We start from the raw sequence: 56,064 nt of genomic DNA, 5'->3' as shown, positions 1-56,064 counted from the left end.
GTCCGCGGCAGGCAGGCATTGTCGACGCCTGGACCAGGGCCGCGTCCGGCTCCTGGATGGACCGGCGCTGGACCCCCTGGATCATCGTGCTGAGCGGCCTCGTGCTGGCGCTGCTGTGTGATGCCTTCGTGGCGCACATGCTCTCCGTCAATTATCGGGAGACCTATCGGACCACCGAGGCCGCCAACGGCGATCTCGCCCGCGCGCTCGAAGAATACATGTTGCGCAACATCCAGGGCGTCGACGTGCTCTTGAACACGACGATCGACAGTCTCAAGCAGGACCCATCGCTGCTCACCGCCGGCAATCCGGCCCTGATCGACGAGCTGAAGCGCAGGGTGGCGCCGTATCCCGCCGCGGGCGGCATCGTCGTGATTGATGCGGACGGCAACCTGCTCGGCGACAGCGCCGGCAACGGAGTTCCCGGCCGCGAGAACAATTTCGCCGATCGGGCCTATTACAAGGTCCAGCGCGATGACCCCGGCCGCGGCCTGTTCATCGACGTGCCGGTGGCCTCGCGTGTGAACAAGGGTCTGTTCATCGCGGTGAGCCGCGCCTTGATGATGCCGGGCGGACGTTTCGCCGGCGTGATCGTCGTGGCCGTCGACTACGAGAATCTGCGGCAGTTCTTTCTGTCGCTGAACGTCGGGCAACGCGGAACGGTGACGCTCTATCGAGACGATGGCACGATCCTGCTGCGCTCGCCGAACGCCGACGATTTTGCCGGCCGCAACGTTCGGTCCAATCGACTGTTCAGCCAATATCTCCCGCAGGCGCCTCACGGCAGCTTCGAGGGCAGCGGCATGACGGATGGCACGTCGCGGAGCATCAGCTATCGACGCGTCGCCGGCCTGCCGCTGGTGGTGACCGTGGCGCGCGATCCGGTCGAGTATCTGGCCGGCTGGAAACACAACGCGCTGTACTACAGCGCCATCGCCGCCGGGCTCAATCTGCTGATCTCGGGATTCGGCCTCGTCCTGGCGCGGCAATGGCGGCTGCGCGCGGCATCCGAGCAGGCGCTGCGCGACAATTTCGAGCAGCATCTGCTGGTCACGGAGAACGTGCCCGCGTTGATCGTCCAGGTCGGCGCCGATGGTGACATCCGCTACGCCAACCGTGTCGCACGCGAATGGTACGCGCAGCCGCCCACCGGAGCCGGCCGCAGCCGCAGGATCGACGACTACATCGATCCCGCGCGACGTGGCGAGGTGAGGCCGAAGATCGAGGCCGCGCTGGCCGGCCGGACCGCGGGCGGCGAGGAGAAGATCGCGTTTCCCGACGGCCGTGAACGCTGGTGCCAGACCATTCGGGTGCCGGATCGCAGCCAGGATGGCACGGTGCGCGGCTATTTCGTGCTGTCGGTCGACATCACCGAGCGCAAGCGCATCGAGGACGAATTGCGCCAGGCCCAGAAGATGGAGGCCGTCGGCCAGCTGGCCGGCGGCATCGCGCACGATTCCAACAACATGCTGGCGGCGACGCTCGGCAATCTGGATCTGCTGCTCGACGCCTTGCCGCCCGCCGATGTCTCCTGCCGCAGCATGGTCGAGCGGGCGATCGAGGCGGCGGAGCGGGTCGCCGATCTCAACCGCCGGCTGCTCGCCTTCGCCCGCAAGCAGGCGCTGCAGCCGCAGATCACCGACGTGAACCAGCTCGTCAGCGGCATGACGACCATCCTGCAGCGGACGCTCGGCGAGAACATCGAGATCGAATTGGCGCAGGACCCGATGCTGTGGCACTGCCTGATCGATCCGACGCAATTGCAGAACGCGCTGCTCAATTTGGCGCTCAATGCGCGGGACGCGATGGACGGCGGCGGGCGCCTGACGATCGCGACGACGAATGCCGTGCTCGACCAGCCGCTCGATGACGGCGACGAGCGCATCATACCCGGGGACTACGTGACGATCGCGGTGTCGGACATGGGGGCCGGCATGCCGCCCGAGATCGCGCGCCGCGCCTTCGAGCCGTTCTTCACCACCAAGGAGTTCGGCAAGGGCAGCGGCCTCGGCCTCAGCATGGTCTATGGCTTTGCGCGGCAATCGGGAGGCACGGTGCTGATCGACAGCCGGGTGGCGGAGGGCACGTGCGTCACGCTGTATCTGCCGAGCGCGGGGCCGGGCGTCACCGGTGGCACGCGCGCCGGCGCGGCGCGGCTGGCGCGGCCGCAGACCGGCGAACGGATCCTGGTCGTGGAGGACAATCCGCTGGTCGGCGCGATGGCATCGACCATGCTGACATCGATGGGCTACAGCCTGGTCGTCGTCACCAACGTGGCCGGGGCGATTGCCGAGCTGGAGCGGTCGGACCCGGTCGCGCTGCTGCTGACCGACATTCTCCTGCCGGATGCCCTGACCGGCATCGACCTGGCGCGCGAGGTGCGCCGCAGATGGCCCGATCTGCCCATCGTCTTCATGTCCGGCTTCGCCGACCCCTCGCTGGTGCCGGAGGAATTCCGGGCGACGACCAGGCTTCTCGCCAAGCCGTTCCGGCTGAGCCAATTGTCGGAGGCGATCGTGTCGGCCTTGGCCGGCAGGACAGCGACGTGAGCCCGCAGCTAGCATGCGGTGAGCGATCCGCCGGTTGCGGCCGATCAGCTGCGCTGTCGGGACGTGTTCTCGCGACCTCGCGGCGCGCATGGCGTCCGAGCCGTGGAGGTGGTGTCGCCCTCTCGACAACGAGGGCGCGGGGAATGCCGGGCGCTGGCCGCACCCATGGCCCGCCAGCGAAAGAAAATGCTGGCGGCAGGTACCACAGGTTCAGCCGAGACATCCCGGCATTCCCCGCGCGATGGTTGGGCGGCTTATACGTCCTCTCCCCGGGGACCGGCTGTCTTGCCCCCGTCACCCGCGCAACGCGAACGCGTTGTCACGAGCTTGGCCTCAGCACCGGGAGGCCAGGACCCTACGATTTCGCCGGCGCACCGAATTCGTTCGTCCGCATGACCAGGTCACGCTGCGAGCCGACACGCCCACCGCATCCCACCCCGCGTGTCGTGACGATCGCGATACGCCCCTCGTGCCGAGGCGGGACGGTGGTAGAAAATCATGATTTTCGGAAAAACGAAAGAGGAATATTTTTCACGGAACGACTGGACAGGGGTGATGTGGTTGAGGGGGCAGACGAAAACAGAGTTTTGGCGCAACCGGGTTTTCTCCCGCGCTGCTCGGGACGGCGTTGAACCATGAGAGCGAGGAGACGTCGTTGCAGCCATGGCGCAACGTCCGACATGAAGAAGCCAAGACGGTTGTGCGGACACGAAGCCCCAGCACCGCGACCGAGACTGGCTCAGTGCACAGCTCTAAGCCTGATCAGGTTCGGCTCCTCGATAGAAGAGCGCTCGTCCCTTCGGTATGAGCTGAAGCAATATGTCGTAGTCGGTGACATTTGCCGTCAGGACCACCAAGCCGAGCTTCTGCGCCTGAAGGAACAGCGCGCAATCGCGGAGAGCGCGGAACTTGCCATCTTTGTCATAACCCTGGGTTCGGCAAAGGATGCCTGACAGGAGTGCTGCGCGTCCTAGAATTTCGGCGTCTGAGGTGAAGATGCGATGCGAGGGCGTCGCCTTGATCTGTCGTCCAACCACCGCGATGACGGACGCAGTGCGCGAGTCGGCTGGGTTCAAGGCGCCAACCGTGTGCATCAACTCCTGCACCGCAATGATCGAGTGGTTGACCTGACGACGCGCGATGACTTCGTCCAGAATGGGAGGCGAGCAGCTCTGCATCTGGTCGATATAGACACAAGTGTCGAGCAAAAGTCCTTGTCCGGCAATCAGGCCGGGTCCGACAAATGGCAGCTCGTCATCGCTCCGCCGTGCCAGCGTTCCCCGTGGATCGAAACGCGCCCAGCGCCGCGCGCTCTCGTAGTCGAATGCCGCCACTTCAATAGCCGAGCTTCAGTTTCGGATCGACCGTCCCGCGCGATTCCTTGAAGACTTGCGCGAAATTATCCTCGAGCGCGATGGTCGCGAGAGCAAACTCGATAAGGTCGGTATCCGTTTCGATTCCCGTTTGCCGTTTGGCCTGCCGGACCAACGCGGAGCTCACGCGTCCGCCAATCCGTCCCGCCTTGTCCTTGAGGAGTCCGGACCGTTCGGCTGCCCGCATGACCGCCTGGACGCGCGTCTCGCTCGGGACGACGCGTCCAATCGTCGCCTCAACGCGAGGCCGGCGCGACATGCCGTGAGCGGTTTGCTTGCCCCGGCGGGAGGGGGATTTGCCGGCAGGTGCCTTGGCCATGATGATCCGGGTTCTGTTGGACAAAAACCTTCTTTGTTCAACATAGCGCGTCTCGCCTCTGCTTCAACGTGCCGCCGACCCGCCCCTCACTCCACCGCATCCTTCTTCGCGATCCGGTGCAGCTGCTCGAACAGATCGGCCTGCTCACTGGTGCACAGACACACGCCCTGCGCGGAGTCCGTGTCGCCGGCGTTGAGGTAAGCGTGGCCCATGGTGCTGTCGAGATACATGCCGTCGCCTTCGTGTAGGATCTCGGGCGCGTAGAACTCGGTGTGGACGGCGATGGTGCCGCGGGTCACCAGGAAGTATTCCTCGCCGCTGTGGCGGAGCAGGGGGCCGAACTCGTCCAGAGTGCGGGCGCGCACCTCGGCGATCATCGGCACCATGCGCTTTCCGATCAGGTCGGTGCATTGATAGGTGTAGGTGTAGAACCTCGTGTTCACCACCTGGCCCTGGCCGGAGCGGCTGATGCTGCGCCGTGCCGTCACCGGCCGGCCCGGCTCGGGGCGCGGCGTCGTCGGGCTGAACAGCTCGGCGATATCCATCTGCAGGCCCGAGGTGAGCTGCAGCAGCTTGTCGTAGGTCAGCGACATCAGGCCGTTCTCGACCTTGGACAGGGTCGACAGCGCCATGCCGGTTTTTTCGGCGACCTGCTTCAGGGTCAGCCCGCGCGCCTGCCGGGCCGCCTTCAGGCACTGGCCGAGCTGGGAGTGGGGGCCTTCGGCTGAAACGCTGATGGCAGTGTCTGTCAAAGCGATCTCCGGAAAATCCGTTAGCGGATCAGGCGTGCCGATGGCCGGGGCAGGCCGACAATCTCGCCCCAAAGAACAACATATTCAATTGGGTGCCCCGATGTCCGAAGGTCATGCGTGGACAGCGGTGGAACAATGCGTTTTCGGGTCGTGCATTCGATTTCCTATATGCTAAATAGTTTTCCGAAACGGAAAAGAGAAGCCCGTGGAATCGATTTGCGACAAGACCGCCGTCGAGCTGGTCAACCTCCTGAAAACAAAGGCGATCTCGCCGGTTGCGCTGCTCGAATCGTGTCTGGACCGGATTGCGGCGGTGAATCCGGCCGTCAACGCGGTGGTGACCCTGGACGAGCCGGCTGCCCGCGCGGCGGCCAAGGCCGCCGAGGCCGAGATCGTGAGGGGCGAGGACCGGGGGGCGCTGCACGGCCTGCCGGTGCTGATCAAGGACACCCAGGACACCGCCGGGATGCGCTCCACCTATGGCAGCCCGATCCTGGCCGACAATGTGCCCGTGGCCGACCAGGCCTCGGTGGGCCGGCTGCGCGCTGCCGGCGCGATCATCTTCGGCAAGACCAACACGCCGGAATGGGCGGCGGGCGGCAACACCCGCAATCCCGTGTTCGGCGCCACCGGCAACCCGTTCGACCCGATGCGCTCGGCCGCCGGCTCCTCCGGCGGCTCGGCGGTCGCGCTCGCTTGCGGCATGGCCCCGCTGGCCTCCGGCTCGGACACCGGCGGCTCCCTTCGCAATCCGGCCGGCTTCTCCGGCATCGTCGGCATGCGGCCGTCCTACGGCCTCGTCGCCAGCGAGAAGCGCGCCCATGGCTGGTCGTGCCTGTCGACCGATGGGCCGATGGCGCGCGATGTCGCCGATACCGCGCTGATGCTGTCGGTGATGGCGAGCGACGATGCGCGCGATCCGCTCGCCTACACCTTGCCGGGCGAAGCCGTGCGCGGCGCGCCATCGCGCTGGGCGGTGCCGCCGGTGGTCGAACTCAAGACGCTCAGGCTCGCCTTCACCGAGGATTTCGGCTTTGCGCCGACGGAAGCGCTGATCCGCCGCGCCTTCCGCGCGCGCGTGTCGCGCATCGCGCCGCTGTTTGCTGACGCGCAGGAGAGCGCACCCGATTGCAGCGGCGCCGACGAGACTTTCGCGGTGCTGCGCGCCTCGCTGTTCCTCACCCAGCACGGCAAGAATTTTCGCGAGCGGCCCGACATGCTGGGGCCGAACGTGCGCGCCAATGTCGAGGAGGGGCTCGGCTACAGCCTCGACGATTTTTCGCGCGCGAGCGCCAACCAGACCCGCATCTACCGCGCCTATCAGGGCTTCTTCGCAAGCCACGACGTGCTGATCAGTCCGACCATCACCTTGAGCCCGCGGCCGTGGGTCGAGTTGTATCCGGCCGAGATCGACGGCGTGCCGACACGCTCCTACTTCCACTGGCTGGCGCTCGCTTATGCGGTGACGCTCGCCGGCCATCCCGCGCTCAGCCTGCCGCTCGGCCTCGACGACAACGGCCTGCCGTTCGGTCTGCAGATCGTAGGTCCCCGCGGCGGCGATGCGCTGGTGCTCGGCGTCGCCGCGGCGCTGGAGGCCGCCTTTGCCGATGACGCCGAGCTGCGCCGTCCCCGGCCGGACCTCGCCAGGCTCGCGTCGCTGCCGCCGCTGGCGCAGACGCCGGGCTTCATGGCGTGGGATTGAGGCCGGCCATCATGATCAATACATCCTGGAGCGACTAACGATGTCCGACGCCCCCTCATGGCCGTTTTCGCTGGTGCGCCGCGCCGGCGGCCTGGTGTTCCTGTCCGGCGAAATCCCGGTTGCCGATGACGGCAGCATTCCCGAAGGCATCGCGGCGCAGACCGATCTCGTCTTCAAGCACATCTCGGAGACGCTTGCCGGCGAAGGCCTGACGCTCGACGACGTCGTGTCCTGCATGGTGCACCTCGCCGACAAGGCGGATTTCGCCGCCTATAACGAGGCCTATCGCAGGCACTTCAAGGACCCGCTGCCGGTGCGCACCACGGTGCAGGCGCAGATGATGGCGGATGTGAAGATCGAGGTCACCGTCGTCGCAGCGGCGCGGACCTGAGGCAGGAGTGATGACGATGCAAAGCGCGATTGTTCTCGGTGGCGGCATGGTCGGCGTCGGCACGGCGCTGCACCTGCAGAGCCGCGGCTGGTCAGTGGCGCTGGTCGACCGCAGGGAGCCGGGCCGCGAGACCAGCTACGGCAATGCCGGCATCATCCAGAGCGAGGCCGTCAGGCCCTACGCGATGCCCTATGATCTCGCCGGCGTGCTCGACATTGCGCTGGCGCGCACCAACGACGTGCACTACAGCCTCGCGGCGTTGCCCTATCACGTGCGCTCGCTGCTGCAATACTGGTGGAATTCGTTCCCCGCCCGGCACGAGGTGCTGACGCGGACCTATGCGCAACTGATCGCACGCGCCGCGCCCGAGCACGAGCCGCTGATCCTCGCGGCCGGGGCCGGCAATCTCGTGCGCCGTGACGGCTTTCGCGTGCTGCACCGGACGCAGGCGCAGTTCGACAAGGAGGCCAGGGAGGCCGAGGCGGTCGGCAAGGCGTTCGGCGTCAAGTTCAAGCTGCTCAGCGCACAGCAGCTCAAGCAGGCCGAGCCCGGGCTGATCGACAGCGGCATCGGCGGCCTGCACTGGCAGGAGCCGTGGACCGTGTCCGACCCCGGCAGCCTCGTCGGCTCCTATGCCGAGCTGTTCACGCGGCGCGGCGGCAAGCTGCTGCGCGGCGATGCGACCACGCTCGCACAGGCGGGCAGCGGCTGGGCCGTCACCACGGCGGAGGGACGCATCGAGGCCGAGGCCGTGGTGGTCGCGCTCGGACCGTGGTCGCCGGAGTTCCTGAAGCGGTTCGGCTACGACATCCCGATGGTGCGCAAGCGCGGCTATCACCGTCACTACAGCGGCGGCGCCCCGCTCGATCTGCCGTTGCGCGATGCGGCGCGCGGCTATCTGATGAACCCGATGGCGCTCGGTGTGCGCATCACGACCGGCGCCGAGCTGTCATCGCCGAATGCGAAGGCGACCCCGGTTCAGCTCGGCAAGGCCGAGGCTGCCGCGCGCCAGCTCATCGATCTCGGCAAGCCGGTGGAGCCCGAGCCGTGGATCGGCACGCGGCCGTGCATGCCCGACATGCTGCCGGTCGTCGGCCAAGCGGCGCGTCACAAGGGCCTGTGGCTGCATTTCGGCCACGGCCACCAGGGCTTCACGCTGGGGCCCGCGACGGGACGCATCCTCGCCGAGCTGATGAGCGGCGAAGCGCCGAGCGTCGACGTCGCCGCCTGCGCGCCGGCGCGTTTCGGCGCATAGCTGCGAGCGCCGTTGCAGCCCTGCAATTGCAGGCTGCAGCGGCGCCCGCCACGCAGTCCCTTGTTTACCAAGCGTGGCTGTTCTGGGCCGTTCTGGCGCTGCAAAATTTCCACTTCACGAATTCGCAAGCCCGCTCTCCTAGGGTGATGCCGGTTGGACCAGGACGCGGGGGCGAAACGCGTTTCGTGAGTTCTGTCGTCGGCCAGTGATCCGAACATCATGTGGGGGAGCAGATGAACTTCACGGGCCTCGTGTACCGCTTCATCTCGAATTTCGTATTTCTCGCGGCCGTCTATCTCAGCCTGAACTACGTCGAGAAGTACCAGAACCGCGCCGTCCTGGCGCTGGTGGTGCTGATCTATGCCGGCATGCGCGCCGTCACGGTGGTGCGCACCTTCCACTTCTTCGGGCGGATCGAGAAGATGGAGTCGGACGTTCGCCGTCTGGCCGGCATGCTGGGCGACGGGCCGGTGGGGCAGGTTGTCAGCAGGCAGGTGGTGTCCGACGTCGGATCGCTGCGCAAGGACGGCGAGAAGAAGTCCTACATGGACCTGTTCTTCCTGGCGGCCGCCGTCATCCTCTGCGTCAGCAAGCTGGTCTCGAACTGATCGCGCGCACCGCGAGCGGTGTGCATCAGGCCGATCGCCGCGATATCGAGCTCGAGCAGCCGAAGGCGAGGGCGAGCGAATCGTGCCGCATCCCCGCGTGCAACATCTGCGAATGTTCAGCGTCGCCTGAGGCTGGCGAGGCGCAGCGGACGCGGCGCCGGCTTGGCGGCCGCCGCCTTCGGGGCCGGGCTCTCGAGCCGGGCGAGCTGATGCCGCTGCGCCGACAGCGGCGCGACAGGAGGCCATGCGAACAGATTGGGCGCCGGCGCTGCCAAGGCCGGCGCTGCAAGGCGCGGCGCGAGCGGCGGACGCGGCCATGCCGGCTTCTGGGCGCCGTGCGTGATGGCCGCGGGCACGTCGAGAATGCCGAAATCGTCCAGCCTGGCGCGGGCGCGCGTTTCGGCGCCGGCGAGATCGACGGGCGCGATCCTGGGCCAATGCGCCACCGGGGTCTCGTCCGACGGACGATGCACCAGCCAATCCTCGGGCTCGGTCGGCGTCGCCGGCCGGTCCGGCGTTGCCGCCACGACGTGCACGATCTTGTAGTTCTTGGCCTTGAGATCGGCGAGGATCTTGGGCAGCGCCGTGACGGTGCGGGCCTGGATGTCGTGCAGCAGCAGGATGCCCTTGCCGCGCGCCTCCAGCCGCTTCATCGCGAGCTCGTAGACCTTGGCGCCGGAAATGCTGCGCCAGTCGTCGGCCAGGAAATCGGCGCTCCAGACCTGCAGGCCGAGCGAGGCGGCGTAGCTCTCCACGGCGTCGCCGCGCAGCAGGCCGGGCACGCGGAAGAACGGCGACAGCGCGGAGGGATCGGTGAGCGCGGCCTTCGTCCAGGCGATGCCCTGATCGACCTCCGGCTGGACCTGTTCGAGCGTCATCTTGTTGAAGCTCAGCGGATGGTTCTGGCTGTGGGTGCCGATGGCGTGGCCGGCGGCCGCGAGCTTCCTCACGCCCTCGGGATCGGCCTTGGCCTGGCGGCCGATGGTGAAGAACGTCGCCTTGACGCATTGGTCGGCGAGAATCTGCAGCACCCGATTGCTGTATTTCGGCAGCGGCCCGTCGTCGAAGGTGATGACGACCTCGTGATCCTTGAGCGGCAGCGTCTCCTTGTACTGCATCGCGCCCAGGCGCGGATGCTCGCGCGGATCGACCACCAGGACGCGCGACGTGCCGAGCGCGTTCGGGTGTCCGGGACAATCGGCCGCCGATGCGGCTGACGATCCGACACTGGAGGCGACGCAGGCGACGGTGCCCAACAGCACTGCGAGCCATGTTGGCCGTCCGACGCAAGCCCACCGACGATCACGCATCACGCTGCTCACATTCCCTTCACCGTCCCGGCCCCTTCGGCCAGGGTCTTCGACGCTCGATGATGTGTCGCAGCCGCGCGGGACGGGCAAGCGACCGCCAAGACATAGCAGGGATGTTCGGCTGTCGCGAGATGACATCGTTCCGGGTTCCGGTTTGCGCGCGGCTGTTGCCGGATTGCAAGCGGCAGAAATCGCCGCGATCACGGCCGTCGAGCGTAGACAGCGGCCCTGAACGACGGATTAACCACCTTCGTTCGGCGTCGTCGGCGCGGGTGAAGGGCGCTCGCTATGCTGCTCGTGATGCACATCTGCCGGCTGCTTCGGAACCACATGGACCACGCGATAGCCGTGGTTCTTCAGGTAGCGTAGGAACGCGGGCAGCATGGCGACCGTGCGCGGCTGCGGATCGTGCAGCAGGATGATGCCCTTGCGCGCCTGGCTCAGCCGGGTGGTCAGCAGCTTCAGCGTCTGCTGCGGTGACATCGGGTTCCAGTCGCTGGCCCAGAGATCGGCCCCGAACACGACGATGCCGCGCGACTGCAGCAGGTCGAGCGTCGCCGGTGTCGATTCGAAATAGGGGAAGCGGAAGAATGGCGTCGACGGCGTGGTCGTCTCCGCGCCGTTGAGCGCCTTCTCGTCGGCGGCAATGCCGCGATCGATCTCATCGACGGCCTGTTCCGGCGTGATGTGCGCGAGATTCGCATGCGTGAAGCTGTGATGGCCTATGGTGTGGCCTTCGGCCGCGATCTTCCGCACCAGCGCGGCGCGGCGCGACGCAGGCTCGCCGACCAGGAAGAAGGTCGCGCGCACGCATTCCCTGGCGAGCGCGGCGAGCACCTTGTCGGTCATCGGCGGCGACGGGCCGTCGTCGAAGGTCAGCACCACCTCGCCGTCGTGCAGCGGCAGCGTGTCCGGGAAGCTCTTCAGGCCGACGCGCGGATGTGTCGCGGGATCGACGGTGATAATGCGCGACGTGCCGAGCGTACCTTCGTGCGGGCATGCGGCGGGCGCGGCTGCGGCGACGTCAGCCGCAAGCAGCGCCACCACGACGCCGGCCGCGTTTACCCATCCCGTCATCGGTCGCCAAAGCCGCATCTTTTCCCGTTGCGCTCGCTGTTGCCGATTATGTAATGCGTGAAAGCACAAATCAGACCATTTGCTCTGAAATCAAGCGCGTGAGGCACGTCATGAACGAGACATCGGACGTTGCCCATGCTGATGCTACTCTACGCGATCGCGCGCCGATGCGCACCGAATCCGGCGAGATTCGCGCCGAATTCATCGCGGCCATCACGGCGGCTATCGCCGCCGAGGACGAGGCGTTTCTGCGCGCTGAGGTCGCCGAGCTGCACGAGGCCGATCTCGGCGACCTGATCGCGGCGCTCGCGCCGGACGACCGTGTCCGGCTGGTCGAGCTGACCGGCACCGATTTCGACTTCTCGGCGCTGAACGAGGTCGACGACGCGGTCCGCGAGGAGATCCTCGAGGAGCTCGAGCCTGCGACCGTCGCCGAGGGCGTGCGCGAGCTCGAATCCGACGATGCGGTCGAGCTGTTGGAAAGCCTCGACGAGGAGGACAAGGAGGAGATCCTCGAACGCCTGCCGCCGTCGGAGCGCGACGCGCTGGCGCGCAGCCTCGACTATCCCGAGGGCTCGGCCGGCCGCCGCATGCAGAGCGAGGTCATCGCGGTTCCACTGGGCTGGACGGTCGGCGAGGCCATCGACTACATGCGCGAGACGCCGGATCTGCCCGAGCGGTTCTACGAGATCTATGCGGTCGACGACGCACGGCATTGGCAGGGCGCGGTGTCGCTCGATGCGCTGCTGCGCGCCCGCCGTCCGGTTCCGCTGGCCGATCTGATCGACGAGGACCGCCGTCGCGTCACTGTCACCGACGATCTGGCCGAGGTGGCGCGGCTGTTCGGCAAGTACAATCTGGTCGCGGCCCCCGTGGTCGATGCCGATAACCGGCTGGCCGGCGTCATCACCATCGACGACGTGGTCGACGTCATCGAGGAGGAGGCCGACGAGGATTTCAAGGCGCTCGGCGGCGTGTCGGGCGACGAGGAATTGTCCGACAGCGTCTGGACCATCGCAAAGGGGCGCTTCAACTGGCTGCTGATCAATCTCGCCACCGCGTTCCTGGCATCATCGGTGCTCGGCCTGTTCGAGGGCCAGTTGCAGCAGATGGTGGCGCTCGCCGTGCTCGCGCCGATCGTCGCCAGCCAGGGCGGCAATGCCGCGACCCAGACCATGACGGTCGCGGTGCGCGCGCTGGCGACGCGCGAGCTCGGGCCGAACAATGCGATGCGGGTCGTGATCCGCGAGGGGCTGGTCGGGCTCGTCAATGGTCTGGCCTTCGCGCTCGTCACCGGCATCGCCGCCGTGGCGTGGTTCAAGATGCCCGGGCTCGGCATCGTGATCGGGCTTGCGATGATCTCGAATCTCGTCGCGGGGGCGCTCGGCGGCATCCTGATTCCGATGGTGCTCGAACGCGTCCGCGCCGACCCGGCCGTCGCCTCGGGAACCTTCGTCACGACGGTGACCGACGTCGTCGGTTTCTTCTCGTTTCTCGGCATCGCCACGCTGTGGTTCGGCTTGAAATAAGCACAATCCCTGAACGACTTATATCGTTAATCCGGCCTTAACGCGGTTCGGCGAGACTGTCGATCGAGACGGAGTCGGACGATGCAACGCTTGCGGCTGAAGGCAGATGGACGGATCGTGGAGCTGCGTGACGGCGAGGAGATTCCGCTGGCGCCCGCGGCTCCGCTCGAAGTGCGCGACCTCAGGCGGCGGGTGCAGCTGACCCAGCAGGAATTCGCCGCCAAGCTCGGCGTGCCCGTCGAGACCATCCGCAACTGGGAGCAGGGCAAGCGCATGCCGCGCGGCCCGGCGCGCGCGCTGCTCACCGTCATCGCGCACGCGCCCGAGACGGTGTTTGCCGCCTTAGCCAAGACTTAAGCCAAACACGGGTCGTGCGTTGGCAACGCCCAGCGTGTGCCTACATAATGTTGCACGCGCTCTGGAGTGCACGGCCATGCTGATGATCGAGGCCAATGGTGCCGGAATTCCCGCTTTGGGTCTCGGAACCTGGGAGCTGCGCGGGCGCGCCTGCAGCCGCATCGTCGAGCAGGCGCTCATCCTCGGCTACCGGCACATCGACACCGCCCAGGTCTATGAGAACGAGCATGACGTCGGCGAGGGCCTGCGCGCCTCCCGCGTCCGGCGCAACGAGGTGTTCCTGACAACCAAGGTGTGGACCACGCATTTCGCGCCGCACGATCTCGAACGCTCGGCCAAGGAGCCTGGTCCGGCTGCGCGTCTCCGAGGTCGACCTGTTGCTGCTGCACTGGCCCAACCCGCACGTGCCGCTGGCCGAGACGCTCGGCGCGCTGGCGCATGCCAAGACGCTCGGGCTCGCACGCCACGTCGGCGTCTCCAATTTCACGGTTGCCTTGCTCGACGAGGCGGTGGCGGCATCGCCCGAGCCGCTGGTGTGCAACCAGGTCGAGTATCATCCCTATCTCGATCAGACCAAGGTCCGCGAGGCCTGCGCGCGCCATGGCATCGCGCTTGTCGCCTACAGCCCGATCGCCAAGGGCAAGATCAAGAACGATCCGACCTTGACGCGGATCGGCCGCGCCCATGGCAAGAGCCCGGCGCAGATCTGCCTGCGCTGGCTGGTGCAGCAGAACGTCGTGGCGATCCCGCGCACCTCCAAGATCGAGCGGCTGTCCGAGAACCTCGACGTGTTCGATTTCGAGCTCCCGGAGCAGGACATGGCGGACATCTTCGCGATGGGCAGTCCCGAAGGGCGGATGACCAACTTCGCCTTTGCGCCGAAATGGGATTGAGGGCGGCGCCCGCGCCGCTATGCTAGACACCGACATGGCAGGCGCGGCCGGCGGGCCGGATGGCGGCTGGCGCTGCAATCCCTGCCAATGATCGGCGAGACCGCGCGCAGCCCAGGCAATCGGTCCGGCGTTCGGTCAGGAGCGGGCGCAAGTGAAGCAGCATGGAACGTTGGCAGTTCATCCGTTGGGGCATCGCCGCATCGGTGCTCGCGCATCTCCTGATCGCCGGTGGGGTCGTGGTCTCGACCACGGTGCGTCCCTACGAGATTGCCAGGACTGACGAGGTTGCGGTCGACATCGTCGATGCCGACGACCCGCAGAAAACGCCGGTGCCGACGCCGTCGCCATCGCCCGAGCTGACGCTGCCGCCGCCGGCGCCGAGCCCGTCGCCGGCGGCCGCCGCGCCGCCTCCGGCGCCTGAGCCGGCGCAGCCACCGGTGCAGGAGGCGAAGGAGATGCCGAAGCCGCCGTCTCCCTCACCGGCGCAGCCACAGCCTTCGCCGATGCCGCCGTCCAAGGCCGTGAAGACGGCCGCCAAGGCGGAGGCGAAGTCGGCCGCCAAGCCTTTGCCGCCGCCTGTGCCGGCTCCGGCGCCGAGCTATGTGCCGCCCGAGCCCGACATCACGGTGAAATACGGCGTCATGCTGGGCCTGCCGGAGCCGCTTTCGCCGCTGCCGCCGGCAATCGGCCCGGACGATGCCAAGGACGCCGGGCCGGCCGCGACGACCAACCTCGCGGCCAATCTGGAGACGGCGCTGCGTCAGCGGGTCAGGAGCTGCGCCCGTCTTTCGGCTTCGATGTCACCGTCCGACCGGGTCATGGTCAGGCTGCGCTTCGCAATGACGCCCGACGGGCGGCTGGCGACGGAGCCGGAGGTGAGGGAGGTGATCGCACCGCTGAAGGCTGCGCAGCTGAAGGAAAGCGCCGTCGAGGCATTGAACGCCTGCCAGCCTTATTCGATGCTGCCGCGGGATCGCTATGACGAGTGGAAGGTGATCGAGATGTCGTTCACGCCGCAGGACTTCACGCGCTGATCGTGTTGCGCGCAAGGGGACGCAAATCGGAGCAAGTCGCTGTCGACGCGGCCGCCGCCGATCCTGTATGCGTCCTGGAAGGCAAGGCTCCCATGGCCGACACGGCGCGGCCCATGCACGCCTGAACACGGAGACGGCTGGACATGACGCTGAAGCTGGTGATCGGCAACAAGAACTATTCCTCATGGTCGATGCGGCCGTGGCTGGCGCTGCGCGGCTGCGACATCGCCTTCGAGCAGATCGTGATCCCGCTCTACACCGACGATCCCGCCGACAAGGCGCGCATCCTTAAGCATTCCCCGGCCGGCAAGGTGCCGATCCTGATCGATGGCGCGATCAGCGTTTGGGATTCGCTCGCGATCATCGAATATCTCGCCGAGCGTTTCCCGCAAGCGGGGCTGTGGCCCGCCGATGCCGCTGCCCGCGCCCACGCGCGATCGGTCTGCGCGGAGATGCACTCCGGCTTCCCGGCCTTGCGTAACGAATGCCCGATGAACCTCCACCGGCCGGTGCGGCCCGTGGAGCTGTCTGCCGATGCCAAGGCCAACATCGCCCGGATCGAGGACATCTGGCGCGACTGCCGTGCCCGCTACGGCAATGGCGGGCCGTTCCTGTTCGGCCGCTTCGGCGCGGCCGACGCCATGTTCGCGCCGGTGGTCACGCGCTTCCACAGCTTCGCCATTCCGGTCGCCGCCGAGACCCGTGCCTACATGGACACGATGATGGCGATGCCGGAGTTCGCGGCGTGGGTGAAGGACGGACTTGCGGAGAGCTGGATCATCGACCGGGTCGAGAAAGTCTGAACGGCGTCGCCTGTTCACGATATGGTCTGCGGTGGACGAGCGAGCCCCGACGCGCTCGTCCAGGAATACCGCCTACGGCGTCATCCCGTTGAAGACTCTCGCAATCTCCGTGTTTGCCATGTCGTGAGGTCGCTGGTCAGGGCGGGCGGCGGCGTGATATAAGCGCGATATTTATAAAGACACGCCGGCCCGGGCAGCGGGACAAGGGGCTCTTGCCGGCACGCGAGCAGGAGAGGGCGTTGAAACACAAGTTCCCCATTGGATCGACCGTCTATTTTACCGCGAGCAACGTCTCGCGTCCGGCTGCCACCGGCACCTACGAGATCATCCGCCAGCTTCCGACGGAAGACGACGACTGCCAGTATCGGATCAAAAGCTCGACGGAAGCCTTTGAGCGGGTTGCCAGAGAGAGCCAATTGGCCTTGTCTTGAGGATGACGTGCCGCGTCGGCGGAGGCGGCCGCCGGAGACGTAGCCGAAGCGAGAGGGGGAGTTGCCACGCGTTCGGGAGCCGTGGCGCGAGACGCGGACGATTGCTGCGCGATCCCTTTGGGGATAGCGGGTAGCTCCACACCATCCGGCGCCCGCAGGCGCATGGAATCGTCTTATTGTCGTGGTGGGGCCGCAATCGATCGGGTGATCATTTGAATTTGATGATCGTTTCACGGCCGTCCCATGTAGGGACGCCATCGGGCCCGCTTTCGCTGGCCCACGTCAGGAACAAGCGCGCATGAACTCGACCTGGCCTTCCTCGTTGGATCAGCTCTTGAACTCACCGGCGTTCCCGATGTGGCTCACCGTTGCCGCGGCGGGTTTCTTTGCACTGGTCGTGCTGATGACGCTGCTCAGGGCCGAGAAATCGGTCGCCAACGGCGCGCTGACGGTGATCACGCTGCTGGCGGTCGGGATTGCGGTGGCGTCGATGATGCGGAGCCAGGATGCGACCCTGCGTGGCGCCAATGGCGATCCTGCGGCGACCGCCTCCGTCGGCCTCTCGCCACCCGCCCTGGCCTGCGTGGATGATCTCGCCGGCGATCTGGTGCTCGCGAATTGCGAGAAGAGCCTGTTCGGATCGGCCGAGATGACCGCCGCGGCCGTCAGTTATGCGGCGGGCATGCTGAGCCGGCTGTCTCAGGTGGGCGACGTCGCCAGCGCCAACAAGGTGATGACCGCGGAACTGCTGGCGCTGCGCCGCGCCGTCGAGCGCGATCGTTATGGCCTGATGGCCTATGTGCTGCTGACGCGCGACCGCTGCACGCCGAGCGATTGCGTGATGTTCCGTGCCGTGGGCGATCGCCAGCAACTGATGAACAACATGGAAGGGCGGACCTATGAGGGGCTGGTGACGCGCTACGCCTCGCAGTGGAATGCGGCGCCGGGCCAGCCCGTCGCTGGAACCTTTGCGGGACTGGCGCCTCCAGGGCAGGCGCCGTCGGCGCCGAGCGGCAAGCCGACGACGGCGGAATTTCCCAGCTCGGCCAATACCCCGCCGGTCAGCATCATGAATCCCGAGCCGACGGCCTCGACGCGCTCGGTCGCACCGGCAGCCGCTGCGCCGAAGCCGCCGACGCAGCTTGCGCCGTCGCCCGCAGCGCCGCCGACCGTGGCTGCCAGCCACGCCCAGGCGCCGCCGGCGGCCAGGAAGGCCGCACCGAAGCCGAAGCCGGCTGCCGCGGCGCCTCAAGCGGCGCCTGACGCCGCCGAGCCGGCCGCCAACAACGAATAGATCCCGCTGGTCGAACCGCCATCATGCCTCTGCACCTGATCAAGCTCGCCGTCGGCTGCGAGTCCGTGAAAGAGCTGAAGGAGTGGATCGCCGAGCGCATGCTCGCGGCCAAGAAGAAGGGCCTGCCGCAGCAGCACGTCCATGTCACGCGGATGACGCCGAAACGGGTCGAGGACATCCTCGCCGGCGGCTCGCTGTACTGGGTGATCCGCGGTGAGGTCGCCGCGCGCGAGAAGATCGTCGGCATCGAGCCGTTCCGCGACGGCGACGGCATCGGGCGGTGCCGCATCATCATGCAGCCGAAGGTGATCGCGGTGTCGCCGCGGCCGATGCGCCCGTTCCAGGGGTGGCGCTATCTGACCACCGAGGATGCGCCGGCCGATCTCGGCAAGTCCAGTGCGGCGGGGGTCGAAGCCATGCCCGAGCCGCTGCGCCGCGAGCTGCGCGATCTCGGCCTGCTGTAGCCGCTCGATGAGTTGCCGGTGTTGCGCGTGAGCATCTCACGCCGGGGCGGAAATTCAGACTCGATCGCAAGGGCAGAGCGACGCTCCCCAGCGTCAGTTGCCGCTGCCTCTGGCCTTGCGGCGAGGGAGCACTCGCGGTCTTGGTGAGCCGCTGATTTCCCGGCGGCTCAGCCGGCGATATTGTCGATCAGTCGCGTGGTTCCGATCTTGGCCGCGACCAGGATGCGTATCGGTCCTGACTCGTTCGGGGCGATGGGCGCCAGCGTCTCGGCGTGGCGGACCTCGAGATAGTCCAAGGCGAAGCCGGCTTCGGTGATCGCGGCGGCGCCGTCCCCAATCGCGGTCTGTATGTCGTCGCCGGCGCGCAGCCGGGCCGCCAGCTCCTTCAGGACACGGTGCAGCGTCGGCGCCGCCCGCCGCTCGTCTGCAGTGAGGTAGACATTGCGCGACGACATCGCGAGCCCGTCGCGTTCGCGCACCGTACGCGATCCGACGACGCGGACGCCGAGATCGAGGTCGCGCGCCATCTGGGCGACGACGCGGAGCTGCTGATAGTCCTTCTCGCCGAAGATCGCGACGTCCGGCCGGCATTGCGTGAACAGCTTGGCGACCACGGTCGCGACCCCGCCGAAGAAATGCGGACGGAAGCGATCCTCCAGCCCGGCCAATGCCGCGCCTTCCGGCACGACCCGCGTCGCGAAGCCGTCCGGATACATCGCCTTCGCGTCGGGATGCCAGATCAGATCAACGCGCTCGGCCGCAAGTTTCGCAACATCCTCCTTCCAGGTCCGGGGGTAGGAACCGAAATCCTCCGTCGGCGCGAACTGAGTCGGGTTGACGAAGATCGAGACGACCACCTTGTCGGCGCGGCGCTTCGCCAGCCGGACCAGCGAGATGTGGCCTTCATGCAGCGCGCCCATGGTCGGCACGAGCGCGATGCTGGCCTTTCTCGCGCGCAAGCTGTCGAGCTCGCGGCGGAGGGCGGAAACGGTGCGGGCGACGCGAGGGCTTCGTGACATTTTTGCTCGATCTCACAGCGAAAAATTGCGGTTGCTCTGTTCGGCCTTGACGCTCGGGCGACCGCCCTTAACAAGGACGCGACACGCCGCTCAGCATACTTGAATACGCCTGTTAGCACGTCTCCGCGTCCGATGCGGAGTTGGTAAACGCGCGCGTCAAGTAGTAGCGGAGGATGCGTCCCCCGTGGGATTCACGATGACGATGCATTTCACTTGACCGCAGACGACCGTGACTCGAAGATGATCGTAAGAGGTCGACAACATGCTGGTGCAGACTAGCCAAGGACAATCGGGCTCGGCCCACGTGGTTGTGCTTGGAAACGAGAAGGGCGGATCGGGCAAGTCGACCACCGCCCTGCACATTGCCGTGGCACTCCTCAAGGCCGGCCAGCGCGTCGCCACGATCGATCTCGACTGTCGCCAGCAGAGCTTCACCCACTACATCAACAACCGCAGCGCCTGGGCGCGCCGCACCGGCCTGCGCCTTGAGCTGCCCACGCACTACTGCATCCAGCTCGGCCGGACGTTGCAGATCGACGAGAACGAGAACGCCGAGTTCCAGCAGTTCATGGAGGCCGTGAGCGCCGTCGAACGCTCGTTCGATTTCATCGTCATCGATACGCCCGGCAACGACAGCTACCTGATGCGCCTGGCGCATTCGATGGCGGATACGCTGGTCACGCCGATCAACGACAGCTTCCTCGACTTCGACGTGCTGGGAACGGTCGATCCGGCGACCTATGCCGTGACCGGCGAGAGCCACTATGCGGAGATGGTGCGTGACGTCCGGCGCAAGCGCCGCCAGGTGGACGGTGCGATGACCGACTGGATCGTGGTCCGCAACCGGCTGTCGATGCTCGGCTCCCGCAACAAGCAACTGGTCGCCGACGGCCTCAAGGATCTGTCGCTGCGGCTCGGCTTTCGCGCCATCGACGGCTTTGCCGAACGCGTCGTCTATCGCGAGTTCTTCCCGCGCGGACTGACCGCGCTCGACGACATCGACGAAGCGACCCTGGGCACCCGCCCCAATCTCGGCCACGTCACGGCCCGGGAGGAGGTCACCAGCCTGCTGCGGCAGCTCAAGCTGCCGCTGGACGAGCGCGGCCGCCGCCGCGCCGCGAACCGCGCCGAATGGTTCGCCCAGGTCGACAAGCCGCTCGACCTGCACGACATCATCAGCGCCTGAATACCGTCCGCAGTCCGGCGAAGCCGCGCCTGAGACATTGTGTGCGTTGAACGTGCGCCCGCCGCTTGGTTAACAATCCGCGTGAAAGGGGGGGGTACGGCGCGTTCAGCCTGCTTGGGGCGGACGAGGAAGATTTGTCTCAGGTCAACGCCGCGGCTGCCAACTTCGCTAGATTATCGTCAAATTCATGACTGATTTGAACCTGACGTTCAGGGCTCAAGTTACAGAGACGGGCGACGGAACCCGCTATGCTGCACAGCAACTAGGTGCGGCGCACAACGAACGGGCGACCGATACACAACATTTGGTCTTCCTGTCACAGCGCCGTTACATATATTAAACAGAACGGGTCGCGAGAGTCTTACAGGTTCAAAACTACCTTTGATTGTGCTCCCGAGGGACGAACATGAAGCGTGGAATAACCGTTCTTGTGTCTGTCAGCGTGCTGGCGGCCGTCGGCTACTTCACCGCGAGCAAGTGGGCGATCCGGCACGAGACCATCAGGTTCTATGACGCCTCGCGCGACAACCGTCTGGTCGAAGTCGCCGTGGCCGTCCGCCGCGACAAGGAGATGCAGGCCGAAGCCGGCATGGTCAAGCTGCCGGTCGCGATCCTCAATCACGGCAACACCGTCAAGTTCACCGAGTACTCGTTCCTGGCCAACGTATTTGCTGCGCGCGGCTACGTGGCGGTCAGCATCCAGCACGACCTGCCGACCGATGCGCCGATGGTGACGAAGGTCGGCGAGCCCTATGTCGGCCGCCTGCCGCAGATCCAGCGCGGCGTCGCCAACATCCGGTTCGCCGTCGAGCAGATGCGCGAAGTGCAGCCGAACGCCGACTATGATCATCTGACGATGGTTGGTCATTCGATGGGCGGCGACATCTCGATGTATTTCGCCAAGCAGTATCCCGAAGACGTCCGGAAGGTCGTCACGCTCGACAACCTCCGCGTCCCGTTCGTCACCGACGGCAAGTTCAAGATCCTGTCGTTCCGTTCGAAGGACCCGCAATTCAAGACCGATCCCGGCGTGATCCCGAGCGACGACATCTGCGAGAAGGAAGGCATCACGGTCGTCAACACGGACTTCCAGCACAACGACATGCGCGACACCGGACCCGACGACGCCAAGTCGTCGATCCAGGCCATGCTGGACAAGTTCCTCGCCGACAGCGACAGCAGCAGCGACATCGGGCCGGTCAAGACCAAGACACCATTGCTCGATCCGGGGCCCGTCGCGCCTTATGCGCCGGTCGGCAAGACCGCGACGCCGGCCAAGCCGCTGACGCATTGAGCGCGCAAGCCGGGATGCACGCCAGCCTCGCCTGACCCTTGCCGCCCACCACGACCGGCGGAATGAACGGCGTATGCGGCAGATGGGCCGCTGCCGTCATTGACGCTGTTCGTCCGGCTGCCCACATGATGCGCGTCCGAGCAAGGTGCGCGTATGGTCGATCGTCGTACGAAGCCAGGTTCTGCGCCGATGACCTCGGCCGACGATGGCTCGCGCCAGCAACGGTTGCCGGACGATGCGCGCTCCACGGCAGACGCCGTTGCGGCGTTCGTCGCGCAGGCCAAGGCCATGGCTCCTGCAGCTCAGGGAACCAGAGGTCGTCTCGTCTTTGCGCTTGATGCGACCCTGAGCCGCCAGCCGACCTGGGACATGGCCTGTGCCCTGCAGGCCGACATGTTTCGCGAGGCCGCCGCACTCGGCAGCCTGGATATCCGGTTGGTGTACTATCGGGGCTTCGATGAATGCCGCGCCACTGGCTGGATCTCCGACAGCGCTGAGCTCGCCCGGCTGATGGGCAAGATCGATTGCCGCGGCGGCCAGACCCAGATCGGCAAGGTTCTTGCCGAGGCGCGACGCCATGCGACAGCGTCTGGAATCCGCGCCGTCGTGTTCGTTGGCGACGCGATGGAGGAGAATGTCGACGTGCTCTGCGCAAAGGCCGGCGAGCTCGGGCTGTTGAAGGTCCCGCTGTTCATGTTCCAGGAGGGCAATGAGCCCGCGGCCGAGCAGGCTTTTCGCGAGATGGCGCGGCTGTCGGGGGGAGCATGGTGCCGCTTCGATCCCGGCGCATCCGCGCAGTTGCGCGATCTTCTGCGCGCCGCCGCGGCCTATGCTGCCGGTGGTCGCGCGGCGCTGCTCCGGCTCGCCGGCTCCGAAGCGGGCGCGGCACGCCTGATCGGGCAGATGAAGTAGAGATCGATCTCGGCCGCCGCCAATATCAAGCCCGGCGCACCGGCTCGAGCCTGCCGGTCGCGTACGCAGCCGATCATGCTTTTTGTCCCGACACGCCCTATATTCGGATCATGACACTGATCGCTGGCGCCGTCGCCGTCATCACCCTTTATCTGTTGCTGCAGATGTTCCGGAACGCGAATCCGGCGGCGCTGGCGCGCGCGCTCAAGTTTGCCGGCGGCATCGGCTGCCTTGCGGTGGCAGCCTTCACCGGCCTCCGCGGCGAGCTGGTGGTGGCGATCCCGATCGGGCTGTTCGGGGCGGGATTGCTCGGCTGGTCACCGGGTGGGCTCGGCAATGTCGGCAGCATGTTCGGGCTGGGTGGGCAGCGCTCGTCCGGTCAGAACTCGCGGGTGCGCTCGCAATTCATCGAGATGGTGCTCGATCACGACAGCGGGCAGATGCAGGGCCGTTTCGTCGCCGGTGTCCATGCCGGCCGGTCGCTGGACGAGTTCGATCTGCCGCAGCTCGCCGCGATGACGCCGAGCCTCGATGCCGACAGCGTCGCTCTACTTGAAACTTATCTGGACCGCCGGTTTCCCGCTTGGCGTCAGCACGCGGAGCGCGATGCGGCAGGGCGGCAGGGACGCGCGGCGTCGAGCTCCAAAATGACGGAAGAGGAGGCCTATCAGATCCTTGGCCTGCAGCCGGGCGCGGGGCGAGACGAGATCGGTCGGGCCCACCGTGCGCTCATGAAGAAACTGCATCCCGACCAAGGGGGGTCGACGTACCTCGCCGCCCGGGTGAACGAGGCCAAGGATACTCTGCTTCGTACGCATCACGGCTAACTCCGGCAACGCCACCAACGCCACAACACCGAACCCGCTTTCAACGCAACTTTGTCGACGCCTGCGGCTCTCGCCCTTGCCAGGCACGATCGTTCGTCATGGTGAAAAAGTTCTAGCGGCAAATCCTTGACGAGTGGTTTGCAGCCGTGCGTCCCGTCATCGATCGCATGGTCCTCAAACGAAAAGGCCCGCGCTGTGTCGCGCGGGCCTCATCGGAACAGGATCGGTGCCGGCGTTAGTTGTGCACGGTCATGCAGGAGATGTCGGCGCGCTTCAGCTTCTTGCAGACGGCCTCGGCCTGATCACGATCGAGTCCTGCGAAGCGGGCGCGGATCAGGGTCTTGTCACCCTTCGCGACCGTCTCGGTGAAGGGATCGGCCTTGCTGAGGAGGCCTTGCGCCGAGCTGCGGGCCGCCTCGATCCGCTTCTGGGCCTCGGCCTCGTTGTCCAGCGCACCGACCTGGATGATCCAGCCGCTCCGCGTCACGGAAGGCTTGCTCGGAAGCTCCGCCGCGGCGCTCGCGGAGGCGATCTGCGTCGGTGCCGGCTGGGCCGGAGGCGCCGCATAGGCCATGGCCTGCGACGAGCCTGCCGGCAGGCTGGAGGCAGGCAGCACGCCGAGAATGCCGTTGCCGGTGCCATGGCCCGGCGGCTGCGGCGGCATGTCGGGACGGGGGGCCTCGGCGCGGGTGATCGGCGGCGCCGGCTCGATGGCCTCGACGCGCTGAGCGAAGGGCGCGGGAGCAGGGGCGGCCGGCTGCGGCGCGGCGGTCGCGAGCTTGACCGCGCCGGCCTTGACCTGGACCGTCCTGACCTTGACCGGCTTCATCGGCTCGGTCGAGCCGGGAACGATCGACATCGGCTGGCTCTGGATCACACCGGAGGTCATCGGCGCCGGCTCGACCTTGGCCTCTCGCGGTGCCGCCGGCGGCAGGGCCGCGGTGGCTTCCGAGAGGGTCGAGATGATCTTGGAGGCGCGGCTCGGGGCCGGCGTCTCCGGCGCCGCGGAGGCGAGCTGCACCGTGCCCTGGTTCGGATCGCCGCCGTCGGAGCCGCCGCGCTCGCCGATCGCCGCCACGGTGCGCCGGGTCGCGCCCTTGTCGAGGTTTTCGGCAAGCAGGTTGCGCATGATGGCGTCGCGCGAGCCGCCGCTGCGGCCGCCGAGCACGACGCCGACCAGGTGGCGGTTGCCGCGGCGCAGCGAGGTCACGATGTTGAAGCCGGAGGCGCGGGTATAGCCGGTCTTGATGCCGTCGATGCCCTCGACATTGCCGAGAAGATGATTGTGGTTGCGGATCGACTGGCCGCGATAATTGAATACCACCGTCGAGAAATAGCGATAGTAGCGCGGGAAGCGGTCCTGGATCGCGCGGCCCAGGATCGACTGGTCGCGCGCCGTCGTGATCTGCGCGTCGGCGGGGAGGCCGGAGGCGTTCACATAGGTGGTGCGGCTCATGCCGAGCGAGCGCGCCTTGCGCGTCATCATCTTGGCGAACTCGTCCTCGTCGCCGCCGATCGCCTCCGCGATGACCACGGCGGCGTCGTTGGCCGACCGCGTCACCAGGCCCTTGATCGCGTCCTCGACGCGGATCGTCTGACCGGGGCGCAGGCCGAGCTTGGTCGGCGACTGCTCGGAGGCGTGCTCGGACACCGGCATCTCGGTATCGAGCTTCATCTTGCCGGAATCGAGTCGCTCGAAAAGCAAATAGAGCGTCATGATCTTGGTGAGCGAGGCGGGGTGCCGCGAGGCGTCGGGATTGGTCGCCGTCAGCGTCGCGCCGGAATTGCCATCGACGACGATCGACGCGAACGCCGGGCTGTAGCTGCCCTCGTCATTATGGGGCGAGTGCCGCGCGTGATGCTGCCGATGGCGCCGACGCGCCTCCGCGCTGTCGACCGTGACCACTGCTGCCGTCGCGAGGGTGATCAGTCCGTAGACGCCAACTCGCAACAGGCGCGAGGAAGCCATTTGTTTGCGAAGCATGAAATCCCCGTCCAATTTCTGACGTGATCACCGGCTCGTAAGGCGAAATTGTGCCGAACGCCCCCGTAACCGTGCCTGTCGGACCTCCCGATCGCGCCATGACGCTGCCAAGCATCGAAGGGCTCGAACTGAGGTTTTGTTAAGACGCTGTTTTAGAACAGCTTTACGGTTCGGCCGACGCTGGCCGGGACCACCGGAGAGGTTAGGACGGTCGAGTTGCCAAAGGATTAAAGAAACCTTGCGCCGATGGTCGGTATTTCCGCCGAGCTGGCCCGGGTTGGGGCGCCTGACGGTGCATCGAGACCGCAATGCCCGCGATGGTGCATTGCACAAGATTCTTGATTTTTTTGTGCGCTGCACTATATCATGGATGCGTCAGGGAGCCGGGGCTTCCCTGAGGGCGCTCAAAATCAGGGAAAGGAATGCCACATGTTTAAGGTTGAAGACTTTCAGAACTACGGCAAAGAGCAGTTCGAGACCGTCGTGAACTCCGCGACCACTGTGCAGAACGGGCTCCAAGCCATCGCCACCGCGTATGGCGACTACACCAAGAAGTCGTTCGAGGACACCAAGTCGTTCGTCGAGAAGCTCCAGGGCGTGAAGTCGCTCGACAAGGTGCTCGAGGTGCAGACCGAGTTCGCCAAGTCGGCCTACGAGACCTTCGTCGCCGATTCGCAGAAGATCGCCGGGCTGTATTCGGATCTCGCCAAGCAGGCGTTCAAGCCGCTGGAAGGCATCGCCGCCAAGTTCACCCCGCCGGCCGCGCACTGACCGTTCGCGCCCTGTAGGGAGCACAAAGCCCGGCTTGCGCCGGGCTTTTTTGTTGGCTGAAGGCGGAGCGCTGTCGGTGCCCGGCGCTTCTGTTATTTGGCAACCCGCAGCTTCGACAATGCGGTGCCGATCGAGTTGAACGTGGTCACGATCTGGCTCGAACTCGTCAGCATGTAGAACTTGTCGGGACTGCTGGCGCAGTTCTGCAGCACGGCCGAGGTCGGATCGGCGGGCGAGCTCGTGTTCACCTGGATCGTGTAGATCGTGTACATCGCGTTGCCCTTCGAATCCTTGGTGTTCTTCAGGTTCGAGCAGAGCAGGGCCTGGCGCGCGTCGATCGGGTTGCCCGAGGCTTGCGACGAGCCGTTGCCGTATTCGGGCCAGCGGTCCTCGGTGTTCAGGCCGTCCGACAGCAGGATGATGACGCGATTGTAGGTGGTGTTGACGTCCTCCGCCGGCGCGGCCAGCACGCCGTTCGGAATCAGCGACTGCACGGCCCAGGCAAGTCCGATCGCCTGATTGGTGCCGCCGGTGGGCTGCATGGCGTTGACGGCGCTCTTCAGCGAGCTCCAATTGTAGCTGAGCGGCACGATCTCCGCGAGCTTGGTCGAGGCCGTGCTGCTGCAGTACTGGGTGCTGTTCTCCATGTGCTGGTTGGCCGGGAACAGCGTCGTCACGTCGGAGGTCGCGGGCGACACGGCATTCGCGTCATTCGGCTGGGTGCGGTCGGCGACGCAGCCGGTCCAGGTGCTCTTGGTGTTGGCGATCCAGGTGTGCGTGAAGGTGTTGACCTTGCACACCGTGCTGGATCCGCTTCCCGTGCAACTGCACGTGTTGTTCGGAAGATTGCTGCCGCTGGTCGGGCAGCTGCAGTAGCTGCCGGTGCACCAGTTCACCCGCGTGCTGGTCTGCACGCTGTCCCAGCAGCCGTTGTAGTAGCTGTGCGAGGCGGAGTCGTAGCCCGGGCAGATGTACCCGTTGTAGGTCCCGCTCGACGGGATCTTGGAGGCGCTGGAGCTGCCGGTCGCCGGGCCGCTGGTGCAGGAGAAGTAGGGGAAGCCGTTGCCGGACTTGAATGGACAGGAAGATCCCGGTCCCACCATATCCCATTGGGATTGCGTGAAACTGCCGTTCGGGATTGCGGCCTGATAGGAGCCATTGGCGGGCTGGATCGTGGGCGGATTCTGCCAGTCGGTCCAGTCGATCCAGTCCTTGGCGTAGTTGCTGGCGCCGACGTTCACGACCTTGGCGAATGGAACGACCGAGATGTAGACGTCGCCCGGGGTCTTGGCGAGGGCGCTGAGCTGGTCGATCAGCCCGCCGCTGCCGGCCACGGCGTTCTGCAGCGCGGACATCTTGCCGCTGGACGCCATCGAGCCGGTATTGTCGAGCGCGAGCGCCACCCGCATCTTCACGTCGCCCCAGGTCGATGTCGTTTTGACGCCGAAGTCCATGGTCGGAAAGCCGGCGATCTTCATGAACTGGGTGACGATCTGACCGGAGGCCGACAATTGGATGTTGGAGGCCGATGAGCTGGTCGAGGAGGTATAGCTGGCCGTCACGGTGACGTTCTGTGCGTCCGTGCTGGTGTAGAGCGCCTTGAAATAGGCGCTTGCCTTGGTTCCGACGTCGGCTGCGCTGATGGTGCCCTGCGCCAGGTCGCGCGACAGCATCAGCGAGGTGGAGTCGAGCGCGGCCTGCATCGACGACCGCGCGGCGTTCAGCCGGCTGTAGTCGACGCCTGCGCCGACGAAGGCCAGGATAGGGACGAGCGAGATGGCGAACAGCACGGAGATGTTGCCACCGCGGTCGCAGGCGAACCGTCGGGCGGCGCGGCGGCAGAATCGAATGAAGGAGACATCGGTCATGTCGCTCACCAATTATGGTTTTCTGCAGGTGTTTTCGGTTCGGCTTCGTCAAGGACGGGTAAATCGAAACCGCGAAACACCGGGCCAATGCCCGCAGCGTGGCGCCGCGCCCGCAACCGAGCTGGTTCCCTGTCAATGCCCGCTGAATGGGCTTTGTAAAATGCGGCCGGTTTGATTAACCTTGCACCTCATCGCCGGGGCAGGGAATCGGTCCTGCCGGAGCGTCGGTCCGTCCTGGGCCTGCGCTTGCGGCAAACCGGTTGCTGACCCATATTCCTGGCGTCGGTCCGACCGGACCGGTCGGCTGGGACAGGCGATCTGGAAAGCAGGACCGGGTGGCGGAAAGCGGCCCGGCAGGGGACAGGTCGGGGCAACCCTTATTGAGCAACCCTCCAAGTTGAGCGACCCTCCAAGGGAAACTCTTTATTGGGGGCCTCGCAGCCATATCTAACGCGTGCAAGATGTCGCAGCCAACTTCCAGATTGAACCGATCCGCGCCCAGGATGAGCAATAACGACAACAAGTCTGGTGGCACCGGTGGCCCGGCAACGTCCGTGATCACCAAGGTCAAGCCGAAGACCAAGCGCCCCAACCTCTACCGCGTCCTGATCCTGAACGACGATTACACGCCGATGGAGTTCGTCGTTCACGTCCTGGAGAAGTTCTTCAACAAGGACGTCGAGGCCGCGACCAAGATCATGCTCCACGTGCACCACCACGGCATCGGGGAGTGCGGCGTCTTCACCTACGAGATCGCCGAGACCAAGGTGACGCAGGTGATGGACTTCGCCCGCAAGCACCAGCATCCGTTGCAGTGTGTGATGGAGAAGAAATAGCCGGCTCCCTCCGCGAAGAGAGCCGCCGACGCGTGCAATAGCGCGCCAGAGGCCGGGGGCTCCGGCTGCTCAGGCGCGCCGGAGAAGTGGCGGTGGCGAATCGGAATCGCAAGTCGCCGCAGATGCAAATTGCTGCAGACGAGGTCGGCGCAATCCGGGCAGTTTCACGTTTCGCCCGAAGAATTACGGCCGCTCCGGTCCTTATCTCTCCGCGCTGGACCGCCTGCGCCGTTCGGTTGTCGCAAGCCCGATTTGCCGCAATCGGAACGGGTTTTGCATTGACGATCCGGTGAACCCGTAATCGAGCGGCTCGGCCGGTCTTTTGTCGCACTCGGTTATAACTATATTTGACGAAGGTTGTTGTTGCCTGACCGGGCGGCGGCGATCATGATGGCAAGGGGCCACAGAGGACGCGCATGCCGACTTTTTCTCAAAGCCTTGAACAATCCCTGCATCGTGCGCTGGCGATCGCCAACGAGCGTCATCATCAATACGCGACACTGGAACACCTCCTTCTGTCCTTGATCGATGACTCCGATGCAGCGGCCGTGATGCGCGCATGCAGCGTCGACCTCGACAAGCTGCGCGGCAGTCTCGTGAACTACCTCGAAACCGAGTTCGAAAATCTGGTCACGGACGGCAGCGACGACGCCAAGCCGACCGCAGGTTTCCAGCGCGTGATCCAGCGCGCCGTGATCCACGTTCAGTCGTCGGGCCGCGAAGAGGTGACCGGCGCCAACGTGCTGATCGCGATCTTCGCCGAGCGTGAGAGCCACGCCGCGTATTTCCTGCAGGAGCAGGACATGACGCGCTACGATGCCGTGAACTACATCAGCCACGGCATCGCCAAGCGTCCTGGTGTCTCCGAAGCGCGCCCGGTTCGCGGCGTCGACGAGGAGACCGAGGCCAAGGGCAACGAGGACTCCAAGAAAAAGGGCGAGGCGCTGGAAACCTATTGCGTCAATCTCAACAAGAAGGCGCGTGACGGCAAGATCGATCCGGTCATCGGCCGCAACTCCGAGATCAACCGCGCCATCCAGGTGCTGTGCCGGCGCCAGAAGAACAACCCGTTGTTCGTCGGCGAAGCCGGCGTCGGCAAGACCGCGATCGCCGAAGGCCTGGCCAAGCGCATCGTCGACAGCGAAGTGCCCGAGGTGCTGGCGGCGGCGACCGTGTTCTCGCTCGACATGGGCACCTTGCTCGCGGGCACGCGCTATCGCGGCGACTTCGAGGAGCGCCTGAAGCAGGTCCTCAAGGAGCTCGAGGCGCATCCGAACGCGATCCTGTTCATCGACGAGATCCACACCGTGATCGGTGCGGGCGCGACGTCGGGCGGCGCCATGGATGCGTCCAACCTGCTCAAGCCGGCGCTGGCCTCGGGCTCGATCCGCTGCATGGGTTCGACGACCTACAAGGAGTACCGCCAGCACTTCGAGAAGGACCGCGCGCTGGTGCGCCGGTTCCAGAAGATCGACGTCAACGAGCCGTCGGTCGAGGATGCGATCGCGATCCTGAAGGGCCTGAAGCCGTATTTCGAGGATTACCACCGCCTGAAATACACCAACGAGGCCATCGAGGCCGCGGTGCAGCTGTCGTCGCGCTACATCCATGACCGCAAGCTGCCGGACAAGGCGATCGACGTGATCGACGAATCCGGCGCGGCGCAGATGCTGCTGGCCGAGAACAAACGCAAGAAGACGATCGGCATCAAGGAGATCGAGACCACGATCGCCACGATGGCGCGGATCCCGCCGAAGAGCGTGTCGAAGGACGACGCCGAGGTGCTCAAGCATCTCGAGCAGACCCTGAAGCGCGTGGTGTTCGGCCAGGACAAGGCGATCGATTCGCTGTCGGCCTCGATCAAGCTGGCCCGTGCCGGCCTGCGCGAGCCGGAGAAGCCGATCGGCTGCTATCTGTTCTCGGGTCCGACCGGCGTCGGCAAGACCGAGGTCGCCAAGCAGCTCGCCTCGACCCTGGGCGTCGAGCTGCTGCGCTTCGACATGTCGGAGTACATGGAGCGGCACACGGTGTCGCGCCTGATCGGCGCGCCTCCCGGCTATGTCGGCTTCGACCAGGGCGGCCTCTTGACCGACGGCGTCGACCAGCATCCGCATTGCGTGGTGCTGCTGGACGAGATCGAGAAGGCGCATCCGGATCTCTACAATGTGCTGCTGCAGATCATGGATCACGGCCGGCTCACCGACCACAATGGCAAGCAGGTCAACTTCCGCAACGTGATCCTGATCATGACCACGAATGCAGGCGCGGCCGACATGGCCAAGCAGGCGTTCGGCTTCCATCGCTCGAAGCGGGAAGGCGACGACCACGAGGCGATCAACCGGCAGTTCGCGCCGGAATTCCGCAACCGGCTCGACTCCATCGTCTCGTTCGCGCACCTCAACGTCGAGGTGATCGGCATGGTGGTCGAGAAGTTCGTGCTGCAGCTCGAGGCCCAGCTCGCCGACCGCGACGTCACGATCGAGCTGTCGGAGCCGGCCAAGAGCTGGTTGATCCAGCACGGCTATGACGAGCAGATGGGCGCACGGCCGATGGGCCGCGTGATCCAGGAGCACATCAAGAAGCCGCTGGCCGACGAGGTGCTGTTCGGCAAGCTGAAGGGCGGCGGGCACGTCCGTGTCGTCCTCGTCAAGGACGAATCCGGCGTCGAGGAGAAGATCGGCTTCGAGTTCGTCGAGGGCCCCGTCACGCCGAAGTCCGAAGTTCCGGCCGCGCGCAAGCGCAAGCCGAAGTCCGGCGGTGGCTCGAAGGGGCCGGCGCCGAAGGGACCGCTGGTCAAGGCGTAAGCCTGACGCTACGAGATGACTACGAAAGGCCGGCCATCGCGCCGGCCTTTTTCCTTGACGCGAGGTTCTTTGATGCGACGTGCGGCTCAGGCCGGCTTGACGAAGAAATACACCGTCAGGCCGCAGCCGACGGCGATGATGAAGCGGCGCACATGGGCCGGCGGGATGATCTGGCCAAGCCGCGCGCCGACGAAGCCGCCGACCATGGCAGCCCCCATCATCGTCAGCGTCTCCAGCCAATGCACGCGGCCCGAGAACGCAAAGATGGCGGAGGCCGTCATATTCATGAGCGCAGCGAGCAGCACCTTCATGCCGTTCATGGCGCGGATGTCGCGCATGCCGTAGAACACCGGGGCCGCCAGCATCAGGATGCCGATGCCGCCGCCGAAATAGCCGCCATAGATCGCGATCACGAATTGCACCGCCTGGATGGTCAGCGGCCCGAACCAGCGCGCGCCATCCTTCGGCGTGAAGCGCATGCCGAATGCGAACACGCTCGTGGCGAACAGCAACAGCCAGGGCACCAGCCGGCTGAAGGCGGCCGACGGTGTAACCAGGAGCAGCACGGCGCCGAGCGTGCCGCCGATCAGGCTGATGATCGACAGTCGCACGAGGTCGTGGCGCCAGGGCGCCTTTGCGTCGTTCAAGATCTCACGGGAGGCCCAAGCGCTGACGAACTGCCCGGGGCAGAGCGCGACGGTGCTGGAGGCGTTGGCGTCAATCGCGGGAATGCCGGCGGCGAGCAAGGTCGGGAAGGTCAGGAACGCGCCGCCGCCGGCCAGCGCATTGACGATGCCCGAGCCGAAGGCGGCGAGGGCGAGCAGGGGCAGCATCGTCCAGTCCGTCATCGCTGTCACTACTCGCCCTTCAGCCGCTGGCCGTCCTGGACGCGGACGCGCTCGGCGCCGCGGGCGCCGGCCGGCGACAGCCTGAGCATGCTCAGGAACGCGCCGACCAGCGCGAAACCGACGCCGGTCAAGAGCGACAGCCGCGTGCCGTCGGTCGAATCGATCGCGAGAAACATCGCGACCAGCGCCGCACCCGTGGTCTGGCCGAGCAGGCGCGCCGTGCCGAGCATGCCGCTGGCGCCGCCGGCGCGCTCGCGTGGCGCAGCGGCGATCATGGTGCGGTTGTTCGGCGTCTGGAACAGGCCGAAGCCGCAGCCGGCCAGCGCCATGCGCCAGACGATATCCCATGCCGACGGCTCGCGCGGCAGCAGGCCGAGCGCACCGAGCCCGCACGCGAAGATCACGAGACCGATGCCGCCGAGCAGCCCGGCTGGCACGCGCTCGACCAGCCGCCCCGCAATCGGTGCCGTCAGGCCGACCGCGATCGGCCACGGCGTGATCAGCAGGCCCATCTGCACCGGCGAATAGCCGAAATGGCTTTCGAGATAGAAGGGGATCGCGACGAAGGCGAGCATCTGTCCGCAGAACGACGAGATCGAGGTCGCGATCGACAGCGCGAACACTGGAATGCGTAGCAGGTCGAGCGGCAGCAGCGGCGAGGCCATGTGGGTCTGGCGCCAGACCAGCCACACTCCGGCCGTGATGGCGACGACGAACTCGATCGCGCAGGTCACCAGCGCCTCGCCATGGCCGAGGCTGTCCACGGCGGCGATCAGGAAGCCGAAGGCGACCGCGCTCAGCCCCGCGCTCTGCCAATCGAACATGTGCGGCGCGCGCGGCGTATGCGGCAGGAAGCGGAAGCCGAAGACAAAGGTGACGATGCCGAGCGGCACGTTGATCGCGAACAGCCACGGCCAGTTGCCGACGGCGAGGATGCCGGCGGCGATGGTCGGACCGAGCGCGGCGGAGACCGCGACCACCATCGCATTGATGCCGATGCCGCGGCCGAGCAGAGCGTGCGGATAGGTGAAACGCACCAGCGCCGAGTTGACGCTGAGGATGCCGGCGGCGCCAAAGCCCTGCAGGATGCGCGCGAGCGTCAGCAGCAGCAGGCTGTCGGCCAGCGCACAGAAGGCGGAGGCAGCCGTGAACAGCACGAGGCCGGCGAGATAGACCCGCCGATAGCCGATGATCTCGCCGAGCGAGGCCAGCGGCAGCAGCGAGATCGTGACCGCGAGCTGATAGCCGTTGACGATCCAGATCGAAAAAGCAGGGCTCGCATTGAGGTCGCGGGCGATCGTCGGCAGCGCCACATTGGCGATCGCGCCGTCGATCACGGCCAGCACGATGCCGAGGGCGATCGTCACGATCGCCCAGGTGCGCTGCGGCAGCGGCAGTCCGTCGGCGTGCAGACCCGTGGTCGTCGGCGTCTTCATGCGGGCTCCGGCCGCAGCCGGGCCGCGGGCAATGGACGGGAACGGGCAACCGCGCCGCACAAGCCCCGTTCCACGCCGGCGGACCGCGCCGCCGCGTCACCGCCGTTTGGGGCGGGCCTGAATGGTCCTGAGATAATTGACCGCGGCTTCCGCCTCGGGCCGCTCGAACTGGAAGCTCGGCATGTCCTTGTGAATGGTCGACAGGCCGGTCTGCAGCCGCTGGGCAAAATCCTCGTCGTAGAGCTTGCTGTCACCGAAGGTCCTGAACGGGGGCGCGTCGGGGTGCCGGCTGGCGCCTGTGAGACCTACCGCATGGCATCGGCTGCAAAGGCTTTGCAAGAGCGCTTTTCCACGCTTCTGCTCGCTGTCCAGCGCATGGCTGGCGGTCGACGCGAACGCCAGCAGCAGGCAGGCGGACCCCATTCGTCGTCTCATGAACTCGTTCTCGCGTGTCTTGCGCCCGGCTACCAGCGGCCCTCGGCCTTGCTATAGGCATATAGGGCGATCAGCCCGATCGTCACCAGGGTCGAGCCGATCAGGACGATCCGGTCCCAGCGCAGCTGTGTCTCGTCGTCCCGCTGCAAGGTCAGCAGGGAGAACAGGGCCTTCATGGCAAAGCGGCGCATCGGATCGATCCCGGCAGCGGCCGCACATTCCGATGACGTGGGCCGGCCGCAGCTTAGCCTGCCCAATCGTTGCGCCGCCATGGCGAACATCTTGGGTCTGATGTCCGGCTTCCGGAGGGGATCGGAAGCCGGATGCTCGAACTACCCAGCCTGTCCCATCACGACGTCTGCAACCGCCCGCGCGACTTTCGCGATCGTTGCGTTGCGATCCTCGGGAGACGCCTGTGAACCAGTCAGATAGGCCGTGACCAGAACCGGTTTGCGGCCCGGGGGCCGGAGAATGCCGATGTCGTTGGTCGTGCCGCGGTCCCCAGCGCCCGTCTTGTCGGCGACGCGCCAGTCACGCGGCACACCGGCGCGAAGCCGAGTGTCGCCGGTCTTGTTGGCGATCATCCAGTCCGTCAATCGCTGGCGCATATTCGTCGACAAGACCTCGCCAAGGAGCACGCGGCGCAGGTTCTGTAGCATGGCGGCCGGACTGGTCGTGTCGCGAGGGTCGTCGGCCAGCGCCTCGTTGAGCTCAACTTCCCAGCGATCCAGGCGGCTGATCTCGTCGCCGATCGATCGGGCAAAACGCGTCAGACCCGCAGGACCGCCGATCTGCCGCAACAGGAGATTTCCCGCGGTGTTGTCGCTCTGGGTGAGCGCAGCTTCGCAGAGCTCGGCGAGTGTCATGCCGCGGCCGACGTGCTCCTTGGTCACCGGCGAATATGTTACGAGATCCTTCGCCTCGAACGGGACGCGCGTGTCGAGATGCAGTTCGTCGGCGTCGACGCGCTTCAGGACAGCCGCGGAAGCCAGACACTTGAACGTGCTGCACATCGGAAAGCGCTCGGCCGAGCGCAGGCCCGCCTCGAACCCGCTTTCGGAGTCGAGGACGGCGATGCCGAGCCGTCCGAGGCTCTCGCGCTCGATGCGGGCGAGTTCCCCTTCCAGATGCGCCCTTCGGTCGGCCGCCGCCTTCGCCGCAGGTGATGGCAGCCCGCTCGCCGCAGCCGCCATCCCGAGGATTCCAAGACCCAGATGCCGTCTCGTCAGCATGTTCATTCTCCAGTGACTGCGCGAACCTGCCGAACGAGGTGACGACTGACAAACGATCATTTATTCGTCGAGCCATGAGCAGAACTTGGTCATCATGCCCATCCGCAGCCATCTCCCTTTGAACGCCTTGCGGGCCTTCGAAGCATCCGCCCGGCATCTGAGCTTCACCAAGGCAGGCTTGGAGCTCAGGGTCACGCAGACCGCGATCAGTCACCAGGTGAAACAGCTCGAGCAGATGTTGGGCGCTCACCTGTTCCGGCGCCTGCCGCGCGGCCTCACGTTGACCGACGAAGCCCTGGCTCTGTTTCCCGTCCTCAACGATGCATTCAGTCGCATCAGCGGCGCGATCGATCGCATCGAAGCGAAGGGAACCCGCGAGGTCGTGACCGTTGGCTGTGTCGGCACCTTTGCAACGGGATGGCTGTTGCAACGCCTCGACGGTTTTCGAGATACGCACCCCCATATCGACCTGCGCCTCCTCACCAACAACAACCGCATCGATATCGCCGGAGACGGGCTCGACATCGCGCTTCGCTTCGGCGACGGCTCCTGGCACGGCACTGAGGCCATCCATCTGATGTCTGCCCCGCTGTCGCCCGTCTGTCATCCCGATGTCGCGAGTCGTCTGCGCGCGCCGTCGGACCTCGCGGGCGAAAATCTCCTGCGGTCGTATCGCGCCGAGGAATGGCCATTATGGTTTGCAGTCGCGGGCGCTCCATGCCCGATGATCCAGGGGCCGATCTTCGACAGCTCCGTCGCGATGGCCGAAGCGGCCGCGCGCGGCGTCGGCGTTGGCCTGGTTCCGATCGCCATGTTCAACTGCGAGCTCGAGACGGGTCGGCTGGTCCGGCCGTTTGCGGCTGGGGTCGCCGCCGGTTCTTATTGGCTGACCTGGTTGAAGTCGAAAGAACCGACGTCCGGCATGCGTGCCTTTCGTGACTGGCTGGTTGATGCCTTGCGCGCCGATCCGCCGCGCTGACGGCCGGTCGCCACCGCGCACAAGCCGAGGGCGCGAACAGCGCCACGAGGCGCGCGAGGCGGGCGCGTTGCGGCCAGCTCAGCGCTTTACGGCGCTGCGCCGCCACTCGCGCGGCGACAGGCCGAACTGCTCGCGGAACACGCGGCCGAAATGCGAGAGATCGTTGAAGCCCCAGGACAAGGCGATTTCGCTGATCTGACGATGCGCCAGCATCGGCGAGCCGAGATCGCGCCGGCACTGCTTGAGCCGCTCGGCCAGCACGAAGCGCTGGAACGACGTCTCCTCGTCCGAGAACAGATCGTTGACGTAGCGCCCCGACAGACCGAGCTCGCGAGCGATCGCCTGCAGCGACAGATCCGGATCCGAGAGCCGCGTCCGGACATGCGCCTTGATGCGATACAGCAGCGCCGCGCGATGGCTGGAGGAAGGCAAAGGCTGCGTGCGCAGCCGCTCGGCCAGGGTCATGGCCAGGAGGTCGGCCGCCTGATCCGCGAGATGCGCGGCATGCTCGGCGCCGATGTGATCGGCGCGCTCGCAGAGCTTGATGATGAAGTCATAGGCGAGGGGCTGCAGCGGACTGTCGCTGCCGAAGGTGATCGCCGTGACCGCCTCGGTCGCGCCGATCCTGCGTTGCAGCATCTCGCGCGGCAGCTTGAACACGGTCTGCCGAAAGGCGGCGTCGAACTGCAGCTCATAGGGCCGGGTCGTGTCGTAGATCGCGAATTCGCCGGGCCGGATCACCGTGTCACGGCCGTCCTGGGTGACACCGCCGTTCCCCTCGCGGCCGAGCGCGACCAGCACGTAGTCGGCATCGGCCCGCGCGATGCGCTGCGATGTCCGGTGCACGCGCTGCCGGTCTGAGGCCACCTCGGAGCAGACGGCGCGGCCCAAGGTCGCGTGCGTCACCGCGCCGCGAAATGCGCTGCCGAGATCGGACGTGCAGTCGAGGCCGACGTAGACGTCGCAGACGATGTCCTGCCACAGCGCCAGCCGGCGGTGGCCCGGGCTTCCTTCCGTGGTGAACAGGACCGGCATCGCTCGGTCTCCCTCCGCCTCTGTGTCGCGTGGATCGTCGGAAATGCAGCAAGTTCTGGGCCGGCTGGTCTCTCCCTGGCGGCCGCAGTCGAGTTTTCGTTCCCTCCAAGACGAGCGCGAATGATCGCCGAGGTCAATACTTCCCAGCGAATGCGGCGCGCGGCGCCGCCGATCCGGAAGAGGGGAGACGCGGGATGGGACTGGCACATCCGAAATACAAGGTGGCGGTGGTGCAGGCGGCGCCGGCCTGGCTCGACCTGGACGCCTCGATCAAGAAGACCATCGGCCTGATCGAGGAGGCGGCCGACAAAGGTGCCAAGCTGATCGCGTTTCCGGAGGTCTTCATCCCCGGCTATCCCTGGCACATCTGGATGGACTCGCCGGCCTGGTGCATCGGCCGTGGCTTCGTGCAGCGCTATTTCGACAATTCGCTGGCCTATGACAGCCCGCAGGCCGAGGCGCTGCGCGCCGCCGTGCGCAAGGCCAGGCTCACGGCCGTGCTGGGACTGTCCGAGCGCGACGGCGGCAGCCTCTACATCGCGCAATGGCTGATCGGCCCGGACGGCGAGACCATCGCCCAGCGCCGCAAGCTGCGGCCGACCCATGCCGAGCGTACCGTCTATGGCGAGGGCGATGGCAGCGATCTCGCTGTCCATGATCGCCCCGACATCGGCCGGATCGGCGCGCTGTGCTGCTGGGAGCATCTGCAGCCGCTGTCGAAATACGCGATGTATGCCCAGAACGAGCAGGTGCATGTCGCGGCCTGGCCGAGCTTCTCGCTGTACGATCCGTTCGCGCCGGCGCTCGGCGCCGAGGTCAACAACGCCGCCTCGCGCGTCTATGCCGTCGAGGGCTCGTGCTTCGTGCTGGCGCCGTGCGCCACCGTCTCGCAGGCGATGATCGACGAACTGTGTGACCGACCCGACAAGCACGCGCTGCTGCATGTCGGCGGCGGCCACGCCGCGATCTTCGGTCCAGACGGCTCTTCGCTTGCGGAGAAGCTGCCGCCGGAGCAGGAGGGGTTGCTGATCGCCGAGATCGATCTCGGCATGATCGGCATCGCCAAGAACGCCGCCGACCCGGCGGGACACTATTCTCGCCCTGACGTGACCCGGCTGCTGCTCAACAAGAAGCCGCTCAACCGGGTCGAGGCCTTCGCGCTGCCGGTCGACGCGGTCACGCCCGGCGAGGCACAATCGGCGGCTGGCTGACAGGCTTGGCGAGCGCTAGGTCCCGGCCTCCGGTTGTGCCGGCGGCGGGGCCGACCGCCGCGGCGGCCGCTGCGCACGGCCTGCCGGCGCCGCCATGCGCGGCTGCAAGGTGACGATCACCGGGTTTGGCTTGTGGTCGGTCGCCGCGCCAGTCGCGGCGTCCACACCCATGCCGATCAGGCCGCCCGCTAAGATGTTGCCGGCGAAGCCGGCCGCGCCGGTCGCCGGGATGTCCTTGGTCAACGGGATGATCTGGGTCTCGTAGCCCGGTTTTTCGATGGTGACGGAGATATCGGCATTGCGCTTGGCGACGAACGAGCAGGGCGTCGTGCAGGTCATCGGCGCTTCGAGACCGGCGATCGTGGCCTCGGCCCCGGACGGCGTCGACGCGACACTGATCGTCTCGGTTGTACCCCGCGTTACGGACGCGCAACCTCCCAGCGCGGCGCACAGCGCTACGAACGCTACAACTCTCATTTGGTACTGCCCCCTTGAAACCCAAGGGAACTCAAGCGCAACTGGAGCGGGACGGCAAGCGCAATCAGCATTATCCGAAGAAATTCCCGGGCGAGTTTCACGCGAGTGTGGCTTTCACACCTGCTTTCCACGAACCTGCCGCGCGATCGCCTTCTGCGCATCGAACTCGGCGCGCCGCCGCGCCAACTCTTCCGGCGCGAGCATGGCCGGATTGCTGTAGTCGCGCTTCCAGCCGTGATCGTCGCTCCACTGCAAAGGCGATTGTACGGTCGTCCGTGCGGCTGGTGAACTCTCGAGGATGCGCAAGGCGAGCTCGAGCGTGAAGGCCTGTGAGGCCGCGTCGTGCGGCTTGCCGGCGGAATTGCCGAGCGGAAAATCCGAGAACAGGAAGCGCGGTGCTGCGGCGTGCTCGACGATGTCCTTGGCGCAGCCCATGACGACGGTCGCGATGCCGTTCGCTTCGAGATGCCGGGCTACCAGGCTCACGGTCTGGTGGCACACCGGACAGTTCGGCACCAGCACGACGGCATCGATCTCGTCGGCGCGGCAGCGCGCAAGAATCTCCGGCGCATCGGTCTCGATCGTGACGCGGTGGCTGCGATTGGTCGGCGCGCCGAAGAAGCGCGGTCCGACCGCGCCGATGCGGCCTTCACCTGCCAGCCTTAGGAGCTGTGGTAGCGGAAACCAGGTGCCGGAATCCTCGGCCGAGGTGTGCGCGCGATCATAGGCAATGTGGGAAATGCGCAGGTCGTGCTGCGCCGACGTGTCGCCGTCATAGACGGAGTAGAACTTGGCGCCGCCATTGTAGGGCGCGCCGGGGCCTTGATCGCCTTTGGCGGGATCGAACGGCGCGGCCGTGGTGACGATGGTGACGCGCGACTGCGCGAGCGGCTTGCGCAAGGGATGGAACGGCGCCGACGTGTAGTGAGCCCAGCGATAGGGCGTGTCATAGCCGATCGCGAGATAGTAGTCGCGCGTGCGCGCCATGTAGGACAAGGGCGCATCGCTTTCGGGCGCGAAGCCGAGTCTGTCGTCGGTCGGTGCGGTCATCCGTCGCGCTCCCTGCAGGATTTTCGGATTGCTAGCCGGCTCATTCGCTGTGTCAAGCGCCGCGCGGGGGAACCCCGCGTGGTCCTGGGCTTTGTCTGTCGACAGAATTCCAACCATTGCACCACGCTCACGATGCTTTCCATGGTTTCGATTGCTCGCATTGCCTGTCTCGGCCTTGCCCTGATCCTGACCATGCCCTTGTCCGGCGTGGCGGCGGAGCAGGGCTCAGACCGGGACGTTGCCGTGCCGGCTGATCCGAAGGACGGTGCGCAGCAGGACGCGCCGCACGAGACTGCGAAGCCGGCAGAGGGCTCGGAGAACAAGTCCGAGGAGTTCAAGGAGAGCGGCACCCGCGAGGCGATCTGCCTGATGATCGAATCCGCAGCCAAGGCGAATGATCTGCCGCTCGAATTCTTCGCCCGCGTGATCTGGCAGGAAAGCCGCTTTCAGAGCGATGCAGTCGGGCCGGTCACGCGCAACGGCCAGCGCGCGCAGGGAATTGCGCAGTTCATGCCGGGCACGGCGAACCAGCGCCAGTTGCTCGATCCGTTCGATCCGGTTCAGGCGCTGCCGAAGTCGGCGCAGTTCCTGGCCGAGCTGCGCGACCAGTTCGGCAATCTCGGGCTCGCGGCGGCGGCCTACAATGCGGGGCCGCGCCGGGTGCAGGACTGGCTCACCGGCAAGGGGCAGATGCCCTGGGAGACCCGCAACTACGTCTCGGCCATCACGGGCGCCACGATCGACGAGTGGGCGGCCGCCGGCAGCGGCGGCAAGACGCCGCCGAGCCCGCCGCCGACCTCGTGTCGTCAGCTGATGGCGATGTTGAAGCGCGCGCCGAATCCGTTCGTCACGGAGCTCGAGCAGCATGTGGCGCTGTCGGCCGCGAAACCATGGGGCGTCCAACTGGCTGCAGGCTTCGACCGCAACAAGGCGCTCGCGATGTATTCGCGGGCGATCAAGGGGCTTGGCCCGGTCATCGGCGACCGCGACCCGAGCCTGCTGTCGTCGGTGATGCGCTCGCGCGGCAACCGCGCCTTCTACCAGGTGCGAATCGGCGCCGAGACGCGGGCCGAGGCCGACGCGCTCTGCAGTCGGATCCGCGGGGCCGGTGGCGCCTGCTTCGTGCTGCGCAATCGCTCCGGATAGAGCTCGTGCGGCGCCGCGCGTGGGGATGGTGGGAATGGCTGCGCCGGACGCAGACCCGCGCGCGCCTGATGGCGGTTGACGCGAGCGACTTTCGCCAGCCTTATCGCGGTTCGTTCCGCTGGGCCGCCCGTGACACTTCCTCCGCTCGATTCGCCGCAATGGCATGGTTCACTGCGCGCCTTCGGCTGGGGGCTGCGCGCGACGTCAGCGACCATCCTGTCACTGGTGCTGTTCGTCACCTTCATCGGCATCGGCGCGCTCGCCCATGACACCCGTTTCAGCATGCTCTGGGCGATCCTGAGCACGGTGCTGGTTTGGGCCGGGCCAGCGCAGATCATCCTGGTCTCCACGCTCGGCTCCGGCCAGACCATTTTGCAATCGGCGATCGCGGTCACGATGAGCGCGATCCGGCTGTTTCCGATGGTGGTGGCGGTGCTGCCGCTGATCCGCTCCCCCCAGACCAAGCGGCGGCACCTGGTGCTGATCGCGCATTTCACCGCGGTGACCCTGTGGGTCGAATGCTATCGCTTCCTGCCGCATGTGCCGCGCGAGCGCCGCATCGCCTTCGTGCATGGGCTCGGTACCGGCCTGATGGGGATTGCGCTGATCGCGACCATCATCGGCTATCTCTTGGCCGCCAACCTGTCGCAGACCTTCGGCGCCGCGGTGCTCTTGCTGACGCCGCTGGCGTTCCTGTTCTCGACCCTGCGCAACGCCAGGGAGCTGGCCGACGTGCTCGCGCTCGGCCTTGGCCTCGTGCTGTATCCCGTGGCGGCCCAGCTCAACAGCGGCGTCGATATCCTGGTCAGCGGCGTCGTCGCCGGAACGCTCGCGTTCGGCGCGCACAAATGGCGCGAGCGGCGGGGGCCGGCATGAGCGACTTCATCGGCGATTGGCATGCGCTCGTGGTGCTGCTGGTGGCGGGCGTGATCCCCAACCAGATCTGGCGCCTGCTCGGGCTGTGGTTCGGCAGCGGGCTCGACGAGGGCTCGGACCTGCTGATGTGGGTCAAGGCGGTCGCGACCGCCATCTTGGCTGGGGTCATCGCCCAGATCCTGGTGCAGCCGCCGGGCGCGCTCGCCAGCGTGCCATGGGGCCTGCGCTACGGCGCGGTCGTTGCCGGCCTTGCGGCCTTCATGGCGAGCCGCCGCTCGATCTTTGCCGGTGTCGTCTGCGGCGAGGCCGTCATGCTGGCCGGCAAATGGTGGCTCGGCTGAGTTGCGCGATCTTGCGCAACCGCAATTGCGGTGAGCCGAGGTTCCGATAGATTGCCGGGAAGACCCAAGGACTCCGCAATGACCACTGATACCGATCTCCGCCCGGGAGAAGTCGCCGTCGACGCGCCCCAGCCGCGCGACGCCACGCTGTATTTCATCGGCCGCATCCGCACGCCCTGGACCTCGCGGCTCGAGACGCCGCGGCAGGGCAGCTTCGAGGGGCCGGTGTGCCGGCTCGAGATCTTCGAACCTTGGGTGCCGGCGCTGCAGGGCATCGATGCCTTCAGCCACCTCCAGGTGCTGTACTGGCTGAACCGGGCGCGCCGTGATCTCGTGAAGCAGAGCCCGCGCCATCATGACGGCGAGACCCGGGGCACCTTCGCGCTGCGCTCGCCAGTGCGTCCCAATCCGATCGGCGTGTCGACGGTCCGCTTCGTCGCGCTGGAGGGCAGCACCGTGCTGGTGCGCGGTCTCGACTGCCTCGACGAGACGCCGCTGATCGACCTGAAGCCGGATCATTGCGTGTTCACGCCGGCGGCGGCGGGTGAGGATGACAAATAGGACCGACGGATCCGGATGTCGAAGGTGAATAAGCGGCCGCAGAAGATGGTGACGGCTCTGGATGCGATTACGGCGGACCTCGTTGCCGTGCTGGTGGCGGTGACCGACGGCCATCCGAAGATCATGACGATCGAGCACGCTGCGGCGCTGCCGAGCGGACCGTTTCAGTTCGCGCACCGCTCGCTGCAGATGGGCCTGCGCGCCTGGGTCAAGGCGCAGACCGGCCATCCGCTCGGCTATGTCGAGCAGCTTTACACCTTCGCCGACCGCGGTCGCGGCGGCGCTGCCGACGCGCCGCACCGCATCTCCATCAGCTATCTCGGCCTGACACGCGAGGAAGAGGGGCGCGAGGGCGCGGATGCGCAATGGTCGTCATGGTACGACTACTTCCCATGGGAGGATCATCGCGACGGACCGCCGACGATCCTGGCAAAGATCATCGCGCCGAAGCTGAAGGCCTGGGCGCGAGCCGCCGACCAGCCGGCGCTGCAGAAGACAAGGTGGCAGCGCGCCGCGATCACTTTCGGTCTCGATGGCCGCGAGTGGAACGAGGAATTGGCGCTGCAGCGCTATGAGCTGCTGTACGAGGCTGCGCTGATTCCCGAGAGTACGCGCGAGAAGGAGGCCAGCCAAGCGGAGGTGCCCGGCCGCGCCATGATCGGTGATCACCGTCGGATTCTCGCTACCGGCATTGCCCGTCTGCGCGCCAAGATCAAATACCGGCCGGTCGTGTTCGAGTTGATGCCGGAAGAATTTACACTGCTGCAATTGCAGCGCAGCGTCGAGGCACTGGCAGGCCGGCTCGTGCACAAGCAGAACTTCCGCCGCCTCATCGAGCAGCAGGAACTGGTTGAAGAGACAGGCGCAATCGCTGCCGACACGATCGGTCGGCCGGCCAAGCTGTTTCGCTTCAGGCAGGGCGTTCTGGCCGAGCGGGCGGTGGTCGGAACCAAGCTGCCGCTCTCGCGGTCTTGATCTCCCGCTCTTGACAAGGCTTATGCTCAGGATAAGTATAAGGCATCTTATGCTCATGGAGAGTATAAATGGCCGAGCTTGTCCTGCCTGCCGTCGCGCCGAATGCACCGCTTGCTGAGCGTCTGAGGCGGGTGATCCCGCCGCCGGAATGGGCTGTCTTCGAGGACGACGTCGAAGCCATTCTGGCGCTGAAGCGCCAGCGCAATGCCGTGGTGCTGGCGCACAACTATCAGACGCCCGAAATCTATCACGGCGTCGCCGACATCGTCGGCGACAGCCTGCTGCTGGCGCGCGAAGCGACCAAGGTCGATGCCGAGGTGATCGTGCTCGCCGGAGTCCACTTCATGGCCGAGACCGCCAAGCTGCTCAATCCCGACAAGACGGTGTTGATCCCCGACGTGGAGGCGGGCTGCTCATTGGCGGAATCGATCACCGCCGACGACGTGCGGCTGATGCGCGCGCGCCACCCCGGCGTGCCCGTGGTCGCCTATGTCAACACGTCGGTGGCGGTGAAGGCCGAGTCCGACGTCTGCTGCACGTCCGGCAACGCACGCGCGGTGGTCGAGTCGCTCGGCGTCGATCACGTCATCATGCTGCCGGATGAATATCTCGCGCGGAACGTCGCCGCACAGACAAAGGTCAGGATCACGGCCTGGAAGGGGCATTGCGAGGTGCATGAGCGCTTCAGCGCCGACGACGTCCGCGCGCTGCGCGACAACCATCCCGGTGTCACCGTGCTTGCGCATCCGGAGTGTCCGCCGGAGGTCGTGGCGGAGGCCGACTTCGCCGGCTCGACCGCGGCGATGTCGGACTTCGTCGGAGCAAGAAGGCCGGCCCGGGTGGTGCTGCTGACGGAATGCTCGATGAGCGACAATGTCGCCGTGCTCCATCCCGACATCGAGTTCATCCGTCCCTGCAATCTGTGCCCGCACATGAAGCGGATCACCTTGAAGAACATCCGCCATGCGCTCGAGACCAACACGCACGAGGTCACGATCGATCCCGCGATGGCCGAGCGCGCGCGACGTGCAGTGGAAAGGATGCTGGCATCATGAGCATCGATGTTTCGAAGTTGATCGGCCGTCCCGTGATCATCGGCGGCGGTGCCGCAGGTCTGATGACGGCGCTTGCGCTTGCACCCGAGCCCGTCGTGCTGTTGTCGAAGTCGCCGCTCGGCGCGGAGGCGTCGAGCATGTGGGCGCAGGGTGGACTGGCCGCGGCGGTTGGCGATGACGATGATCCGGGGCTGCATCTGAAGGACACGCTCGCCGCCGGAGCGGGATTGTGCGACGAGCCCGCCGCGCGCCGCATCATCGAGGCGGCGCCGGCCGCGGTCGAGCGCCTCGCGCAGCTTGGCGTTGCGTTCGACCGAGGTGCGGATGGACGTTGGTGTCTGGGCCTGGAGGCCGCACACAGCCGCAAACGGATCGTGCATGCGACCGGCGACGGCACGGGACGCGAGATCATGCGCGCACTGATCGTGGCTGTGCGGCGTTGTGCTTCGGTGACCTTGTTGGAAGGCGTCGAGGCGCGCCGGCTGATTGTCAATGACAACGCGATCCAGGGCGTGGCTGCGGCGCGCGGCGGTGAGGCTCTGATCCTCGCCACGACACGCGTCGTGATCGCAACCGGCGGCATCGGCGGCCTGTTCCTCGACAGCACCAATCCGGCCGGCTGTTTCGGCCAGGGCCTCGCGCTGGCGGCGCGGGCCGGGGCCGTGCTGTCCGATCTCGAATTCGTGCAGTTTCATCCGACCGCGTTCGACGGACCGTCGCGGCCGCTGCCGCTGCTCACCGAGGCGATCCGCGGCGATGGCGCCGTCCTGATCGACGACACCGGCACGCGCTTCATGGCCGACGAGCCCGGCGCTGAGCTGGCGCCGCGCGACGTGGTGGCGCGGGCGGTATGGCGCCGCCGTGCGCAAGGCCATCGCGTGTTCCTCGATGCCCGCGAGAAGCCGGGCAAGGATTTCGCCGGCCGCTATCCCGTGATCAGCGCGTTCTGCCGCATGGCGGGCATCGATCCCGTGCGCGATCCGATCCCGGTGCGGCCGGCCGTGCACTATCATATGGGCGGCATCGCTGTTGACGCGATGGGACGCAGCACGGTCGAGGGCTTGTGGGCCTGTGGCGAAGCCAGCCGCACCGGCCTGCACGGCGCCAACCGGCTCGCCAGCAACTCGCTGATGGAGGCGATCGTCTGCGCGCAATGGGTGGCCGAAAGCGTGGCCGGCGCGCCGCAGCGTGCAGGCAAGCCGTGCGAGGTGGCGGCAATTCCGCTGGCGTCCGATCCGTCGGCCGTACGGCAGCTGCTGTCGCATGCGCTCGGCGTGATGCGCGAGCGTCGCACGATCGCGGATGCCGTCAGCAGCCTGCTTCCGCTGGCAGAGCAGGCCGGGCCCGCGGCGGATCCTGCGCTGGTCGGCCTGATGCTTGCGGTCGCGGCCCATGCCCGTGAGGAGAGCCGCGGCGCGCATTTCCGCAGCGATCGTCCGGGCACGCTGCCCGTCGCGCAGCCGTCCAGCCTCACTCTGCCCGAGGCGATCGCGGTTGCCCGCGACATTGTCGAGGCCGAGCAGACGCCGTTCAGGAGCGCAGTGCCATGACTCTCAATCCTCTCTCGCCCTTGCTCTACGAGCCGCTGGTGCGCATGGCTCTGCTCGAGGATCTCGGCCGCGCCGGCGACATCACCACCGATGCCATCGTCCCCGCCGAGCAGCGCGCCTCGCTGAAGCTGCGGGCGCGCCAGCACGGGGTGATCGCAGGCCTCGATGTGGCGCGCTGCGCCTTCCAGGTCGTCTCACCGGACGTGCGCATGGAGATCGTGCGGTCTGACGGCAGCCCTGTGGAGCCGGGAGACACGATCGCGACCATCAGCGGCCCGGCACGGGCGCTGCTGACCGGCGAGCGCGTCGCGCTCAACTTCCTCTGCCGTTTGAGCGGGATCGCCAGCGCGACGGCGTCCCTGGTCGCCGCGGTGAAAGGGACCAAGGCGCAGATCGTCTGCACCCGGAAGACCACGCCGGGCCTGCGCGCGCTGGAGAAATATGCGGTGCGCGCGGGCGGCGGCGGCAATCACCGGTTCGGGCTCGATGACGCCGTGCTGATCAAGGACAACCACATCGCCATCGCCGGCGGCATCAAGGCTGCCATCACGCGCGCTAAGGCCCATGCCGGCCATCTCGTCAAGATCGAGGTCGAGGTCGACACTCTGGCGCAGCTCGAGCAGGCGCTGACGCTGGGCGTCGATGCGGTGCTGCTCGACAACATGACGCCGGCGGAGCTCGAAGCCGCCGTCGGCATGATCAGCGGCAAGGCCATCGCGGAAGCCTCGGGCCGGATCACCGTGGAGACCGCACCCGCGATCGCCGCGGCCGGCGTCGACCTGATCTCGGTCGGCTGGATCACGCATTCGTCGGCCGCGCTGGACATCGGGCTCGACGAGGCGTGATCAGCCCTTGAGCACGGCGATCAGCTTCGCGGCATTCTCCTCCAGCACCTTCGGATCTTCCTTACGGCTCGCGGGCGGCAGCAGGGAATCGCCGTTGTGGCGCGGCATGATGTGGACGTGGAGGTGGAACACCATCTGCCCGCCGGCATGCTCGTTGAACTGCTGCACGGTGATGCCGTCGGCGGCGAACGCGGTCTTGGCGGCGCGCGCAATGGTGCGCACGGCACGGCCGACGTGGAGATAATCCTCCTCGGTGATGTCCAGGATGTTGCGGGCCGGAGCCTTCGGAATGACCAGCGTATGCCCGGCGACGCGCGGCATGATGTCGAGGAACGCGAGCACGTGGTCGTTCTCATAGACCTTGGCGCAGGGGAATTCACCGCGCAGGATCTTCGCGAACGGGTTGTTGGGATCGTAGGCGGTCATGGGCAGTCCCTCAAGCGGTTCCTCTTGGTGCGCCTTACTCTCACCGGCGCGTGTCGCCGGTCAAGACGGCTCGTCCATCCCCTTGCGGAACGGTCCGGATTCGGCGAGCTCGCGACCGGCCTCCTCGACATAGGCGCGCTCGCGCTTGAGATAGTCGTCGATGGCCCGGCGCAGGCCGCGATCGGCGATGTAGTGGGCGGAGTAGGTGGTCTGCGGCAGGTAGCCGCGCGCGATCTTGTGCTCGCCCTGGGCGCCGGCCTCGACCACCTCCAGCTTGTGGTGGATCGCGAAATCGATCGCCTGGTAGTAGCAGACCTCGAAATGCAGGAACGGGTGATGCTCGATGGCGCCCCAGTTGCGGCCGAACAGCGTGTCCGAGCCGATGAAGTTGATGGCGCCGGCGATCCAGCGTCCGTCGCGCTTGGCCATGACCAGCAGCACGTCTTCGGCCATGGTCTCGCCGATCAGCGCGAAGAACTTGCGGGTCAGATACGGCCGGCCCCATTTGCGTGAGCCGGTCTCCATGTAGAAATCGAAGAAGGCATCCCAGGCATCCTCGGTGATGTCCTTGCCGGTCAACCAATGTATGCTGATGCCGGAGCTCAGCGCATCGCGGCGCTCGCGCTTGATCGCCTTGCGGTGGCGCGAATTCATCGTCGCCAGGAAATCGTCGAAGCTGGAAAAACCCTGGTTGTGCCAGTGGAACTGCTGATCGGTGCGTTGCAGGAAACCCTGCGCTGCGAGCAGCCGCCATTCGGATTCCCGGGCGAAGGTGACGTGCACCGACGACGCCTCGCTGATCCCGCACAACGCCTTCAGGCCCTGGGCGAGGGCGTTGCCTATCAACTCCCGGTCCTGGTCGGCGCGGATCAGCAGCCGCGGCCCTGTGGCCGGCGTGAACGGCACCGAGACCTGCAGCTTCGGATAATAGCGTCCGCCGGCGCGCTCATAGGCATCAGCCCAGCCGCGGTCGAAGACATATTCGCCCTGCGAGTGGGACTTGAGATAGCAGGGCACGACGCCAAGGATCTCGTCGCCCATCTTCGCCACCAGATGGCGCGGCGCCCAGCCGGTGCGCAGGGTGGCCGAGCCGGAGGCTTCGAGCGCCGAGAAAAATGCGTGTGAGATGAACGGATTGTAGCCGCGGCCGCAGGCGGGAGATGAGCCGGGACTCACGCGACCGTCCGGATTGGCACAGGCGTCCCATGCTGCAGCCGGGATTTCGCTGACCCCGGGGACGGCTTCGAGCGTGATCTCAGGTGATGCCATCGAGTCCTTGAAAGTCGAGTCCTTAAGAGAACCTAACGAGCGGCGTCCCGGCGGCGACGCTCGAATGGCCGGTCCCTCAAGATCGTGCATCGCAGCAGCGAGTTCAAGGCCGGCGTCACGTCTCCGGCGTAAACCCCTCGAAGATCATCTGATCCGCATAGCGGGCTGCGGCGGCGCGCTGCTCGGGGGTGCGGACGGTCCAGGTCAGCAGCGGGCAGCCGAACACGTTGCGCGCGATCCAGGGGGCAGGCGCAGGCAGCTGCTCGACCCAATAGGCGACGAAATGCGGCTGGCTGCTGAAGCCATGCTTGAGATGCAGCATGCTGTCGCGTTGCGCCTGGGTCAGCTTGGCCCAGTAGCCGTCCTCGTAGCTGCGCTGGGCGACGATGCCGCGCGTCAGCTCCGGCATGGTTTCGCGCAAGGCACGGACCTGGTCCGGATCGAACGACATCCCGACCACCGGGCCGGAGTAGGACGCCAGCACTTCGGCCATGCGCCGGACCAGCCGGCGATCGCCCTGGAACGTGCTCTTGATCTCCACGACCAGCGGCACGCGCCCGGCGATCAGGTTGCAGAGGTCGCCGAGCGTCATCATCCGCTCGTCGGTCTGCTTGAACTTGATCGCTTTCAGCTCAGCCGCGGTCTTTTCGATCAGCGGGCCGGTGCCCTCGGTGAGGCGTCCGAGATCATAGTCGTGATGCACCATGGCCTCGCCATCGGCCGACAGCTGGATGTCGCATTCGATGGCGAAGTTGCCGGCCACGGCGCCGCGCGCGGCGGCCGGCATGTTCTCGATGATGCCGCTGACAGCATCATGCAGGCCGCGATGGGCGACGGGGCGGGCCGTCAGCCAGTCAGGTGCGCGCATTCGCCCCGTCCATTTTGCTGGCGCATGATCTCGTCGGAAAACCGTTTCGCACTTTTCCGGATCATGCGCTCTCTCTTACTGAACCTCGAACACGCCTTCGACTTCCACCGCCGCATCGGACGGCAGGGCCGAGACGCCGACGGTGGTGCGGGCGTGGCGGCCCTTGTCGCCGAAAGCGGCGACCATCAGGTCGGAGGCGCCGTTGAGGACCTTCGGCCCGTCGAGGAAGTCCGGCGCCGAATTGACGAAGCCGCCGAGACGGACGACACGCACGACCTTGTCGAGGTCGCCGATCGCCGCCTTGACCTGCGCCAGCAGGTTGACGCCGCAGCCCTTCGCGGCCGCATAGCCGTCCTCGATCGACACGCCGCCGCCGAGCTTGCCGGAGGCGATCATCTTGCCATCGGCGCCGAGGCAGACCTGGCCCGACACGAACAGCAGGTTGCCGGTGCGCACGAACGGGACGTAGTTGGCCACCGGCGCCTTTGGTGCCGGCAATGTGATGCCCTGTGCCGTCAGATTCTGTTCAACCGTACCCGCCATCTGAAATCCCCGTTCTGTCGTCTGAAAGCCGATCCCGTGCCGGACCGCGGTCCTGTTTGGCGCAGTTGCTAGTGACATGCAAGCAGCCAGCGCCGACGCCAATCCGCCGCTTTGACCGCACGTTTCCGTGAGCCAGCCGCAGTTGCGACGTAATGCAGCGGTCTTTAATGTGACGGTTTAGCGATACGTCCTCCGAGGAAAACTCATGGCTCATTCGTTTCGACTGTCGATGGGAGCGCTCGCCGTGGCGGCGATCACATTCGGTCCGGCGCCGGCCGGGGCGGCCGTGCCGTTCCTGCCGCATCAGGCGCTCTATGACCTGAGCCTGGTCAAGTCGCGCGGGTCGAGCCCCGTCAATAGCGCGCGCGGCCGCATCCTCTACAATTTCTCCGGCAATGCCTGCAACGGCTACACCTCGGAATTCCGCCAGGTGTCGGAGCTCGATCTCGGCGAGGGCAAGGTGACCCTGAGCGACCTGCGCTCGACTGCCTGGGAGGACGGCGCCGGCAAGAGCTATCGCTTCAAGATCGACTCGCGCATGAACGATCAGGCCTCCAGCCCGGTCGACGGCATCGCCGAGCGCACCGGCGATCACATCACCGTCAAGCTCAAGCAGCCGGAGGCCAAGACCTTCACGCTCGACGGCTCGACCGTGTTTCCGACTGAGCAGATCCATCGCATCATCGCCGCCGCGCGCGAGGGCAAGTCGCTGCTCGAGCTGACGGTCTACGACGGCTCGGACAATGGCGAGAAGGTCTACAACACGCTGACCGTGATCGGAGCAGCCGTGTCGGCCGACAAGGCGGCCGCCAAGCCCGATGCCTCGACTGACAACGACGAGATGAAGAAGATGACGCGCTGGCCGGTGACGGTCAGCTATTATGACCGCGACGCCAAGCGGGCCGAGGGCGAGCAGACGCCGGTCTACGCGATGTCGTTCGAGCTGTACGAGAACGGCGTCTCGCGCGCGCTCGTGCTCGACTACAATGATTTCGTCATCGCCGGCGCGCTCGGCAAGTTCGACGTCAAGGACGCGAAGGACGGCAAACCCTGCGGCAATTGATCGGGGCGTCATTCCGTCTGCTCCGGGCCGTCATAGGCGATGCCGCGGATCACCGCGGCCTGGCCGAACTTCTTGCGTAGCGCATCGATCGCGCGCTCGGCCGAGGCCGAACGGCGGTCGAGCATGTCGGTGTCGGAGGCCTCCGAGCCCGGGCGCAGCGCGCTGACGCCGGCGCCCATCAGCCGGAACGCCGTGCCGTCGGTCTCGCGCGCCAGCATCTCCTTGCAGATTGCGAAGATCTTGCCGGCGAGCTGCGTCGGCGCCGCGATCGATTGCGAGCGGGTGCGCTGGCGGAAGTCCGCGGTCTTCAGCTTCAAGGTGACGGTCGAGCCGGCGAGCTGGCTCGCCTTCAGCCGCGACGAGACCTTCTCCGACAGCCGCCACAGCATCTTTTCCAGAGTCGCGTAGTCGCGGATGTCGGTGTCGAAGGTGGTCTCGCTGGAAATCGTTTTGGCGCCGCGGTCGGCCACCACCTTGCGGTCGTCGATGCCGCGCGCCAGCCGCCACAGCCTGCGGCCGTCGCCGCCGAACTGCTTCATCAGCTCGATCTCGTCGGCACGCTGCAGGTCGGCGATGGTGCGGAAGCCCTGGTTCGCCAGCCGTTGCTGCGTGGCGGGACCGACGCCGAAGATGAAGCCGACCGGCTTGTCGGCCAGCATGTTGCGCGCTTCCTCCTGGTCGAGTGCGGCGAAGCCGCGGGGCTTGTCGAGGTCGGAGGCGATCTTGGCGAGGAACTTGTTGCAGGACAGGCCGACCGAGACGGTGATGCCGATGGTCTGCTCGACCTCACGGGCGAAGCGCGCCAGCACCTTTGCGGGGACCATGCCGTGGACGCGCTCGGTTCCGGAGAGATCCAGGAAAGCCTCGTCGATCGAGAGCGGTTCGACCAGCGGCGTCAGCGCCTGCATCGCCTGGCGCACCTCGCGGCCGACCCGGACGTATTTCGCCATGTCCGGGGGAATGACGACCGCCGAGGGACACAGCTCCAGCGCCTTGAACATCGGCATCGCCGAGCGCACGCCATAGGTGCGGGCGATGTAGCAGGCGGCTGACACCACGCCGCGCTTGCCGCCACCGATGATGACGGGCCGGTCGGCGACCTCGGGATTGTCGCGTTTCTCGACGGTCGCATAGAACGCGTCGCAATCGATATGGGCCAGCGTCAGCGCGGGCAGGGCGCGATGGCGGACGAGGCGCGGCGAGCCGCAGGCCGTACAGCGGCGCGCGCCGTCATCCAGATCCGTCAGGCAGTCGCGGCAGAAGCAGGTCGGCCCGCTGACCGCGCGCGACGCTCCTTCTGGCGCGGAAGCGGTCACGGCACGTCGCGCTCCCACTGCCGGTCGCCCAATACCTGCCGCGCCGCCATGATATTGGTCGGATGTAACTTGGAGTGGGCGGCAAAAGCCTTTACCGTCTCGTCGTCGCGCAGCACGAAATCGAGCACGCTGACCAGGAAATTGGGGTCGGCGGCCGAGGATCGCAGCGTCTCCGGCCCAATCCCGGTCTCGGCCAGGAAACGGCCCAGCCGCTCGGGTTCGCCGGCCAGGAAGCCGAGGGCCTGAACTGCAACGATTTCAGCGACTTCGCGCGGATTTCGAACGGGCTTTTTCAACGGCGGATTTGCCTTTCCGTTAACTTGTCGGCTCTACTTTGCGCCCATCATGCCCGAGTCTTCGGAATGGGTTCAAGCAAGTGGAAACCATCTCGGGGAAAGATCGAATACCGACTTAACGGGTTAGAACGAATCTGGGGCTAGTTTGAATTAGATGAGTAGCGGTGGACAGGCGTCCGCCAGAGGGCATGCCGGTGTCAGTGATTCGGAGGGGCGGATGGGCAAGACCGTCCTGATCGTGGAGGACAACGAGCTCAACATGAAGCTCTTCCGCGATCTGTTGGAAGCCCACGGGTACCAGACGTCCGGGACGTCCAGCGGCGTGGAGGCGCTCGACATCGTGCGCCGGACCCGCCCCGATCTGATCCTGATGGACATCCAGCTGCCGCAGGTCTCGGGCCTGGAAGTGACGAAATGGATCAAGGACGATCCGGATTTGCGTGCCATCCCGGTGGTGGCAGTGACGGCCTTTGCCATGAAGGGCGACGAGGAGCGCATCCGCGAGGGTGGCTGCGAAGCCTATCTTTCCAAACCGATCTCGGTCGGAAAATTCATTGAAACGGTACGCCGCTTCATCGGCTAGGGAGTTTCTGCAGTGTCCGCGCGTATCCTTGTGGTCGACGACGTTCCGGCCAACGTCAAGCTGTTGGAGGCGCGGCTGTCGGCCGAATATTTCGACGTGCTGACCGCCGCGAACGGCGCCGAGGCGCTGCAGATCTGCCAGCGCGCCGAATGCGACATCATCCTGCTCGACGTCATGATGCCGGACATGGACGGCTTCGAGGTCTGCCGCCGGCTGAAGTCGAATCCGGCCACGCATTTCATTCCGGTTGTCATGGTGACGGCGCTCGACAGCCCGTCCGACCGCGTGCGCGGCCTGGAGGCCGGTGCCGACGACTTCCTGACCAAGCCCGTCTCCGACGTCGTGCTGATCGCGCGCGTGCGCTCGCTGACGCGGCTGAAGATGATGACGGACGAGCTGCGCATGCGCGCGCTGACCTCGCTCGAGATCGGCGTGCAGGCGCCCGAGCGAAACGCGGTTGCCGACGCCGGCAAGGGCGGGCGGGTGCTGCTGGTCGACGACCGGCCGTCGTCCTACGAGCGGCTCGGGCCGATGCTGGCGACCGAGCATGCCATCGATGTCGAGACCAATCCCGCCGAGGCCGTGTTCAACGCCGCCGAAGGCAATTACGACCTCGTCATCGTCTCGCTCGACCTGAACGATTACGACGGCCTGCGGCTGTGCAGCCAGCTGCGCTCGCTGGAACGCACCCGGCACGTGCCGATCCTCGCGATTGCGGAAGCCGAGAACAATTCGCGGCTGCTGCGCGGCCTGGAGATCGGCGTCAACGATTATCTGCTGCGTCCCGTCGACAAGAACGAGCTGCTGGCGCGCGCCCGCACCCAGATCCGCAAGCGCCGCTACACCGACCATCTGCGCGACAACGTCCAGAACTCGATCGAGATGGCGATCACCGACGCGCTGACGGGCCTGCATAACCGCCGCTACATGGAGACGCATCTTTCGACGCTCGCCGACCAGGCCGCGAGCCGTGGCAAGCCGCTGGCGCTGATGATGCTCGACATCGACTACTTCAAGTCGATCAACGACAATTACGGCCATGATGCCGGCGACGACGTGCTGCGCGAGTTCGCCATGCGCGTGCGCAAGTCGATCCGCGGCATCGATCTCGCCTGCCGCTATGGCGGCGAGGAGTTCGTCATCGTGATGCCCGAAACCGATTTGCACGTCGCCGGCATGGTCGCCGAGCGCTTGCGGCGCTCGGTCGCCAACGAGCCGTTCTCGGTGCACAAGGGCGAGAAGCGCATCGAGGTCACGACGTCGATCGGGCTGTCGACCCTGGAGCAGAAGGGTGAGCCGATCGCCGACGTCATGAAGCGCGCCGACAATGCGCTCTACCGCGCCAAGAACGAGGGCCGCAACCGCGCGGTGGCGATCGCCCCCGTGCATCAGCCGGCGCCGTTCCTGCCGCAAGCCGCCGGCCGCGGCCGCTGAGGGGCAGGGCGGCTCTGACCTTTCCGTCCTCGGCTGAAGCTGCCGCGCAGCTGTCCATCGCCTCCCGTCCGCTCTCCGGGCCTCGTGCTTCGAGACGCGCCGCAAGCGGCGCTCCTCAGCATGAGGGTTGAGAGCTTCGCCAAGATCCCTCCAAGATCCCTCCAAGATCCCTCCAAGATCCCTCCAAGACCACGCCGAGACCACGGACCTCGTCCTGAGGAGCACGCCGCAGGCGTGCGTCTCGAAGGACGGCCGCGGACGCTGAGGGGCGTCGCGCGCGCGCAGGGCTACGTCGTCGCGCCAAAGTAAATGCGGGATTAGGGGAGCAGCCTTCCATACATGACATGTCGTCCTCGCCGCGCATCCCGCGCCCGAGCTTTGCCATTTCAAAACCCTCTTCGAAAACAGAGGGCGCAGGGAAGGCCGGGTGCTGGTCGCACCCATGGTCCGCGTGCAGAAAAAAGCACGCGGCAGAACCACAGGTACGAGCCGGACATCCGGTGGATTCAATTGGTCGTCGCAACACTCGATGAGGAGGTTGCGATGGGCATTCGAAAGAAACGGTCAACGCG

Annotated in this window: 54 protein-coding genes and 1 pseudogene (1 of these 55 only partly in view); 33 read left to right on the top strand and 22 right to left on the bottom strand. The window is 66.3% G+C overall.

Going from position 1 to position 56,064, the window contains the following annotated elements; genetic code table 11:
• Window positions 1-2,549: the 3' portion of an ATP-binding protein gene (locus tag QW881_RS30340; protein ID WP_315754448.1), read on the top strand. It extends 40 nt beyond the left edge of the window; 2,549 of the gene's 2,589 nt are visible here — the last part of the coding sequence; the start codon falls outside the window, past its left edge; it ends in the stop codon at window positions 2,547-2,549.
• A gap of 752 nt (window positions 2,550-3,301) precedes the next feature.
• Here QW881_RS30340 and QW881_RS30335 read toward each other — a convergent pair.
• The 3 genes from QW881_RS30335 to QW881_RS30325 all read right to left on the bottom strand — a co-directional run bounded on the left by QW881_RS30335 (window position 3,302) and on the right by QW881_RS30325 (window position 4,993).
• The gene (locus QW881_RS30335; protein ID WP_316159216.1) at window positions 3,302-3,883 is read right to left on the bottom strand and encodes a DNA-binding protein; all 582 of its coding nucleotides are present in this window, start codon (window positions 3,881-3,883) and stop codon (window positions 3,302-3,304) included.
• A 1-nt stretch (window position 3,884) separates the two neighbouring features.
• On the bottom strand, window positions 3,885-4,265 hold the full coding sequence (locus QW881_RS30330) for a hypothetical protein (protein ID WP_316173089.1): 381 nt from the start codon (window positions 4,263-4,265) through the stop codon (window positions 3,885-3,887).
• A gap of 62 nt (window positions 4,266-4,327) precedes the next feature.
• Window positions 4,328-4,993, bottom strand: coding sequence for an XRE family transcriptional regulator (locus tag QW881_RS30325; protein WP_315754461.1), 666 nt, complete (start codon window positions 4,991-4,993; stop codon window positions 4,328-4,330).
• A 205-nt stretch (window positions 4,994-5,198) separates the two neighbouring features.
• Between QW881_RS30325 and QW881_RS30320 the strand changes: the two genes are divergently transcribed.
• The 4 genes from QW881_RS30320 (at window position 5,199) to QW881_RS30305 (ending at window position 8,949) form a co-directional block, all read left to right on the top strand.
• On the top strand, window positions 5,199-6,695 hold the full coding sequence (locus QW881_RS30320) for an amidase (RefSeq protein ID WP_315754463.1): 1,497 nt from the start codon (window positions 5,199-5,201) through the stop codon (window positions 6,693-6,695).
• Between the two features lie 40 nt (window positions 6,696-6,735).
• Window positions 6,736-7,086, top strand: coding sequence for a RidA family protein (locus QW881_RS30315; RefSeq protein ID WP_315740350.1), 351 nt, complete (start codon window positions 6,736-6,738; stop codon window positions 7,084-7,086).
• Between the two features lie 16 nt (window positions 7,087-7,102).
• The gene (locus QW881_RS30310; protein ID WP_315754466.1) at window positions 7,103-8,341 is read left to right on the top strand and encodes an FAD-binding oxidoreductase; all 1,239 of its coding nucleotides are present in this window, start codon (window positions 7,103-7,105) and stop codon (window positions 8,339-8,341) included.
• A 233-nt stretch (window positions 8,342-8,574) separates the two neighbouring features.
• Window positions 8,575-8,949 carry a hypothetical protein gene (locus QW881_RS30305; protein ID WP_315754468.1) on the top strand — a complete coding sequence of 125 codons (375 nt, stop codon included), beginning with the start codon at window positions 8,575-8,577 and terminating at the stop codon, window positions 8,947-8,949.
• A 116-nt stretch (window positions 8,950-9,065) separates the two neighbouring features.
• On the opposite strand, the gene QW881_RS30300 is transcribed toward QW881_RS30305, so the two are convergent.
• On the bottom strand, window positions 9,066-10,259 hold the full coding sequence (locus QW881_RS30300; RefSeq protein ID WP_315754470.1) for a polysaccharide deacetylase family protein: 1,194 nt from the start codon (window positions 10,257-10,259) through the stop codon (window positions 9,066-9,068).
• 240 nt (window positions 10,260-10,499) lie between these two features.
• Entirely contained in the window at window positions 10,500-11,336 is an 837-nt protein-coding gene (locus QW881_RS30295; protein ID WP_315754472.1) for a polysaccharide deacetylase family protein, read from the bottom strand.
• Between the two features lie 110 nt (window positions 11,337-11,446).
• Here QW881_RS30295 and mgtE point away from each other — a divergent pair, with 110 nt between their 5' ends.
• The 8 genes and pseudogenes from mgtE (at window position 11,447) to QW881_RS30255 (ending at window position 18,141) form a co-directional block, all read left to right on the top strand.
• Window positions 11,447-12,865, top strand: a complete 1,419-nt coding sequence (mgtE, locus tag QW881_RS30290) for a magnesium transporter (protein WP_315754474.1) — start codon at window positions 11,447-11,449, stop codon at window positions 12,863-12,865.
• Window positions 12,866-12,946: 81 nt separating this feature from the next.
• On the top strand, window positions 12,947-13,222 hold the full coding sequence (locus tag QW881_RS30285; RefSeq protein WP_315740344.1) for a helix-turn-helix domain-containing protein: 276 nt from the start codon (window positions 12,947-12,949) through the stop codon (window positions 13,220-13,222).
• Window positions 13,223-13,298: 76 nt separating this feature from the next.
• A pseudogene (locus QW881_RS30280) lies at window positions 13,299-14,115 on the top strand (aldo/keto reductase).
• Between the two features lie 161 nt (window positions 14,116-14,276).
• Entirely contained in the window at window positions 14,277-15,149 is an 873-nt protein-coding gene (locus tag QW881_RS30275; RefSeq protein WP_315754477.1) for a hypothetical protein, read from the top strand.
• Window positions 15,150-15,292: 143 nt separating this feature from the next.
• Window positions 15,293-15,952 carry a glutathione S-transferase family protein gene (locus QW881_RS30270; RefSeq protein WP_315754479.1) on the top strand — a complete coding sequence of 220 codons (660 nt, stop codon included), beginning with the start codon at window positions 15,293-15,295 and terminating at the stop codon, window positions 15,950-15,952.
• Between the two features lie 239 nt (window positions 15,953-16,191).
• Complete coding sequence (locus QW881_RS30265; protein ID WP_315740340.1) at window positions 16,192-16,383, top strand: hypothetical protein; 192 nt, start codon at window positions 16,192-16,194, stop codon at window positions 16,381-16,383.
• Between the two features lie 298 nt (window positions 16,384-16,681).
• A complete protein-coding gene (locus tag QW881_RS30260; protein WP_315754481.1) occupies window positions 16,682-17,677 on the top strand; it encodes a hypothetical protein in 996 nt (331 codons plus the stop codon).
• A gap of 23 nt (window positions 17,678-17,700) precedes the next feature.
• On the top strand, window positions 17,701-18,141 hold the full coding sequence (locus tag QW881_RS30255) for a DUF1489 domain-containing protein (RefSeq protein ID WP_315740338.1): 441 nt from the start codon (window positions 17,701-17,703) through the stop codon (window positions 18,139-18,141).
• 167 nt (window positions 18,142-18,308) lie between these two features.
• Here QW881_RS30255 and panC read toward each other — a convergent pair whose 3' ends face one another.
• Entirely contained in the window at window positions 18,309-19,160 is an 852-nt protein-coding gene (panC, locus tag QW881_RS30250) for a pantoate--beta-alanine ligase (RefSeq protein ID WP_315754483.1), read from the bottom strand.
• Window positions 19,161-19,422: 262 nt separating this feature from the next.
• Between panC and QW881_RS30245 the strand changes: the two genes are divergently transcribed.
• The 4 genes from QW881_RS30245 (at window position 19,423) to QW881_RS30230 (ending at window position 23,379) form a co-directional block, all read left to right on the top strand.
• The gene (locus tag QW881_RS30245; protein ID WP_315740336.1) at window positions 19,423-20,346 is read left to right on the top strand and encodes a division plane positioning ATPase MipZ; all 924 of its coding nucleotides are present in this window, start codon (window positions 19,423-19,425) and stop codon (window positions 20,344-20,346) included.
• A gap of 406 nt (window positions 20,347-20,752) precedes the next feature.
• Entirely contained in the window at window positions 20,753-21,640 is an 888-nt protein-coding gene (locus tag QW881_RS30240) for an alpha/beta fold hydrolase (RefSeq protein WP_315754484.1), read from the top strand.
• Window positions 21,641-21,793: 153 nt separating this feature from the next.
• A complete protein-coding gene (locus QW881_RS30235; RefSeq protein ID WP_409998060.1) occupies window positions 21,794-22,552 on the top strand; it encodes a VWA domain-containing protein in 759 nt (252 codons plus the stop codon).
• Between the two features lie 110 nt (window positions 22,553-22,662).
• Entirely contained in the window at window positions 22,663-23,379 is a 717-nt protein-coding gene (locus QW881_RS30230) for a DnaJ domain-containing protein (protein WP_315754567.1), read from the top strand.
• A 235-nt stretch (window positions 23,380-23,614) separates the two neighbouring features.
• Here QW881_RS30230 and QW881_RS30225 read toward each other — a convergent pair whose 3' ends face one another.
• Window positions 23,615-25,363, bottom strand: a complete 1,749-nt coding sequence (locus tag QW881_RS30225) for a D-alanyl-D-alanine carboxypeptidase (RefSeq protein WP_315754486.1) — start codon at window positions 25,361-25,363, stop codon at window positions 23,615-23,617.
• 429 nt (window positions 25,364-25,792) lie between these two features.
• Between QW881_RS30225 and QW881_RS30220 the strand changes: the two genes are divergently transcribed.
• A complete protein-coding gene (locus QW881_RS30220; protein ID WP_315718372.1) occupies window positions 25,793-26,134 on the top strand; it encodes a phasin family protein in 342 nt (113 codons plus the stop codon).
• Between the two features lie 92 nt (window positions 26,135-26,226).
• On the opposite strand, the gene QW881_RS30215 is transcribed toward QW881_RS30220, so the two are convergent.
• Window positions 26,227-28,002, bottom strand: coding sequence for a pilus assembly protein (locus QW881_RS30215; protein WP_315754488.1), 1,776 nt, complete (start codon window positions 28,000-28,002; stop codon window positions 26,227-26,229).
• Window positions 28,003-28,505: 503 nt separating this feature from the next.
• On the opposite strand from QW881_RS30215, the gene clpS reads away from it, so the two are divergent.
• Both clpS and clpA read left to right on the top strand, forming a co-directional pair.
• Window positions 28,506-28,838 carry an ATP-dependent Clp protease adapter ClpS gene (clpS, locus tag QW881_RS30210; RefSeq protein ID WP_006611275.1) on the top strand — a complete coding sequence of 111 codons (333 nt, stop codon included), beginning with the start codon at window positions 28,506-28,508 and terminating at the stop codon, window positions 28,836-28,838.
• 416 nt (window positions 28,839-29,254) lie between these two features.
• Window positions 29,255-31,642, top strand: a complete 2,388-nt coding sequence (gene clpA / locus QW881_RS30205) for an ATP-dependent Clp protease ATP-binding subunit ClpA (RefSeq protein ID WP_315754490.1) — start codon at window positions 29,255-29,257, stop codon at window positions 31,640-31,642.
• 86 nt (window positions 31,643-31,728) lie between these two features.
• Here clpA and QW881_RS30200 read toward each other — a convergent pair whose 3' ends face one another.
• The 5 genes from QW881_RS30200 to bla all read right to left on the bottom strand — a co-directional run bounded on the left by QW881_RS30200 (window position 31,729) and on the right by bla (window position 35,554).
• Window positions 31,729-32,490 (bottom strand): sulfite exporter TauE/SafE family protein, encoded by a 762-nt coding sequence (locus QW881_RS30200; RefSeq protein ID WP_316159214.1) that lies wholly within the window; start codon window positions 32,488-32,490, stop codon window positions 31,729-31,731.
• 8 nt (window positions 32,491-32,498) lie between these two features.
• A complete protein-coding gene (locus QW881_RS30195; protein ID WP_315754494.1) occupies window positions 32,499-33,926 on the bottom strand; it encodes an MFS transporter in 1,428 nt (475 codons plus the stop codon).
• A 96-nt stretch (window positions 33,927-34,022) separates the two neighbouring features.
• Window positions 34,023-34,349: a cytochrome c gene (locus QW881_RS30190; protein ID WP_315740328.1), complete on the bottom strand. Its 327-nt coding sequence runs from the start codon at window positions 34,347-34,349 to the stop codon at window positions 34,023-34,025.
• 41 nt (window positions 34,350-34,390) lie between these two features.
• Window positions 34,391-34,552, bottom strand: a complete 162-nt coding sequence (locus tag QW881_RS30185) for a hypothetical protein (RefSeq protein ID WP_315718376.1) — start codon at window positions 34,550-34,552, stop codon at window positions 34,391-34,393.
• A gap of 141 nt (window positions 34,553-34,693) precedes the next feature.
• A complete protein-coding gene (bla, locus tag QW881_RS30180) occupies window positions 34,694-35,554 on the bottom strand; it encodes a class A beta-lactamase (protein WP_410052086.1) in 861 nt (286 codons plus the stop codon).
• Window positions 35,555-35,687: 133 nt separating this feature from the next.
• Between bla and QW881_RS30175 the strand changes: the two genes are divergently transcribed.
• A complete protein-coding gene (locus tag QW881_RS30175; protein ID WP_316159217.1) occupies window positions 35,688-36,572 on the top strand; it encodes a LysR family transcriptional regulator in 885 nt (294 codons plus the stop codon).
• 78 nt (window positions 36,573-36,650) lie between these two features.
• On the opposite strand, the gene QW881_RS30170 is transcribed toward QW881_RS30175, so the two are convergent.
• Complete coding sequence (locus QW881_RS30170) at window positions 36,651-37,607, bottom strand: helix-turn-helix domain-containing protein (protein ID WP_315754499.1); 957 nt, start codon at window positions 37,605-37,607, stop codon at window positions 36,651-36,653.
• Window positions 37,608-37,801: 194 nt separating this feature from the next.
• On the opposite strand from QW881_RS30170, the gene QW881_RS30165 reads away from it, so the two are divergent.
• A complete protein-coding gene (locus QW881_RS30165; protein ID WP_316159212.1) occupies window positions 37,802-38,818 on the top strand; it encodes a carbon-nitrogen hydrolase family protein in 1,017 nt (338 codons plus the stop codon).
• 15 nt (window positions 38,819-38,833) lie between these two features.
• Here QW881_RS30165 and QW881_RS30160 read toward each other — a convergent pair whose 3' ends face one another.
• Window positions 38,834-39,295: a PEGA domain-containing protein gene (locus tag QW881_RS30160; RefSeq protein WP_315740324.1), complete on the bottom strand. Its 462-nt coding sequence runs from the start codon at window positions 39,293-39,295 to the stop codon at window positions 38,834-38,836.
• Window positions 39,296-39,409: 114 nt separating this feature from the next.
• A complete protein-coding gene (locus tag QW881_RS30155; protein ID WP_316159211.1) occupies window positions 39,410-40,345 on the bottom strand; it encodes a glycine reductase in 936 nt (311 codons plus the stop codon).
• A 132-nt stretch (window positions 40,346-40,477) separates the two neighbouring features.
• Between QW881_RS30155 and QW881_RS30150 the strand changes: the two genes are divergently transcribed.
• From QW881_RS30150 to nadC, 8 genes are all read left to right on the top strand, one after another.
• Entirely contained in the window at window positions 40,478-41,491 is a 1,014-nt protein-coding gene (locus QW881_RS30150; protein WP_316159210.1) for a lytic transglycosylase domain-containing protein, read from the top strand.
• A gap of 129 nt (window positions 41,492-41,620) precedes the next feature.
• Window positions 41,621-42,367 (top strand): AzlC family ABC transporter permease, encoded by a 747-nt coding sequence (locus QW881_RS30145; protein ID WP_315775240.1) that lies wholly within the window; start codon window positions 41,621-41,623, stop codon window positions 42,365-42,367.
• The gene (locus QW881_RS30140) at window positions 42,364-42,708 is read left to right on the top strand and encodes an AzlD domain-containing protein (RefSeq protein ID WP_315740320.1); all 345 of its coding nucleotides are present in this window, start codon (window positions 42,364-42,366) and stop codon (window positions 42,706-42,708) included. The genes QW881_RS30145 and QW881_RS30140 overlap by 4 nt, the downstream gene beginning before the upstream one ends.
• 78 nt (window positions 42,709-42,786) lie before the next feature.
• Window positions 42,787-43,269 carry a tRNA (N6-threonylcarbamoyladenosine(37)-N6)-methyltransferase TrmO gene (gene tsaA / locus QW881_RS30135; protein ID WP_315754508.1) on the top strand — a complete coding sequence of 161 codons (483 nt, stop codon included), beginning with the start codon at window positions 42,787-42,789 and terminating at the stop codon, window positions 43,267-43,269.
• 15 nt (window positions 43,270-43,284) lie between these two features.
• A complete protein-coding gene (locus QW881_RS30130; RefSeq protein WP_315754510.1) occupies window positions 43,285-44,244 on the top strand; it encodes an NrtR DNA-binding winged helix domain-containing protein in 960 nt (319 codons plus the stop codon).
• Window positions 44,245-44,312: 68 nt separating this feature from the next.
• The gene (gene nadA / locus QW881_RS30125; protein ID WP_315754513.1) at window positions 44,313-45,299 is read left to right on the top strand and encodes a quinolinate synthase NadA; all 987 of its coding nucleotides are present in this window, start codon (window positions 44,313-44,315) and stop codon (window positions 45,297-45,299) included.
• Complete coding sequence (locus tag QW881_RS30120; RefSeq protein ID WP_315754515.1) at window positions 45,296-46,849, top strand: L-aspartate oxidase; 1,554 nt, start codon at window positions 45,296-45,298, stop codon at window positions 46,847-46,849. The genes nadA and QW881_RS30120 overlap by 4 nt, the downstream gene beginning before the upstream one ends.
• Window positions 46,846-47,694 carry a carboxylating nicotinate-nucleotide diphosphorylase gene (gene nadC, locus QW881_RS30115; RefSeq protein ID WP_315754520.1) on the top strand — a complete coding sequence of 283 codons (849 nt, stop codon included), beginning with the start codon at window positions 46,846-46,848 and terminating at the stop codon, window positions 47,692-47,694. Before QW881_RS30120 ends, nadC begins: the two co-directional genes overlap by 4 nt.
• On the opposite strand, the gene QW881_RS30110 is transcribed toward nadC, so the two are convergent.
• From QW881_RS30110 to QW881_RS30095, 4 genes are all read right to left on the bottom strand, one after another.
• Window positions 47,695-48,120 carry an HIT family protein gene (locus tag QW881_RS30110; RefSeq protein WP_315754522.1) on the bottom strand — a complete coding sequence of 142 codons (426 nt, stop codon included), beginning with the start codon at window positions 48,118-48,120 and terminating at the stop codon, window positions 47,695-47,697.
• 60 nt (window positions 48,121-48,180) lie between these two features.
• Window positions 48,181-49,389, bottom strand: a complete 1,209-nt coding sequence (locus tag QW881_RS30105) for a GNAT family N-acetyltransferase (protein WP_315754524.1) — start codon at window positions 49,387-49,389, stop codon at window positions 48,181-48,183.
• Between the two features lie 115 nt (window positions 49,390-49,504).
• Window positions 49,505-50,257 (bottom strand): glycerophosphodiester phosphodiesterase, encoded by a 753-nt coding sequence (locus QW881_RS30100; RefSeq protein WP_315754526.1) that lies wholly within the window; start codon window positions 50,255-50,257, stop codon window positions 49,505-49,507.
• Between the two features lie 75 nt (window positions 50,258-50,332).
• Window positions 50,333-50,800 carry a RidA family protein gene (locus QW881_RS30095; RefSeq protein ID WP_315754528.1) on the bottom strand — a complete coding sequence of 156 codons (468 nt, stop codon included), beginning with the start codon at window positions 50,798-50,800 and terminating at the stop codon, window positions 50,333-50,335.
• 205 nt (window positions 50,801-51,005) lie between these two features.
• Here QW881_RS30095 and QW881_RS30090 point away from each other — a divergent pair, with 205 nt between their 5' ends.
• Window positions 51,006-51,863: a cell envelope integrity EipB family protein gene (locus QW881_RS30090; RefSeq protein ID WP_315740310.1), complete on the top strand. Its 858-nt coding sequence runs from the start codon at window positions 51,006-51,008 to the stop codon at window positions 51,861-51,863.
• 8 nt (window positions 51,864-51,871) lie between these two features.
• Here QW881_RS30090 and QW881_RS30085 read toward each other — a convergent pair whose 3' ends face one another.
• Window positions 51,872-53,179, bottom strand: coding sequence for a DNA polymerase IV (locus QW881_RS30085; RefSeq protein ID WP_315754530.1), 1,308 nt, complete (start codon window positions 53,177-53,179; stop codon window positions 51,872-51,874).
• Complete coding sequence (locus QW881_RS30080; RefSeq protein ID WP_315718395.1) at window positions 53,176-53,475, bottom strand: DUF3572 domain-containing protein; 300 nt, start codon at window positions 53,473-53,475, stop codon at window positions 53,176-53,178. Before QW881_RS30080 ends, QW881_RS30085 begins: the two co-directional genes overlap by 4 nt.
• 217 nt (window positions 53,476-53,692) lie before the next feature.
• Here QW881_RS30080 and QW881_RS30075 point away from each other — a divergent pair, with 217 nt between their 5' ends.
• On the top strand, window positions 53,693-54,058 hold the full coding sequence (locus QW881_RS30075) for a response regulator (protein WP_008964019.1): 366 nt from the start codon (window positions 53,693-53,695) through the stop codon (window positions 54,056-54,058).
• Window positions 54,059-54,070: 12 nt separating this feature from the next.
• Window positions 54,071-55,492 carry a PleD family two-component system response regulator gene (locus QW881_RS30070; protein WP_315754532.1) on the top strand — a complete coding sequence of 474 codons (1,422 nt, stop codon included), beginning with the start codon at window positions 54,071-54,073 and terminating at the stop codon, window positions 55,490-55,492.
• Window positions 55,493-56,064 lie beyond the last annotated feature (572 nt).

Origin of the sequence: Bradyrhizobium sp. SZCCHNS3016, from assembly GCF_032484535.1 — a bacterium.
In the GTDB taxonomy this organism is placed as follows: Bacteria; Pseudomonadota; Alphaproteobacteria; order Rhizobiales; family Xanthobacteraceae; genus Bradyrhizobium.
This window is presented reverse-complemented; position numbering and strand designations above follow the sequence as displayed.

What these genes read in the sequence shown, in the direction of transcription:
- QW881_RS30200 (WP_316159214.1), bottom strand. Translation starts at nt 32,490, where the DNA reads ATGACGGACTGGACGATGCTGCCCCTGCTCGCCCTCGCCGCCTTCGGC.
- QW881_RS30240 (WP_315754484.1), top strand. Translation starts at nt 20,753, where the DNA reads ATGAAGCGTGGAATAACCGTTCTTGTGTCTGTCAGCGTGCTGGCGGCC.
- QW881_RS30150 (WP_316159210.1), top strand. Translation starts at nt 40,478, where the DNA reads ATGCTTTCCATGGTTTCGATTGCTCGCATTGCCTGTCTCGGCCTTGCC.
- QW881_RS30165 (WP_316159212.1), top strand. Translation starts at nt 37,802, where the DNA reads ATGGGACTGGCACATCCGAAATACAAGGTGGCGGTGGTGCAGGCGGCG.
- tsaA (WP_315754508.1), top strand. Translation starts at nt 42,787, where the DNA reads ATGACCACTGATACCGATCTCCGCCCGGGAGAAGTCGCCGTCGACGCG.
- bla (WP_410052086.1), bottom strand. Translation starts at nt 35,554, where the DNA reads ATGGCGGCTGCGGCGAGCGGGCTGCCATCACCTGCGGCGAAGGCGGCG.
- QW881_RS30270 (WP_315754479.1), top strand. Translation starts at nt 15,293, where the DNA reads ATGACGCTGAAGCTGGTGATCGGCAACAAGAACTATTCCTCATGGTCG.
- nadC (WP_315754520.1), top strand. Translation starts at nt 46,846, where the DNA reads ATGACTCTCAATCCTCTCTCGCCCTTGCTCTACGAGCCGCTGGTGCGC.
- QW881_RS30155 (WP_316159211.1), bottom strand. Translation starts at nt 40,345, where the DNA reads ATGACCGCACCGACCGACGACAGACTCGGCTTCGCGCCCGAAAGCGAT.
- QW881_RS30285 (WP_315740344.1), top strand. Translation starts at nt 12,947, where the DNA reads ATGCAACGCTTGCGGCTGAAGGCAGATGGACGGATCGTGGAGCTGCGT.
- mgtE (WP_315754474.1), top strand. Translation starts at nt 11,447, where the DNA reads ATGAACGAGACATCGGACGTTGCCCATGCTGATGCTACTCTACGCGAT.
- panC (WP_315754483.1), bottom strand. Translation starts at nt 19,160, where the DNA reads ATGTCACGAAGCCCTCGCGTCGCCCGCACCGTTTCCGCCCTCCGCCGC.
- QW881_RS30110 (WP_315754522.1), bottom strand. Translation starts at nt 48,120, where the DNA reads ATGACCGCCTACGATCCCAACAACCCGTTCGCGAAGATCCTGCGCGGT.
- QW881_RS30295 (WP_315754472.1), bottom strand. Translation starts at nt 11,336, where the DNA reads ATGACGGGATGGGTAAACGCGGCCGGCGTCGTGGTGGCGCTGCTTGCG.
- nadA (WP_315754513.1), top strand. Translation starts at nt 44,313, where the DNA reads ATGGCCGAGCTTGTCCTGCCTGCCGTCGCGCCGAATGCACCGCTTGCT.
- QW881_RS30120 (WP_315754515.1), top strand. Translation starts at nt 45,296, where the DNA reads ATGAGCATCGATGTTTCGAAGTTGATCGGCCGTCCCGTGATCATCGGC.
- QW881_RS30140 (WP_315740320.1), top strand. Translation starts at nt 42,364, where the DNA reads ATGAGCGACTTCATCGGCGATTGGCATGCGCTCGTGGTGCTGCTGGTG.
- QW881_RS30225 (WP_315754486.1), bottom strand. Translation starts at nt 25,363, where the DNA reads ATGCTTCGCAAACAAATGGCTTCCTCGCGCCTGTTGCGAGTTGGCGTC.
- QW881_RS30075 (WP_008964019.1), top strand. Translation starts at nt 53,693, where the DNA reads ATGGGCAAGACCGTCCTGATCGTGGAGGACAACGAGCTCAACATGAAG.
- QW881_RS30300 (WP_315754470.1), bottom strand. Translation starts at nt 10,259, where the DNA reads ATGCGTGATCGTCGGTGGGCTTGCGTCGGACGGCCAACATGGCTCGCA.
- QW881_RS30275 (WP_315754477.1), top strand. Translation starts at nt 14,277, where the DNA reads ATGGAACGTTGGCAGTTCATCCGTTGGGGCATCGCCGCATCGGTGCTC.
- clpA (WP_315754490.1), top strand. Translation starts at nt 29,255, where the DNA reads ATGCCGACTTTTTCTCAAAGCCTTGAACAATCCCTGCATCGTGCGCTG.
- QW881_RS30195 (WP_315754494.1), bottom strand. Translation starts at nt 33,926, where the DNA reads ATGAAGACGCCGACGACCACGGGTCTGCACGCCGACGGACTGCCGCTG.
- QW881_RS30185 (WP_315718376.1), bottom strand. Translation starts at nt 34,552, where the DNA reads ATGCGCCGCTTTGCCATGAAGGCCCTGTTCTCCCTGCTGACCTTGCAG.
- QW881_RS30305 (WP_315754468.1), top strand. Translation starts at nt 8,575, where the DNA reads ATGAACTTCACGGGCCTCGTGTACCGCTTCATCTCGAATTTCGTATTT.
- QW881_RS30230 (WP_315754567.1), top strand. Translation starts at nt 22,663, where the DNA reads ATGACACTGATCGCTGGCGCCGTCGCCGTCATCACCCTTTATCTGTTG.
- QW881_RS30100 (WP_315754526.1), bottom strand. Translation starts at nt 50,257, where the DNA reads ATGCGCGCACCTGACTGGCTGACGGCCCGCCCCGTCGCCCATCGCGGC.
- QW881_RS30260 (WP_315754481.1), top strand. Translation starts at nt 16,682, where the DNA reads ATGAACTCGACCTGGCCTTCCTCGTTGGATCAGCTCTTGAACTCACCG.
- QW881_RS30220 (WP_315718372.1), top strand. Translation starts at nt 25,793, where the DNA reads ATGTTTAAGGTTGAAGACTTTCAGAACTACGGCAAAGAGCAGTTCGAG.
- QW881_RS30095 (WP_315754528.1), bottom strand. Translation starts at nt 50,800, where the DNA reads ATGGCGGGTACGGTTGAACAGAATCTGACGGCACAGGGCATCACATTG.
- QW881_RS30175 (WP_316159217.1), top strand. Translation starts at nt 35,688, where the DNA reads ATGCCCATCCGCAGCCATCTCCCTTTGAACGCCTTGCGGGCCTTCGAA.
- QW881_RS30090 (WP_315740310.1), top strand. Translation starts at nt 51,006, where the DNA reads ATGGCTCATTCGTTTCGACTGTCGATGGGAGCGCTCGCCGTGGCGGCG.
- clpS (WP_006611275.1), top strand. Translation starts at nt 28,506, where the DNA reads ATGAGCAATAACGACAACAAGTCTGGTGGCACCGGTGGCCCGGCAACG.
- QW881_RS30215 (WP_315754488.1), bottom strand. Translation starts at nt 28,002, where the DNA reads ATGACCGATGTCTCCTTCATTCGATTCTGCCGCCGCGCCGCCCGACGG.
- QW881_RS30160 (WP_315740324.1), bottom strand. Translation starts at nt 39,295, where the DNA reads ATGAGAGTTGTAGCGTTCGTAGCGCTGTGCGCCGCGCTGGGAGGTTGC.
- QW881_RS30190 (WP_315740328.1), bottom strand. Translation starts at nt 34,349, where the DNA reads ATGGGGTCCGCCTGCCTGCTGCTGGCGTTCGCGTCGACCGCCAGCCAT.
- QW881_RS30245 (WP_315740336.1), top strand. Translation starts at nt 19,423, where the DNA reads ATGCTGGTGCAGACTAGCCAAGGACAATCGGGCTCGGCCCACGTGGTT.
- QW881_RS30315 (WP_315740350.1), top strand. Translation starts at nt 6,736, where the DNA reads ATGTCCGACGCCCCCTCATGGCCGTTTTCGCTGGTGCGCCGCGCCGGC.
- QW881_RS30170 (WP_315754499.1), bottom strand. Translation starts at nt 37,607, where the DNA reads ATGCCGGTCCTGTTCACCACGGAAGGAAGCCCGGGCCACCGCCGGCTG.
- QW881_RS30235 (WP_409998060.1), top strand. Translation starts at nt 21,794, where the DNA reads ATGGTCGATCGTCGTACGAAGCCAGGTTCTGCGCCGATGACCTCGGCC.
- QW881_RS30255 (WP_315740338.1), top strand. Translation starts at nt 17,701, where the DNA reads ATGCCTCTGCACCTGATCAAGCTCGCCGTCGGCTGCGAGTCCGTGAAA.
- QW881_RS30130 (WP_315754510.1), top strand. Translation starts at nt 43,285, where the DNA reads ATGTCGAAGGTGAATAAGCGGCCGCAGAAGATGGTGACGGCTCTGGAT.
- QW881_RS30310 (WP_315754466.1), top strand. Translation starts at nt 7,103, where the DNA reads ATGCAAAGCGCGATTGTTCTCGGTGGCGGCATGGTCGGCGTCGGCACG.
- QW881_RS30105 (WP_315754524.1), bottom strand. Translation starts at nt 49,389, where the DNA reads ATGGCATCACCTGAGATCACGCTCGAAGCCGTCCCCGGGGTCAGCGAA.